Annotated in this window: 53 protein-coding genes, 1 other RNA gene and 1 riboswitch (1 of these 55 cut by a window edge); of the genes, 25 read left to right on the top strand and 29 right to left on the bottom strand. The window is 58.6% G+C overall.

Annotated elements, in window-relative coordinates; translation table 11 throughout:
* Window positions 1-44: 44 nt before the first annotated feature.
* From ccoS to ccoN, 8 genes are all read right to left on the bottom strand, one after another.
* Complete coding sequence (gene ccoS, locus ACR0I7_RS10360; protein ID WP_480510663.1) at window positions 45-203, bottom strand: cbb3-type cytochrome oxidase assembly protein CcoS; 159 nt, start codon at window positions 201-203, stop codon at window positions 45-47.
* Between the two features lie 5 nt (window positions 204-208).
* On the bottom strand, window positions 209-2,386 hold the full coding sequence (locus ACR0I7_RS10355) for a heavy metal translocating P-type ATPase (RefSeq protein WP_480510661.1): 2,178 nt from the start codon (window positions 2,384-2,386) through the stop codon (window positions 209-211).
* A 3-nt stretch (window positions 2,387-2,389) separates the two neighbouring features.
* Entirely contained in the window at window positions 2,390-2,848 is a 459-nt protein-coding gene (locus ACR0I7_RS10350) for a FixH family protein (protein WP_480510659.1), read from the bottom strand.
* 1 nt (window position 2,849) lies between these two features.
* Window positions 2,850-4,277, bottom strand: coding sequence for a cytochrome c oxidase accessory protein CcoG (gene ccoG / locus ACR0I7_RS10345; protein WP_480510657.1), 1,428 nt, complete (start codon window positions 4,275-4,277; stop codon window positions 2,850-2,852).
* Window positions 4,278-4,534: 257 nt separating this feature from the next.
* Window positions 4,535-5,398, bottom strand: coding sequence for a cytochrome-c oxidase, cbb3-type subunit III (ccoP, locus tag ACR0I7_RS10340; protein WP_480510656.1), 864 nt, complete (start codon window positions 5,396-5,398; stop codon window positions 4,535-4,537).
* Entirely contained in the window at window positions 5,395-5,580 is a 186-nt protein-coding gene (locus tag ACR0I7_RS10335; RefSeq protein ID WP_480510654.1) for a cbb3-type cytochrome c oxidase subunit 3, read from the bottom strand. Before ACR0I7_RS10335 ends, ccoP begins: the two co-directional genes overlap by 4 nt.
* 11 nt (window positions 5,581-5,591) lie before the next feature.
* Window positions 5,592-6,320, bottom strand: coding sequence for a cytochrome-c oxidase, cbb3-type subunit II (ccoO, locus tag ACR0I7_RS10330; RefSeq protein WP_480510652.1), 729 nt, complete (start codon window positions 6,318-6,320; stop codon window positions 5,592-5,594).
* Between the two features lie 14 nt (window positions 6,321-6,334).
* Entirely contained in the window at window positions 6,335-7,942 is a 1,608-nt protein-coding gene (gene ccoN / locus ACR0I7_RS10325) for a cytochrome-c oxidase, cbb3-type subunit I (RefSeq protein ID WP_480510650.1), read from the bottom strand.
* Window positions 7,943-8,137: 195 nt separating this feature from the next.
* Between ccoN and ACR0I7_RS10320 the strand changes: the two genes are divergently transcribed.
* Window positions 8,138-8,977, top strand: coding sequence for a universal stress protein (locus ACR0I7_RS10320; protein ID WP_480510715.1), 840 nt, complete (start codon window positions 8,138-8,140; stop codon window positions 8,975-8,977).
* Window positions 8,978-9,026: 49 nt separating this feature from the next.
* Here the strand turns inward: ACR0I7_RS10320 and ACR0I7_RS10315 are convergent, their stop codons facing one another.
* Entirely contained in the window at window positions 9,027-10,349 is a 1,323-nt protein-coding gene (locus ACR0I7_RS10315) for an aminotransferase class I/II-fold pyridoxal phosphate-dependent enzyme (protein WP_480510649.1), read from the bottom strand.
* 117 nt (window positions 10,350-10,466) lie between these two features.
* Window positions 10,467-11,210: a transcriptional regulator FnrL gene (gene fnrL / locus ACR0I7_RS10310; protein ID WP_480510647.1), complete on the bottom strand. Its 744-nt coding sequence runs from the start codon at window positions 11,208-11,210 to the stop codon at window positions 10,467-10,469.
* 61 nt (window positions 11,211-11,271) lie between these two features.
* Here fnrL and hemN point away from each other — a divergent pair, with 61 nt between their 5' ends.
* A complete protein-coding gene (gene hemN / locus ACR0I7_RS10305) occupies window positions 11,272-12,627 on the top strand; it encodes an oxygen-independent coproporphyrinogen III oxidase (RefSeq protein ID WP_480510645.1) in 1,356 nt (451 codons plus the stop codon).
* A gap of 200 nt (window positions 12,628-12,827) precedes the next feature.
* Complete coding sequence (locus ACR0I7_RS10300) at window positions 12,828-14,759, top strand: elongation factor G (protein WP_480510643.1); 1,932 nt, start codon at window positions 12,828-12,830, stop codon at window positions 14,757-14,759.
* Between the two features lie 61 nt (window positions 14,760-14,820).
* On the opposite strand, the gene ACR0I7_RS10295 is transcribed toward ACR0I7_RS10300, so the two are convergent.
* From ACR0I7_RS10295 to ACR0I7_RS10275, 5 genes are all read right to left on the bottom strand, one after another.
* The gene (locus ACR0I7_RS10295) at window positions 14,821-16,401 is read right to left on the bottom strand and encodes an ABC transporter ATP-binding protein (RefSeq protein WP_480510641.1); all 1,581 of its coding nucleotides are present in this window, start codon (window positions 16,399-16,401) and stop codon (window positions 14,821-14,823) included.
* Window positions 16,398-17,504 (bottom strand): ABC transporter permease, encoded by a 1,107-nt coding sequence (locus tag ACR0I7_RS10290; protein ID WP_480510639.1) that lies wholly within the window; start codon window positions 17,502-17,504, stop codon window positions 16,398-16,400. The genes ACR0I7_RS10295 and ACR0I7_RS10290 overlap by 4 nt, the downstream gene beginning before the upstream one ends.
* Window positions 17,505-18,593 carry a microcin C ABC transporter permease YejB gene (locus ACR0I7_RS10285; RefSeq protein ID WP_480510637.1) on the bottom strand — a complete coding sequence of 363 codons (1,089 nt, stop codon included), beginning with the start codon at window positions 18,591-18,593 and terminating at the stop codon, window positions 17,505-17,507.
* 7 nt (window positions 18,594-18,600) lie between these two features.
* A complete protein-coding gene (locus tag ACR0I7_RS10280; protein WP_480510635.1) occupies window positions 18,601-20,541 on the bottom strand; it encodes an extracellular solute-binding protein in 1,941 nt (646 codons plus the stop codon).
* 174 nt (window positions 20,542-20,715) lie between these two features.
* Complete coding sequence (locus ACR0I7_RS10275; protein WP_480510633.1) at window positions 20,716-21,225, bottom strand: c-type cytochrome; 510 nt, start codon at window positions 21,223-21,225, stop codon at window positions 20,716-20,718.
* A 120-nt stretch (window positions 21,226-21,345) separates the two neighbouring features.
* Between ACR0I7_RS10275 and ACR0I7_RS10270 the strand changes: the two genes are divergently transcribed.
* The gene (locus tag ACR0I7_RS10270; RefSeq protein ID WP_480510631.1) at window positions 21,346-22,179 is read left to right on the top strand and encodes a prephenate dehydratase; all 834 of its coding nucleotides are present in this window, start codon (window positions 21,346-21,348) and stop codon (window positions 22,177-22,179) included.
* 5 nt (window positions 22,180-22,184) lie between these two features.
* On the opposite strand, the gene ACR0I7_RS10265 is transcribed toward ACR0I7_RS10270, so the two are convergent.
* From ACR0I7_RS10265 to nudC, 4 genes are read right to left on the bottom strand one after another with little or no spacing between them, the layout of a single operon-like run.
* Window positions 22,185-22,724, bottom strand: a complete 540-nt coding sequence (locus ACR0I7_RS10265; RefSeq protein WP_480510629.1) for a chloramphenicol phosphotransferase CPT family protein — start codon at window positions 22,722-22,724, stop codon at window positions 22,185-22,187.
* Between the two features lie 37 nt (window positions 22,725-22,761).
* A complete protein-coding gene (locus ACR0I7_RS10260; protein WP_480510627.1) occupies window positions 22,762-23,244 on the bottom strand; it encodes an N-acetyltransferase family protein in 483 nt (160 codons plus the stop codon).
* Window positions 23,245-23,251: 7 nt separating this feature from the next.
* On the bottom strand, window positions 23,252-23,719 hold the full coding sequence (locus ACR0I7_RS10255) for an SRPBCC family protein (protein WP_480510625.1): 468 nt from the start codon (window positions 23,717-23,719) through the stop codon (window positions 23,252-23,254).
* A 39-nt stretch (window positions 23,720-23,758) separates the two neighbouring features.
* Window positions 23,759-24,742: an NAD(+) diphosphatase gene (nudC, locus tag ACR0I7_RS10250; RefSeq protein ID WP_480510623.1), complete on the bottom strand. Its 984-nt coding sequence runs from the start codon at window positions 24,740-24,742 to the stop codon at window positions 23,759-23,761.
* Between the two features lie 197 nt (window positions 24,743-24,939).
* Here nudC and ACR0I7_RS10245 point away from each other — a divergent pair, with 197 nt between their 5' ends.
* The 3 genes from ACR0I7_RS10245 (at window position 24,940) to rsgA (ending at window position 28,149) form a co-directional block, all read left to right on the top strand.
* The gene (locus tag ACR0I7_RS10245; RefSeq protein ID WP_480510621.1) at window positions 24,940-26,808 is read left to right on the top strand and encodes a bifunctional 2',3'-cyclic-nucleotide 2'-phosphodiesterase/3'-nucleotidase; all 1,869 of its coding nucleotides are present in this window, start codon (window positions 24,940-24,942) and stop codon (window positions 26,806-26,808) included.
* Window positions 26,809-26,847: 39 nt separating this feature from the next.
* An RNA gene (ffs, locus tag ACR0I7_RS10240) (signal recognition particle sRNA small type) lies at window positions 26,848-26,946 on the top strand.
* Between the two features lie 174 nt (window positions 26,947-27,120).
* Window positions 27,121-28,149: a ribosome small subunit-dependent GTPase A gene (rsgA, locus tag ACR0I7_RS10235; protein WP_480510619.1), complete on the top strand. Its 1,029-nt coding sequence runs from the start codon at window positions 27,121-27,123 to the stop codon at window positions 28,147-28,149.
* 12 nt (window positions 28,150-28,161) lie between these two features.
* Here rsgA and ACR0I7_RS10230 read toward each other — a convergent pair whose 3' ends face one another.
* Window positions 28,162-29,022, bottom strand: a complete 861-nt coding sequence (locus tag ACR0I7_RS10230) for an alpha/beta hydrolase family protein (protein WP_480510617.1) — start codon at window positions 29,020-29,022, stop codon at window positions 28,162-28,164.
* A 185-nt stretch (window positions 29,023-29,207) separates the two neighbouring features.
* Window positions 29,208-29,424, top strand: a riboswitch (cobalamin riboswitch).
* Window positions 29,425-29,920: 496 nt separating this feature from the next.
* On the bottom strand, window positions 29,921-30,424 hold the full coding sequence (locus ACR0I7_RS10225) for a protein-tyrosine phosphatase family protein (RefSeq protein WP_480510616.1): 504 nt from the start codon (window positions 30,422-30,424) through the stop codon (window positions 29,921-29,923).
* Window positions 30,425-30,594: 170 nt separating this feature from the next.
* Between ACR0I7_RS10225 and ACR0I7_RS10220 the strand changes: the two genes are divergently transcribed.
* From ACR0I7_RS10220 to ACR0I7_RS10200, 5 genes are all read left to right on the top strand, one after another.
* Window positions 30,595-32,352: a DNA polymerase III subunit gamma/tau gene (locus ACR0I7_RS10220; protein ID WP_480510614.1), complete on the top strand. Its 1,758-nt coding sequence runs from the start codon at window positions 30,595-30,597 to the stop codon at window positions 32,350-32,352.
* 147 nt (window positions 32,353-32,499) lie between these two features.
* On the top strand, window positions 32,500-32,853 hold the full coding sequence (locus ACR0I7_RS10215) for a YbaB/EbfC family nucleoid-associated protein (RefSeq protein ID WP_480510612.1): 354 nt from the start codon (window positions 32,500-32,502) through the stop codon (window positions 32,851-32,853).
* Window positions 32,854-32,917: 64 nt separating this feature from the next.
* On the top strand, window positions 32,918-33,511 hold the full coding sequence (gene recR / locus ACR0I7_RS10210) for a recombination mediator RecR (protein ID WP_480510610.1): 594 nt from the start codon (window positions 32,918-32,920) through the stop codon (window positions 33,509-33,511).
* Window positions 33,512-33,723: 212 nt separating this feature from the next.
* Window positions 33,724-34,395: a hypothetical protein gene (locus tag ACR0I7_RS10205; protein ID WP_480510609.1), complete on the top strand. Its 672-nt coding sequence runs from the start codon at window positions 33,724-33,726 to the stop codon at window positions 34,393-34,395.
* Complete coding sequence (locus tag ACR0I7_RS10200) at window positions 34,392-34,883, top strand: hypothetical protein (protein WP_480510607.1); 492 nt, start codon at window positions 34,392-34,394, stop codon at window positions 34,881-34,883. Before ACR0I7_RS10205 ends, ACR0I7_RS10200 begins: the two co-directional genes overlap by 4 nt.
* Here ACR0I7_RS10200 and ACR0I7_RS10195 read toward each other — a convergent pair.
* Window positions 34,880-35,509 carry a ribonuclease T2 family protein gene (locus ACR0I7_RS10195; RefSeq protein ID WP_480510606.1) on the bottom strand — a complete coding sequence of 210 codons (630 nt, stop codon included), beginning with the start codon at window positions 35,507-35,509 and terminating at the stop codon, window positions 34,880-34,882. The two genes, ACR0I7_RS10200 and ACR0I7_RS10195, sit on opposite strands and share 4 nt — an antisense overlap.
* Before the next feature lie 130 nt (window positions 35,510-35,639).
* Here ACR0I7_RS10195 and ACR0I7_RS10190 point away from each other — a divergent pair, with 130 nt between their 5' ends.
* Complete coding sequence (locus tag ACR0I7_RS10190; RefSeq protein ID WP_480510604.1) at window positions 35,640-36,401, top strand: DUF1013 domain-containing protein; 762 nt, start codon at window positions 35,640-35,642, stop codon at window positions 36,399-36,401.
* A 57-nt stretch (window positions 36,402-36,458) separates the two neighbouring features.
* Complete coding sequence (locus ACR0I7_RS10185) at window positions 36,459-36,848, top strand: hypothetical protein (RefSeq protein ID WP_480510602.1); 390 nt, start codon at window positions 36,459-36,461, stop codon at window positions 36,846-36,848.
* A 57-nt stretch (window positions 36,849-36,905) separates the two neighbouring features.
* Here ACR0I7_RS10185 and ACR0I7_RS10180 read toward each other — a convergent pair whose 3' ends face one another.
* Together ACR0I7_RS10180 and ACR0I7_RS10175 are read right to left on the bottom strand one after the other, a co-directional pair.
* On the bottom strand, window positions 36,906-37,937 hold the full coding sequence (locus tag ACR0I7_RS10180) for a permease (RefSeq protein WP_480510600.1): 1,032 nt from the start codon (window positions 37,935-37,937) through the stop codon (window positions 36,906-36,908).
* Entirely contained in the window at window positions 37,930-38,238 is a 309-nt protein-coding gene (locus ACR0I7_RS10175) for an ArsR/SmtB family transcription factor (RefSeq protein WP_480510598.1), read from the bottom strand. The genes ACR0I7_RS10180 and ACR0I7_RS10175 overlap by 8 nt, the downstream gene beginning before the upstream one ends.
* Before the next feature lie 129 nt (window positions 38,239-38,367).
* Between ACR0I7_RS10175 and pdxR the strand changes: the two genes are divergently transcribed.
* The 9 genes from pdxR to ACR0I7_RS10130 all read left to right on the top strand — a co-directional run bounded on the left by pdxR (window position 38,368) and on the right by ACR0I7_RS10130 (window position 49,778).
* Complete coding sequence (pdxR, locus tag ACR0I7_RS10170) at window positions 38,368-39,828, top strand: MocR-like pyridoxine biosynthesis transcription factor PdxR (RefSeq protein WP_480510596.1); 1,461 nt, start codon at window positions 38,368-38,370, stop codon at window positions 39,826-39,828.
* A gap of 125 nt (window positions 39,829-39,953) precedes the next feature.
* On the top strand, window positions 39,954-41,732 hold the full coding sequence (gene xsc / locus ACR0I7_RS10165) for a sulfoacetaldehyde acetyltransferase (protein ID WP_480510594.1): 1,779 nt from the start codon (window positions 39,954-39,956) through the stop codon (window positions 41,730-41,732).
* Window positions 41,733-41,736: 4 nt separating this feature from the next.
* Window positions 41,737-42,759 carry a phosphate acetyltransferase gene (gene pta, locus ACR0I7_RS10160; RefSeq protein WP_480510592.1) on the top strand — a complete coding sequence of 341 codons (1,023 nt, stop codon included), beginning with the start codon at window positions 41,737-41,739 and terminating at the stop codon, window positions 42,757-42,759.
* 106 nt (window positions 42,760-42,865) lie between these two features.
* On the top strand, window positions 42,866-43,876 hold the full coding sequence (locus ACR0I7_RS10155; RefSeq protein ID WP_480510591.1) for a YeiH family protein: 1,011 nt from the start codon (window positions 42,866-42,868) through the stop codon (window positions 43,874-43,876).
* 22 nt (window positions 43,877-43,898) lie between these two features.
* Entirely contained in the window at window positions 43,899-46,718 is a 2,820-nt protein-coding gene (locus ACR0I7_RS10150; protein ID WP_480510589.1) for a molybdopterin oxidoreductase family protein, read from the top strand.
* A complete protein-coding gene (locus ACR0I7_RS10145) occupies window positions 46,715-47,464 on the top strand; it encodes a 4Fe-4S dicluster domain-containing protein (RefSeq protein ID WP_480510587.1) in 750 nt (249 codons plus the stop codon). The genes ACR0I7_RS10150 and ACR0I7_RS10145 overlap by 4 nt, the downstream gene beginning before the upstream one ends.
* Window positions 47,464-48,336 (top strand): dimethyl sulfoxide reductase anchor subunit family protein, encoded by an 873-nt coding sequence (locus ACR0I7_RS10140; RefSeq protein WP_480510585.1) that lies wholly within the window; start codon window positions 47,464-47,466, stop codon window positions 48,334-48,336. Before ACR0I7_RS10145 ends, ACR0I7_RS10140 begins: the two co-directional genes overlap by 1 nt.
* Window positions 48,337-48,438: 102 nt before the next feature.
* Window positions 48,439-48,900, top strand: a complete 462-nt coding sequence (locus ACR0I7_RS10135; RefSeq protein WP_480510583.1) for a carboxymuconolactone decarboxylase family protein — start codon at window positions 48,439-48,441, stop codon at window positions 48,898-48,900.
* On the top strand, window positions 48,897-49,778 hold the full coding sequence (locus ACR0I7_RS10130; protein ID WP_480510581.1) for a sigma-70 family RNA polymerase sigma factor: 882 nt from the start codon (window positions 48,897-48,899) through the stop codon (window positions 49,776-49,778). The genes ACR0I7_RS10135 and ACR0I7_RS10130 overlap by 4 nt, the downstream gene beginning before the upstream one ends.
* A gap of 39 nt (window positions 49,779-49,817) precedes the next feature.
* On the opposite strand, the gene dapA is transcribed toward ACR0I7_RS10130, so the two are convergent.
* Window positions 49,818-50,690: a 4-hydroxy-tetrahydrodipicolinate synthase gene (gene dapA, locus ACR0I7_RS10125; protein ID WP_480510579.1), complete on the bottom strand. Its 873-nt coding sequence runs from the start codon at window positions 50,688-50,690 to the stop codon at window positions 49,818-49,820.
* Window positions 50,691-50,823: 133 nt separating this feature from the next.
* Between dapA and ACR0I7_RS10120 the strand changes: the two genes are divergently transcribed.
* Window positions 50,824-52,797: a lytic transglycosylase domain-containing protein gene (locus ACR0I7_RS10120; protein ID WP_480510577.1), complete on the top strand. Its 1,974-nt coding sequence runs from the start codon at window positions 50,824-50,826 to the stop codon at window positions 52,795-52,797.
* Here the strand turns inward: ACR0I7_RS10120 and ACR0I7_RS10115 are convergent.
* Together ACR0I7_RS10115 and mnmC2 are read right to left on the bottom strand one after the other, a co-directional pair.
* Window positions 52,771-53,640, bottom strand: coding sequence for a DMT family transporter (locus tag ACR0I7_RS10115; protein WP_480510575.1), 870 nt, complete (start codon window positions 53,638-53,640; stop codon window positions 52,771-52,773). The genes ACR0I7_RS10120 and ACR0I7_RS10115 overlap by 27 nt on opposite strands.
* Complete coding sequence (gene mnmC2 / locus ACR0I7_RS10110) at window positions 53,637-54,302, bottom strand: tRNA (5-methylaminomethyl-2-thiouridine)(34)-methyltransferase MnmC2 (RefSeq protein WP_480510573.1); 666 nt, start codon at window positions 54,300-54,302, stop codon at window positions 53,637-53,639. Before mnmC2 ends, ACR0I7_RS10115 begins: the two co-directional genes overlap by 4 nt.
* Window positions 54,303-54,357: 55 nt before the next feature.
* Between mnmC2 and ACR0I7_RS10105 the strand changes: the two genes are divergently transcribed.
* The gene (locus ACR0I7_RS10105; RefSeq protein ID WP_480510571.1) at window positions 54,358-55,392 is read left to right on the top strand and encodes an NAD(P)/FAD-dependent oxidoreductase; all 1,035 of its coding nucleotides are present in this window, start codon (window positions 54,358-54,360) and stop codon (window positions 55,390-55,392) included.
* Here the strand turns inward: ACR0I7_RS10105 and ACR0I7_RS10100 are convergent.
* Together ACR0I7_RS10100 and ACR0I7_RS10095 are read right to left on the bottom strand one after the other, a co-directional pair.
* Window positions 55,384-56,196, bottom strand: coding sequence for an HTD2 family dehydratase (locus ACR0I7_RS10100; RefSeq protein ID WP_480510569.1), 813 nt, complete (start codon window positions 56,194-56,196; stop codon window positions 55,384-55,386). The genes ACR0I7_RS10105 and ACR0I7_RS10100 overlap by 9 nt on opposite strands.
* Before the next feature lie 49 nt (window positions 56,197-56,245).
* Window positions 56,246-56,483, bottom strand: the 3' end of a protein-coding gene (locus ACR0I7_RS10095) for an NADPH-dependent FMN reductase (protein WP_480510567.1). 305 nt of this gene lie beyond the right edge of the window; the window shows 238 of its 543 coding nt (coding positions 306-543); the start codon falls outside the window, past its right edge — the gene reads right to left on this strand; the stop codon is at window positions 56,246-56,248.

Here is a 56,483-nt window from a genome sequence, read left to right as displayed (position 1 = left end):
ATAACCGGGCATTGCGGCAATTTCAAGGGCCGTTGACATCTCTGTCAGGGCTTGGGGCGGTCGTCCCACTCGTCGCTGAGGATGCGGCGTGAGTCACCTTCGGGGTCGTCATACTGATTGGAGCGGACGGTGTAGATGAACGCAACCAGACCAACTCCGCCCAAAAGCAGGGAAATCGGGATCAGATAGGCAAGCACTTCCATTCAGGTTACCTCAAGCGCAGCGCATTCAGAGAGACGGTAATCGATGAGGTCGACATCGCCAATGCGGCGATCAGCGGTGTCGCCAGACCGGCCACCGCAAGCGGAACGGCAATCACGTTATAGACCGTCGCAATCTGGAAGTTTTCCCGAATCCGCTTGGTTGCCTTCGTCGCCGTGTCGCAGGCGTCAGCTATCGGCGACAGATCGTTGCCCAACAACACGATGTCCGAGGCCACCCGCGCCGCATCCAGCGCCGACGCCGGAGAGATTGAGGCATGCGCTGACGCCAGCGCGGCAGTATCATTCAAACCGTCGCCGACCATCAGAACGCGACTTCCCTGCTCGCTGAGGTCCTGAATGCGTGCAGCTTTGTCCTGAGGCAGCGCCTCGGCGATCCACTCTTCGATCCCCAACCGTTCGGCCAATGCCCGCACGGCACCCTGCGTGTCCCCCGACATCAGGATGACCCGTTTGCCTGCGCGTTTGAACGCCTGAACGGCCTCAACGGCACCGGACCGCAAGCTGTCCGCAAACCGGAATTCCACCGGAGCTTGCTCACCCACTGACAGCCACGCGGATGTCTGCGCACCCGGCTCTGCCCCGACCCATTGTGCGCGGCCCAGCCGGACGCGTTGCCCACGATACGCGCCTTCGGTTCCGTAGCCGGGTATCTCGGCAATGTTATCCACCTTAGCTGGCACGATCCCGGCGGCACGTGCCGCTTTGGCCAGCGCAACAGACAGCGGATGCGCGGACGCCTCGGCCAACGCCAGAGCAATCTCAAGTCCCGCGCGCCGATGATTCGCAAGATTGATCAGTTCCGGCGCGCCCGAAGTGAGTGTTCCGGTCTTGTCAAAGACCACCGTGTCCACCTCGGCTAGCCGCTCAAGCGCGGTAGCGTGTTTGATCAGCATGCCCTTGCGGAACAACCGACCTGACGCAGCCGTCGTGACCGCCGGAACGGCAAGGCCCAGGGCGCAAGGGCACGTGATGATCAGAACGGCGGCAGCGATATTCAGTGCCGTGCGAATGTCACCTGAATAAATATACCAGCCCAGAAAACTGAGCGCTGACAGGATATGCACGCCGGGTGCATAGAGCTTGGCCGCCTTGTCCGTCAGCGAAGTATAGCGAGACCGTCCCGACTCGGCGATTGCCACCAGATCCGCCATGCGGTGCAGCGATGTATCTTCCCCCACGGCTGTCGCACGGATCGTGAGCGGCCCGGTCAGGTTGACCTCACCCGCGCTGACGACAAGGCCCTCGCTGGCGAATACGGGCAACGTCTCACCTGTCAGAAGGGACCGATCCAGCTCGGACTGGCCCGAAACGATTTCACCATCCACGGGCATCCGCCCACCGGGGCGCACAAGGATCAGGTCTCCAACTACAAGGGCCGATACGGCAACTTCTTCTTCGACATCCCCAACCAACCGAATGGCGCGGGGTACCTCAAGCGCGGTCAGCTCTTCGGCGGCGGACCGTGCGGCCGCACGCGTGCGATAGTCCAGATAGCGCCCCGCCAGCAGGAAAAACGTCAGGGTCAGCGCGGCATCGAAATAAGCATGTTTCCCGCTCAGCGCCGTTTCCCAAAGCGAGGTCACAAGCGCCAGCAGGATCGCCAGCACAATCGGCACATCCATATTCAGACGCCGAACGCGCAGCGCGCTCCAGGCATTGGCAAAAAACGGTTGCGCAGAAAATGCGATGGCCGGCAGGGCAATCGCTGCCGAAATCCAATGGAACATGTCCCGCGTCGCGTCGGTAGCACCTGACCAGACCGATACCGACAGCAGCATCACGTTCATCGAAGCAAAGCCCGCCACGGCCAGACGCATCAGCAAATCCCGGCCCGCTTTGTCGGCTTGTGTGGCAGACAGGGCTTCCGGGTCTAGCTCATGCGCCTCAAACCCGACCCGCTCCAGAACGGATATCAGGTCAGCGGCGCGAACGTGCGGCGCGGCTTTGATCATCGCGCGCTTCAAAGTCAGATTGACGCGCGCATCCTCAATGCCCGGAACTTGGTTCAGCTCACGCTCGACAGTGGCAATGCAGGCAGAACAGTGTATGCCCGGCAAAGACAGTGCGATCTGCACATCTTCGGGCACCGGACGCGCAGGCTCAGCCGGGGATGCGATGCATCCCGGACAGGCTGCGGTTCCGGGGGAAAGATGCGCCGTCATACCCTATCCTTTGATATAGAGCGGCACGCGCTGTGAAAACTCGGACCCGTCGCGATCTTTTGCAACCAGCCGAATGTTCCAATTGCCTGCACTCAGCGCAGCAGGCGCCGCATATGCCGCGCCGTCAAACGTGAAGTCCGGCGCAAAATCATCTCGGACATGCGTGGCGCGCCCGACAACTGCCTGCAGCTCGGCAACCTCTACCGGTGTGCCTTGCGCGTCCGTGATGTAGAGGACCAGAAGCCCCCCCGTGACCTCGGCTTTCACATCCCAGCCCAGCGCTTGCTGCTCCAGCAGCCGCTCGTTGAATTCCTGACTGGCAACGTAAGAGTTCTTAACCTCAAGCCCGGGAAAGGTCTTGACCGCGCTATAGGCCAGAATGAGATTGACCGTGATGATCACGCCGAAAGCTGCAACAAAAACGGCCAGAGCGTGTTTTCCAGTAAACTTACGTTCTGCCATATTACTCTCCTCGCCCGTTGAATGTGGTGTCTTTTGAGGCGCGTTCACCATTGCTCAGGTCCTCAACCCAGATGCGGACCGGCGTCGTATCTGCCGCCGCTGGACCGGTCTCTTTCGCGGCCGTGATGTAGACACGGGTCAACTGCGCGGTATCCGCAGTAACATTGACGGTATCGAGGTCCACGCCCTCAATCTCGATCTGCAGCGCTGGATCACCGCTGAGCGAAAGCTTGAACATGCGATCATCGCCATGCTTGTTCCGCAGACGTACATCATACGTATTGCGGATCGTGCCATCCGACATTGTCACAAATGTCGGGTTCCGCACGGGGGCAACCGTCAGGTCGATATCCGAGCGGATAAACAGCGCGAACAGCAACGCAATGCCCACCAGCGACCAGAGAGCGGTATACATAATCGTGCGCGCCCTGAAGATGTGCTTCCACACACTCTTGGGTGCTTGCCCGGCGCGCTCGTGTGTCTCATCACTCAGAGCCATATAATCGATCAACCCGCGCGGCTTGCCGATCTTTTCCATCATGTCGTCGCATGCATCGATGCACAAAGCACAGGTGATGCATTCCAGTTGCTGGCCATCCCGAATGTCGATGCCAACGGGACAGACATTGACGCAGGCCATACAGTCGATGCAGTCCCCAAGCTCTGAATCTGCAGTTCGCTTGCCCTTACCGCGCGGCTCTCCGCGCCACTCGCGGTAGCCAACAACCAGGGTATCCTCGTCCATCATGGCTGCCTGAATCCTGGGCCATGGGCAGGCATAGATACAAATCTGCTCGCGTGCGAAACCGCCAAACAGGAAGGTCGTCCCGGTCAGAATCAGAACAGTTGTGTAGGCAACCGGATGGGCATTTCCAGTGACCAGATCACGCAGCAGTGTCGGCGCGTCCGCGAAATAAAAGACCCATGCCCCGCCGGTCGCGAGACCAATCAGCACCCACGCGACCCACTTTGTGACGCGCAACCGGGCCTTGCGAAAATCCAGTTTCTTCTGGCGGTGCAAACGCAGGCGGGCATTTCTGTCGCCCTCAATCCAGCGTTCGACCAGAATGAACAGGTCGGTCCAGACCGTTTGCGGGCACGCATAGCCACACCAGACCCGTCCCAGCGCCGAGGTGAACAGAAACAGTCCGAGGCCCGCCATGATCAGCAAGCCCGCCACAAAATAGAACTCGTGCGGCCAAATCTCGATCCAGAAGAAGTAAAAGCGCCGGTTGGCCAGATCCAGCAGAACCGCCTGATCCGGTAAACTGGGACCCCGATCCCATCTGATCCATGGCGTCAGGTAGTAGATACCCAGCGTGACCACCAGAATGATCCATTTGAGGTTACGGAATGGCCCGGACACACGTCTGGGAAATATCGGCTCCCTGGCAGCATAGAGGCTGGGGGCGGGGTTGGAATCGCTCACGGGCTGGCTCCACCAAGTACGGCGCTAATGTTGTGGCTTGTCCCAGATCATACAGGCGGCAACTTTGATATGTGTCAAAAGCGCATCGCGAAGACACCTTTTGTCACACCCAACAGCCTATCACGAATCTGGACCGCCATGGACCTTGTTTTTATTGTGTTAGAAGGGCACCGGCTGTTCAGGAAACGCGCGAACAGATGGAACAGCCGGCACCCAAGCCTTCGGGCGGCAAGCCGCCCGAAGGTATCTCATTACACTTACTGACCGCCACCCAACTGGTGGACATAGGCCGAAACCGCACGGATTTGCGCCTCGGTTAGGCGGGTATCCCACGGCGGCATGACGCCAAACCGACTGTTGGTTACGGTTTCGGTCAGAGCTTCTTCGCTGCCCCCATAAAGCCAGATGGCGTCGGTCAGATTCGGAGCGCCTTGGAAGACGTCGCCTTTGCCGTCTTCGCCATGACAAGCCGCGCAGTTGTCTTCGAAGACAACCTTGCCGGCTTGCGCAGCAGCATCATCAGTCTGGGCATTGGTCAGCGACATCACATACTGAACCACTTGCGTGATCTCGTCATGTTCGAGGATTTCGCCAAAAGCCGGCATTTCGGAGTAGCGTGTATCATCGCTTTCCTCGCTGCGGATACCATAGCTGACGGTGGTGACGATGTCATCCAATGTCCCACCCCAAAGCCATGCATCATCCAGCAGGTTCGGGAAACCGGGCGCACCCTGCGCACCAGAACCATGACACTGGGCGCACCATGTCCGGAAAACCGCGCCACCGGCGTTAACAGCATATTGCTGCAACTCGGGATCCTTGGATATATCGTCCAGCGGAGTTTCGACAAGCTTGGCGTTCCACGGGGCGTTTGCTTCCTCGAACGCAACCATTTCCTCTTGCACCAGCGCGCGTGAGGACCAGCCCATAACGCCCGCAGTCGCCGATTGGACCAGAGGCCACGCCGGGTACATGATCGTATAGATCACAGCCCAAATGATCGTGACGTAGAAGGTCCACAGCCACCACCGCGGCATCGGATTGTCGAACTCTTCGATACCGTCCCAGCTGTGACCCGTTGTGTTCGGATCACCCGGCTGTTTTTCAGGTGTCTTGCTCATTTACTCGCCTCCTCGGATTCGGCGGGTTTGTCTTGATGCCGGAAGGGGATGTTAGCGGTGTCCTTATATTCCTTGCTGGCACCGGGGCGGAAAACCCAGACTACGATGCCAATGAAGAACAGGAACAACAGCAACAGCATCCAACTGTCCGCGAACTGTCTCAGGAGTGTGTATTCTTCCATCACATCCTCCTTTAACGGCTTGCGTCCGGGGTGAAGGTCGAGAAGTCGACCAGCGTGCCCAGCATCTGCAGGTAGGCGATCAGCGCATCGGCCTCGGTCAGTTCGGGCTGACCATCAAAGTTCCGTACGTTGACCTTTTCGCCATAGCGTTCCAGCAGACCATCAAAATCGCTGTCCGGATCGGCCTGCGCGCGGAAATCAGCCACAGCGTTTTCCAGCATCTCGTCGGTATAAGGCGTCCCGACCAGCGCGTTTGCCGCCATGATGTCACCGATATACTTGCCGTCGATCTTGCGATTTTCGAGGAAGCCATATTTCGGCATCACCGATTCCGGCACAACCGACTGCGGATCGCGCATGTGATCCACGTGCCACTGGTCCGAATAGCGGCCACCGACGCGCGCCAGATCAGGCCCCGTGCGTTTCGATCCCCACTGGAACGGGTGGTCATACATCGACTCGGCCGCCAGCGAGTAGTGGCCATAGCGTTCGACCTCATCCCGCATCGGGCGGATCATCTGGCTGTGGCAGACATAGCAGCCTTCGCGGATGTAGATTTCGCGCCCCGCCATTTCGAGAGGGGTGTAGGGCCTCATGCCCTCCACCTTCTCGATTGTGTTCTCAAGATAGAACAGCGGGGTGATCTGAACGATGCCACCGATGGTCACGACCAGAAAGCTGAAGATCAGCAGGAGGGTCGCGTTGGTCTCGAGGATCTTATGTTTGTCGAGAATTGCCATTGCTCCGGCCCTCCTTATTCAGCCGGGACTGCAACGGTCAGGCTGGCTTCTTTGGCCGGCGCTTTCCGTACAGTCATCCACAGGTTGTAGCACATGATCACCGAGCCAGCGAGGAACAGGACCCCACCTAGACCACGCACCACGTACATCGGGAACTTGGCAGCCACAGTGTCGGCGAACGAGTTCACCAGGAAGCCGTTGGCATCCACCTCGCGCCACATCAGGCCTTCCATGATACCGGTGACCCACATCGACGCGGCGTAAAGCACGATGCCGATGGTAGCGAGCCAGAAGTGCCAGCTGACCATCTGCAGCGAGTACAGACGCTCACGCTTCCACAGGACGGGCACCAGGAAGTACAGCGCACCAAAGGTGATCATGCCGTTCCAACCCAACGCGCCCGAGTGCACGTGGCCAATGGTCCAGTCGGTGTAGTGGCTAAGCGAGTTCACAGCGCGGATCGACATCATCGGACCCTCGAAAGTAGACATACCATAGAAGCCGACCGAGATGACCATCATACGGATGATCGGGTCAGTGCGCAGCTTGTCCCAAGCGCCCGACAGGGTCATCAGACCGTTGATCATACCACCCCAGGACGGCATCCACAGCACGACAGAGAACACCATACCCAGCGTCGAAGCCCAGTCAGGCAGCGCGGTATAGTGCAGGTGGTGCGGACCGGCCCAGATATACAGGAAGATCAGAGCCCAGAAGTGGATGATCGACAGCTTGTAGCTAAACACCGGACGCTCGGCCTGTTTCGGGATGAAGTAGTACATCATGCCCAGGAAGCCCGCAGTCAGGAAGAAGCCGACAGCATTGTGGCCGTACCACCACTGGATCATCGCATCCTGAACACCCGACCAGACGATCACCGATTTCGAGCCCCAGATGCTGACTGGAATAGTCATGTTGTTGACCAAGTGCAGCATGGCAACGGTGACGATGAAGGCCAGATAGAACCAGTTGGCCACATAGATGTGAGGTTCTTTCCGCTTGATGATCGTACCGAGGTACACGGCCAGATAGGCCACCCAGACGATGGTCAGCCACAGGTCGACATACCACTCAGGCTCGGCATATTCCTTGGACTGCGTGCCACCCAGGACATAGCCGGTCGCGGCCAGCACGATGAATAGCTGATACCCCCAGAACACGAACCAAGCCAGATTTCCGCCCCACAGGCGCGCGGCGCTTGTCCGCTGGACCACATAGAACGAGGTTGCGATCAACGCGTTACCCCCAAAGGCAAAAATCACCGCTGATGTATGCAGCGGACGCAAACGGCCAAAGTTCAGATAGCCCTGCGCCCATTCAAAGTTGAGACCCGGAAAGGCCAGCTGGAACGCAATGAAGGTCCCTGCGAGGAACCCGACTACGCCCCAGAATGCGGTCGCGATCACGCCATAGCGGATCACGTCATCCATGTACTCTCCGGAGCGATCGACAAGAATATCTGGCTCATCGGTGTTTCTAAGCGTCCAGATGAACAAGCCGCCGGCGATCAACATCACCAGAATTGCATGTACCTGATACGCCAAATCGCGTGCATAGTTGGACCCTATCGCAGCAAACACCACGACGAGACCAAGCACGATCAGCTTGATGTAATTTGACATATTGCGTCCCTTTGCCATGCCCCGCGCTGTTTCGTGCCGCACGGAACCTATTTGACTGGCTGCTGTATCGTCCAACAGCGGCGATTTCTGCTTTGATCTGCATCAAGACAATAGCGCGTTTTCTGTGACACGCATAAACGAATGAATATGTTTGCGGGTCTTCTCAGGCTGACCGCTTCGAAAAACGAGGTCGAAATGGCGTATAAATCTCTTCTCACGATCATGACCGAAACCCGCTTTGCGAAACCTGCGTTGGCCCAGATGGCGGCGCTGGCCGAGGCGCAGGATGCGCATGCTGAGACACTGTGCCTTGGCGTGGATCGCAGTCAGACCGGGTATTACTATGCCGGCGCCAACGCCCTGATTCTGCAGGAAACGCTGAGCCGAGCGAATGCGGAAGCCGAAGAGATCCTCACCTTCGCCCAGGATTTCATGGGAAAGACCGGAGTGCGCTGGTCTGCCGAAAACGGTGTAGCGCAGATTTCGGATCTGAGTCGTCATGTCGCCCACCGGGCGCGCTTTTCCGATCTTGTGTTGCTGCCCAAACCTTATGGCAAGGATCGCAAGACCGAGGCAGAAGCCATCGTCGAAGCCGCGATGTTTGAAGGCCATGCGCCGGTTCTGGTGGTTCCCGACGAAGCGCAGCCTTTCTCTCATCCGCGCAACGTGATGATCGGATGGAATGAAAGCATTGAGGCGATGAACGCAATTCGCCGGGCCCTGCCCTTTCTGAAACAAGCAGAGTTGGTGCGAATCGTTGTGATCGACCCGCCGAGCCACGGGCCCGACCGTTCCGACCCCGGTGGTATGCTGTCTCAGATGCTGGCCAGACACGGCGTGAAATGCGAGATCGACGTCCTGAGCAAAACCATGACGCGCGTATCCGACATTCTGAATCGCCATGCGATCGACACCGAAACCGATATGATTGTTATGGGAGCCTATGGTCATTCCCGCTTCCGTGAGGCCATTCTGGGCGGTGCCACCCGTAACATGCTGGAACGCTCGTCCGTACCCGTCTTTCTGACGCACTGAGGGGACTCATCGCCGCAGGTGCTCTCGGCCGCCGGACCACCCGGTTCGTCTAGGCGCGCATGTAGTGCATTCCCTGAAACCCCGCGCGCAAGTCACGCACGCGCGGCGCCAATCTGCGGGGATCATCAGACCTGAACGCCTCAGCAATCAGGGCTGCGAGCTCAGCAGCATCAGAGGGCGCAACGCCGCGCCGGACCAGTTCGGGCGTACCGATGCGCAACCCGTTCATATCACCGGGAACCGGCGCAATCGGCAGGCCGATCCCGCACGCGAGAAACCCGGCCTGCCGCAATGTTTTCGAGGCCGTCTGACCACCTCCGAAAGGTGCTGCCTCAAGCGCGAATTGATGCGACATGGTGGCACCGCCGCGCCCGGTGAACACGGGCAGGCCGGCCATTTCCATCTCGTCAGCCAGTGCCTGCGCAAGATCGACCATGGCCTGCGAATAGGCCGGGCCAAACTCGATCCAATCCAACAGGGATATCGCCAGAGATGCTGATTTAGCCGCATCAAAATTCGCCGTGAGACCGGGAAAGGCAATCGCGTCCAGCCGCTGCGCGATCTCAGCATCGTTGGTGACGATAAGACCACCCGCCGGACCACCAAGGCTTTTGTAAGTGCTCATCGTCATCAGATGCGCGCCTTCGTTCAGCGGATTGCGCCAGACGCCACCCGCGATAATTCCGCATTGATGCGCCGCATCGAACAACACATGCGCCCCGACCTCATCCGCGATCTCACGCACCGCGGAAACGGGATGCGGGAACAGGTTCAGCGACCCGCCAACCGTGATAAGCTTGGGCCTGTGCGTCCTGACCACGTGGCGTAGTTCGGACAGGTCAAGGCTATAGCCATCCGAATCAACGGGTGCATGTAGGGTGTGCAATCCATAAAGGCCCGCGCAGCCATCCTTATGATGGGTCACATGACCCCCAATATCAGCGGGCGGCGCAATGATAGTATCGCCTGGGCTGGTCAGGGCCATAAAGCCATAGAGATTGGCCAGCGCGCCAGACCCTACTCTAATCTCAGCATATCGCGCCTGAAACACACGGGCGGCTAACTCGGCCGCGATCACCTCGATTTCCTCGATTGCCTCAAGGCCCATCTCGTATTTGTCGCCGGGATAGCCAAGCGACGGTCTGCTGCCCAAGCCTGCTGACAAAGCGGCTTCGGCGCGGGGGTTCAACACGTTGGTCGCTGGGTTCAGATTGAAGCATTCGGTATCGTGGATTTCCAGGTTGCGGGCGATCAGCTCAGAAACGCGGCCATCGATCACAGAAGGCTCTTGCAAAGCAACATCACGGGCGATGTTCTGAACATAATCCTCAGATTGGGCTGGGACCCATGGGCGATGAGCAAGCTGTGGCATCTGATCCTCCGGTTGTCGGATACAGAGTGCCGCCATCCCGCCTTTCGGGCAAATCCTATTGCAAAATCCGCATTAGATAGCCTGCAGCCATAGAAAAGGCCGGCCGCATATTGTCATCTATACCGGGAAGCCGCCGTCTGTATCATCACCCGCTTCTTCCATCAGGCGCCCCATGTCGGGGATTGTGACACGACGCTTGCCTTCAAGCAGGATCACTTCGTCTTTCTTGAGCGCGGAAATCTGGCGACTCACCGTTTCCAGAGTCAGCCCAAGATAGTCCGCCATTGCTTCTCGGGTCAGGGGCAGATCGAATACGATTGATCCCGACAAACCTTTCTGGGTGACCGATGCATCCCGGCGCGCAATAATTGACAGAAGGCTGGCGATTTTTTCCCGTGCCGTTTTTCGGCCCAGCACCAACATCCATTCACGCGCCGCATCCAGTTCGTCCAACGTCATCTGCAGCAGGCGATGCGCGATATGGGGGGTTTCGTTCATCATGCTTTCGAACGGCTTTTTGCGAAAGCAGCACATAACGACATCCGTTGTCGCGACCACGTCATATGGCGCGGTATCACGTCCCGGCCGTCCCACAAAATCGCTAGGTAGCAACAGACCGACCATCTGAGTCCGACCATCTTCCATCGTCTGCGTCAGCGAGGCGATGCCCGAGACGACAGAGCCGACAAAGTTCATCTGGTCGCCGGACCAGATAATGGTCTGCCCGGCTTCAAAACTGCGATAGTATTTGATGCCTTCCAGTTCGTCGATCTCGTCCGCATCACAATGCGCGCAAACCGCCCTGTGGCGGATCGGGCAGCCTTCGCAGTTGGAATGGTCAAATTGTACAGTCAGTGTCATTCGCGTGTCCACTTGATCTCGGTCAAGGTTCCAGAGCCGGTCATCTCATAACGGTACCTATATGTTAGTGAAACCACAATTGGCAAAGCTCGGACTTTTTGACGCGAAAGTGCCGCGCTACACAAGCTATCCCACCGCACCCCACTTCAACAATGATGTGGGGCCTGATCGTTTTGGCGACTGGATTTCGGGGCTCGCGCTCGGCAGCCAGATCTCTTTGTATGTCCATGTCCCGTTCTGCCGCAGATTGTGCTGGTTCTGCGCCTGCCGGACGCAGGGCACACAAACCGACAATCCGGTTGTGGCCTATGTGGATGTTCTGAAGGCCGAACTGGACCTATTGGCCCAGCGCCTGCCCGCCGGTATCACCCTGTCACGGCTGCATTGGGGAGGTGGTACACCGACACTGTTGAACCCGGACCTGATGCGGGATTTGGCTGGCCATATTCTGGACATCGTCCCGATGGGGCCAAATGCCGAGTTTTCGGTGGAAATCGATCCCAATGAGATCGACGAGGCGCGGCTGGATGCGCTGGCTGACTCCGGCATGAACCGTGCCTCAATCGGTGTGCAGGATTTCGATGACGAAATTCAGAAAACCATTGGCCGTATCCAAAGCTATGACACCACGCGCAACGCAATCGACATGATCCGGGCGCGCGGCATCTCAAGCCTGAATGCGGATATTCTGTACGGCCTGCCGCATCAGACGAAAACGCGAATGACCGAGAGTGTTCAAAAGCTTCTGTCACTGAATCCGGATCGGGTTGCTCTTTACGGGTATGCGCATGTGCCATGGATGGCCAAACGTCAGCAACTGATCCCATCAGATGCACTGCCGACACCGGAACAGCGGCTCGAATTATTCGATACGGCGCGCCGCCTGTTCATGTGGGACAACTATGCCGAAATCGGCATCGATCACTTTGCCACACAGGACGACGGGCTGACCCACGCGTTGAAAGCCGGCCGGCTGAAACGGAACTTTCAGGGCTATACCGATGATCAGGCCGACGTGCTGATCGGTGTTGGTGCCAGCTCGATTTCCCGATTCCCGCAAGGCTATGCCCAGAATGCCCCAGCCACATCGGCGCATACCAAAGCCATTCGCGCGGGCCGCTTCTCGACCTCACGCGGGCACCTCTTTAAAGGAGAGGACATTCTGCGCGCCCGGCTGATTGAGGCGATCATGTGCGATTTCCGGATCGACACGGCTGAGATTCTGCGTGACCACGACATCTCGGCATCGCAGTTGCAGCAGATGTACAAAACAGCAAACGCGGCATTTGACGGGCTTCTGAAGATCACGAATGAGGGGCTTTACATCCCACCCGACGCAAGGCCGCTGACCAGAATGATCGCACGCAGCTTTGACGCCTATGATCTGAATGAGGCCGGTCACAGCTCGGCAATCTGACGCTGAGCTTACGGGCTGCAACGCGGGCAATAAACGACGGGGCTTGACGCGTGCCTTGAGTTTTTTCCACACTCAGGGCGCGGGGAAACGTCCCCGCAACCTGAGGCAGGCCAAGACACAGCCAGTTACATGCCGACGCAAACGCGTTCGACAACCCCTTTCGCGCAGCCGTTCTGCAACCTGAAAGAGGGACAGCATTCATGCGCGTTTTCACCGTCCTCGGCCCCAGCCAATCGGGCAAATCAACCCTGGTCGAGGCCATCAGCCGCCTCGACGGGCGGCCCACAACATTCGATATTTCCGGAACCGTGCATCTGCACGGTTTTTCTTACCTGAACGAACCCTGGTGTGCGATCGATGTGGATGGCGGCGGGGATGCGCTGGCCTATGTGGGTCCCGCCATGGCGATCTCGGACGCCGCGGTTGTGGTTGTGCCACCCGACCCGGACGCCGCCGTTCTGTGCGCGCCCTATCTCAGGCTGGTCGAAGAGGCGGGCATCCCCTGTTTTCTGTTCATCAACCGGATGGACAATCCAAATGGCCGGATTCGCGACATCATCGCGTCGCTGCAAACCTTCTGTACCCACCATATCACTCTGCGGCAGGTTCCGATCCGCGAGGGGGACACGATCATCGGCGCGGTTGATCTGATCTCGGAACGAGCGTGGAAGTATCAGGAAGGCCAACCCTCGGCCCTGATTGAGCTGCCGCAATCGGTGGAGGATCGCGAACAGGAGGCGCGCGCAGAACTGCTGGAAACCCTGTCGGATTTTGATGACCACCTGCTGGAGCAACTGATCGAGGACAAACAGCCGCCCAGTGATGAAATCTATGGCCTGGCGGCGCAGGTGCTGCAAAACCATCAGCTGATCCCGGCCTGTCTTGGCGCGGCAAGCCATGGCAACGGGCTGACCCGCCTGATGAAAGCCCTACGCCACGAAGCCCCTGAATTCGACATCGCAGCAGGACGGGATGAGGCGGCTGAAAACGCCCGCGCCATTGCCGGTTTTGCCGATGTAAAGAAGCATATTGGCAAGATCATCGTCCTGCGGGGATTGGGCGAAGGGATCAAAGCACACGAGGCACTGGGGGGCGAAACCGTTGGGAACCTCACATCGCTGGATGCCAGAACCCAGATCAGCCAGCTTGAGGCCGGACAGATCGGACTGGCCGTGAAGTCCGATCACCTCAATCCGGGCTTTCTGTATGACAGCCGCAGTGCATCGCCTTTGCCCGAATGGGCCGCGTCGCATCCGATGGCCCATCGGCAGATTGTTTCACCCGCGCATGAACGCGACGATGTGCGCCTGTCCAATGCCCTTGGGCGGCTGGTCGAGATCGATCCAGGGCTGCATCTGGAGCAGGATGAGCTTAGCGGCCATGCGATCCTGGGCTCTCAGGGACCGCAACATATGCGACGGGTCACCGCCAAGCTGGCCGAAGACTTTGGCGTCGAAATCGAGGCCGCGCCGGTCGAGACCGCTTATCGCGAGACGATCCGCTCGGCCATCGAACACCGCCACCGTCACCGCAAGCAATCCGGAGGGGCCGGGCAGTTCGCCGATGTGGTCATCTCGGTCGCGCCCACACCGCGCGGATCGGGGTTTCAGTTCGAAGAGATCGTCAAAGGGGGAGCAGTGCCCAAGAACTATATCCCATCGGTCGAACATGGAGCCAAAGACGCGCTTGAACAGGGGCCCGAAGGGTTCCCCGTTGTCGACGTTAAAGTCACGTTGAGCGATGGCAAGCACCATAATGTCGACAGCTCGGACTACGCGTTCCGGACCGCCGGAAAAAACGCGGTGCGCGAGGCCCTGCCACAGGCCAAACCGGTGGTCTTGCAGCCGATCCTGAGCGCCGAAATTCACCTGCCGTCAGAATTTGTCGGTGATCTTGTTCCAACGATCAGTTCGCTGCAGGGGCAGGTTCTGGGCTTTGAGGGCAACCCGAACGCATCAGGTTGGGAAATCTTCAATGCGCAATTGCCGGCGGTGGCTCAGGATGAATTGCACCGCACCCTTGCCAGCGCGACGCGCGGAACCGGGTGGGTCAGATTGCAATTCGATCACTATGAGGAGTTGCGAGGCCCCGTTCCAAAACCCGCAGACCGGGAAAAGATGGCCAGCGCATAGCAGCGCGTGTTGCGGCACCCGGCGATATTTACGGGTGCCGATGCGCTTAAGACGCAGATCGCTACATTCGCGCGGCCGCAATAAGCTCGCGGGTGTAGTCGGTTTGCGCGTTCTCAAACAGCGCCTCGGCCGACCCCATTTCGACCACATCACCGTTTCGCATGACGATCACACTATGAGACATCGCCCGCACAACCTTGAGGTCATGGCTGATGAACAGATAAGCAAGCCCGTATTTACGTTGCAGGTCCCTGAGAAGATCGACGATCTGCACCTGAACGGTCATGTCCAGGGCGCTGGTCGGCTCATCCAGAACCAACAGCTTGGGCCGCAAGACCATCGCACGAGCGATGGCAATGCGCTGCCGCTGGCCGCCTGAGAATTCATGCGGATAGCGGTCCATTACTGCGGGATCGAGCCCAACCTCGGTCATCACTTCGGCCACCAGATCGCGCGGCGCACGATGCGGGTCGACTTTGTGTATCGCCAGCCCTTCGGCAATGATCTGTTGGCAGGTCATACGCGGGCTGAGGCTGCCAAACGGGTCTTGGAACACGATCTGCATATCTTTGCGCAGCCGACGCAATTCGCGCGTAGACCAGCGCCGGACATCTTCATCCCGAAAGGTAATGCCCCCTTCGGACGCAATCAGCCGCATGATGGCCAATGCCAGCGTCGTCTTGCCCGAGCCACTTTCGCCCACGATGCCAATAGTCTCACCTGCGCGGACGCTGAGTGTTGCGTCGTTCACCGCCTTCACATAGCCGACCGTTCGCTTCATGAAACCGCGTTGGATAGGAAACCAGACCTTTAGGTGATCCGTTCGCGCAACCTCTTCCGCGCCATGGGCGACAGGATCGGGTCGCCCGGACGGTTCGGCCGCCAGCAGTTTTTGGGTATAGGGATGCTGCGGGTTGTCAAAGATGTCGGCGGTGGCGCCGGTCTCAACAATCTCGCCATCTTTCATAACGCAGACACGGTCCGCAATCCGCCGCACAATGCCCAGATCATGGGTGATGAACAGCATCCCCATATTCTCGGACTTCTGCAACTCCGCCAACAGTTCGAGGATCTGCGCCTGAATGGTCACATCCAGCGCCGTTGTGGGTTCATCCGCAATCAGAATGTCCGGCTTGTTCGCCAGCGCCATGGCAATCATCACCCGCTGGCGCTGCCCACCGGACAATTGGTGCGGATAGCTGTCCAGACGTTCTTCGGGATCGCGGATACCAACCTTGTCCAACAGCTCAATAATCCGATCCCGCGCCGCATCGCCCGTGACCCCCTGATGCAGGGCCAGAGATTCAGCCATCTGTTTCTGGATCGTGTGCAGCGGGTTGAGCGAGGTCATCGGCTCCTGAAAGATAAAGCTGATGTCATTGCCCCGAACATCCATCAGATGCTTTTCAGACGCGCCGATCATCTCTTGCCCGTCATACGTGACAGCCCCTTCGACAATCGCACTGTCGCCCAGCAAAGACACGGTGCTGAGCGCAGTCACGGATTTGCCCGAACCGGATTCGCCCACCAGCGCAACCGTCTCACCCCGGTCGACGGTGAAAGACACCCCCTTGACCGCCGCGCTCAGCTGCCCGTCCTGCCGGAACGAGACCTTGAGGTTGTTCACATCCAGCAGGCTCATGAGAAGGTCTTTCTGGGATCAAACGCATCGCGGACGCCTTCAAAGATGAAAACCAGCAGCGACAGCATGATTGCAAAGGTGAAAAACGCTGTGAAGGCCAACCATGGGGCCTGCAGGTTCTGCTTGGCCTGCAACGTCATCTCACCCAGAGACGGGGCTGACGAGGGCAAGCCAAAGCCAAGAAAATCGAGGCTGGCCAAACCGCCAATGGTTCCGGTCACGATGAACGGCATGAATGTCAGCGTCGCCACCATGGCATTGGGCAGCATGTGGCGGAACATGATCGTCATATTGCCCACGCCCAGCGCCTTGGCTGCGCGCACGTATTCAAGGTTCCGCGCGCGCAGGAATTCGGCGCGCACAACACCAACAAGGCCGGTCCATCCGAACAGGATCATCAGAAACACCAGCAGCCAGAAACTTCGTCCCAAGATCGCAAACATGATGATGATCACATATAGCGACGGCGTCGCCGACCAGATTTCAATGATGCGCTGGAAGATCAAATCCAGCCAACCGCCAAAATATCCCTGGATCGCGCCCGCAAAAATCCCGATCAGGCTGGCCGCCCCTGTCACGAACAATGTGAACAGGATCGAGAGCCGGAAACCGTATATGACTCGCGCCAGCACATCGCGCTTGGTGTCGTCGGTACCTAGCAAATTCTGACCGTTGGGCGGAAGCGGGGCAGCGCCCGGGCGATCCACACTGGTGTTGAACGAATAGGGAATGAGAGGCCAAACCGCCCATCCGCGTTCAAACCCATCCGCCTGAAAGGTGCCTGCATCAATCTGTTCGATGATCCCTTCCGGGTCGTCAAAACACTGATCCAAACCACCACTGTCGATCAGGCACATGACCTCTGGGTCGCGATAGATCGCCTCGGTCTGAAAATCCCCGCCAAACCTTGTTTCCGGATAGAAGTTGAAGATCGGAGTGAAGAACTCCCCCCGATATTTCACAAGGATAGGTTTGTCATTGGCGATGAATTCGGCAAACAGCGACAAGCCAAACAGAACCGAAAAAATGATCAGCGACCAGAAAGCCCGGCTGTTACGGCGAAAATTGCGCCATCGGCGCTGATTAAGCGGGGAGAGTGCCATTTACCCCTCCCGCTTTTCGAAATCGATACGGGGGTCGACAAGGACGTACATCAGATCACTGATGATACCTACGACAAGGCTCATCAAGCCAAAGATGAAAAGCGTGCCGAAGATAACAGGATAGTCGCGCGCCACCGCAGCCTCGAACCCAAGCCGACCCAGACCATCCAGCGAGAAAATCGTCTCAATGATGATCGAACCGCTGAAGAACACACCGATGAAAACAGCCGGGAACCCCGCAATCACGATCAACATCGCGTTGCGGAACACATGGCCATACAGCACCCTGCGCTCGCTCACGCCTTTGGCACGAGCGGTCATGACATACTGCTTCTTGATCTCATCCAAAAACGAGTTCTTCGTCAAAAGGGTCAGCGTCGCAAAGGCAGAGATCGTCAGGGCAATGACCGGCAATGTGATGTGCCAGAAATAGTCTGCGATCTTACCAAGCAGGCTCAGGTTGTCCCAGTTATCCGAGGTCAGGCCCCGCAGCGGGAAAATCTGCCAGTATGAACCACCCGCAAACAGCACCAGCAACAGAATGGCAAAAAGGAAGCCCGGAATGGCATAGGCAACAATGATCGCGCCACTTGTCCATGTGTCAAAGGGCGACCCATCCTTGACCGCCTTGCGGATGCCCATTGGAATGGACACCATATAGGCAATCAGCGTCGACCACAGACCCAGCGAAATTGAGACCGGCATTTTCTCAAGCACCAGATCGATCACGCTGATAGAGCGAAAGTAGCTCTGACCAAAGTCCAGCGTCAGATAGTTTCCCATCATTGTGAGAAAACGCTCAACCGGTGGTTTGTCGAAACCGAACTCTTTCTCGAGTTCCTCGATGAATTCTTTCGGCAGCCCGCGCGCACCGACATATTCGCTGTCCGAGCCAAAGGTTTCTTCAACCTGTCCGCCGCCATCTCCTCCGGCAAACCCGGCAAAGACGTCACCCTCGCCCTGCATTTGAGCCAGGATTTGCTCGATCGGGCCACCGGGCACGAACTGAACCAGTGTGAAGTTGACGATCATGATCCCAATCAGCGTTGGGATTACCAGCAATAATCGTCTTAGAATATATGCTCCCACGCGTGTGCTACCTCAATGCGCCGGCGGCCTTAAGCGCCTTATATTTTTCTTCGTTAAACCACCAGAAATCGAGATAGCCAAGCCCTCGTGGCGGCAACTCTTCGGGGTGTTCAAAGATGTCGTAGTAGGCAACCCAGTACTCGGCCACGTATCCTGCGGGAATCTGAATACGGAGGAAGCGCAGCGCGCGGTCCAGTGCCTGCAGCGCTGCGATCTCTTCTTCACGCGACTTGGTAAGCAGCGACTCTTCGATGATAGCGTCGATCAGCGGATCCTGCAGCGACTGCGGGTTGTACGACGAAACGACGGCGGTTTCCGAGCCATAGGCCTGCTTCAATGCAGTACTGGCCGTTTCAAACGGTTGATTGCGGAAATACATCATGTCCCAGTCTTTGTCATAATACCGCTGGGCATATTGTGCACTGTCGACCTTTTCAGCCTCGACCGTTACGCCGAAATTTTTGAGCGTTTCGATGAAGGTCGTGATGATGGCTTCAACCGTGTCAGAAGACGAAGCCGACAACATGATTTTGAACTGCATGAGTTCACCATCAGCGTCGCGGAGCCTACCATTGCTATCGATGGTCCAACCCGCCTCTTCCAGCAGCTTCAGCGCTTTGCGCTTGTTCCTACGATCAACAGTACGCGCAGGACTGGAGCTGTGTGCGGTAACCGCCTCTGCTGTAAACATCTCTGCCGGGACAACATCGCCGAGGCTTTCCAAAAAGGCTTTCTCGGCCCCTTCGGGCACTCCATTGGCCTGAACTTCAGAGTTTTCCGAGAACGAGTGACGCTGACTCGTCAGGCCATATTGCAGCGAATCTGAGGTCCACTCAAAGTTAAAAGCCAGGCCCAGCGCCTCGCGTACTTTGATGTCCGTAAAGGGTTCGCGCAGCAGGTTGAAGACAAACCCGGACGGCGTCGGCGGCCTCATGTCGGGCAGCGTCTCAAGCTTGACATATCCTTCCCTTACGGCTGGGAAGTCATAGCCCGTAGCCCATTTCTTAGTGCTGCCTTCCGCCCGGAATGTATAAAGTCCGGCCTTGAACGCCTCGAACTCGGCCGCGTCATCTGCAAAGTATTCAACCCTGACGCGCTCGAAATTGTGGCGTCCCTTGTTGATTGGTAGATGCCAGCCCCAGTAATCCGGGTTGCGTTTATAGACGATGAACCGATTGGCCTCATAGCTGTCGACGACATACGGCCCACTGCCCATCGGAGTGTTCCAGCTTTGCTTGTCGAGCCGCTCACCTGTGCGCTCATACCAGTCTTTCGAAAACACCGGCGTGTTTCCCACCTGCGAAATCAAAGACCGGCGCGAGATGTCATCGACAAAATTATACTTAATCGTATGGTCATCGATGATTTCATAGCCTTCGATCCGCTGCTTTACCGCGCGCGCATAGCTGCGGATTGCCTGCTCCAGAAACAGATCATGTGTGAACGCGGCATCATGCGCAGTCAGCGGCGTTCCGTCCGAAAACCGTGCCTCTGGGCGCATGTGGAACACGCACCACTCTTTGCTGACAGGGTATTCGACAGCTTCCGCGATCAGGCAATACTGTTCTGTGATCGAATCCGCCGGCGTTTCGGTTCCGAAAGGTCCACTGCCGAACATGCCCTCAGCTATCAACCCGGAATAGAGGCCTGCCCGCCCCTGCCAGTTGAAGCGGTTCATGCCATCGAATGTCCCACGGGTGCTAACCGAAATCTCACCCCCGACCGGAGCGTTCGGATTGACATAGTCAAAATGCGTGTAATCCGCCGGGTACTTTAAATCTCCGAAGAATGAGTAGCCATGAGACAGGATGATTTCCTCTTCGTCCACGCCCGCAGCATAGCTTGCAACTGGGGTAATGGCTGACGTCAGCGCGCTGGCACCCAGCAGCTTCAACGTCGATCTGCGGTTAAAACCAAACTGGGCGTCCCGGAAATCTCGTCTTGCCATGCCAGCCTCTCCTGCGGTTTGTTACAGTTTTTAACTTTGTTCTAGCTAGCTAAAAGACCAGCACTCTCAGTTGCAAGTTTAGAATGCGTGATCGCTTTGTGAAGTTTTTCTTAGACAAAAAATAAAGCCGCTGCATGGGGCAGCGGCTTTGGAATTCGTCCGGGCTACTGAAGATCAGTTGCCGATTGTCTGCAGATACGCGATCAGATCGGCGCGCTCTTGCGGTTTTTTCAGGCCCGCAAAGCTCATCGAAGTGCCCTGAATGTAACCGCTGGGGCGCGTCAGGAAAGCATCCAGCGCTTCAGGGGTCCAGTTGCCACCATGCGCTTGCATGGCTGCCGAGTAACCGGTGAAGCCTTTAGCCGAGGCAACCGGGCGATCTACAATCGCGTACAGATACGGGCCAGTGCCATTGGCGCCATCTTCCAGCTTGTGGCAAGCGGTACACTTGCGGAACACGCGGGCACCCTTTTCAGGATCGGCGGCGGCCAGCATATCTTCGAACACAACCTCTTCGCCGTCAGCGCTTTCGCCGGCGCTGTCAGTTTCGATGATATAGGCTGCTTCGGCGTTGTGCCCGCCTACATGATAGAGAACATCCGCCCCCCACTTGGCGAGAAGAAGCACCAGAAAGGTTCCAAACAGGCCAGCAGCGGCCTTGGTAACTGTCATCGTGTCGAACATTGATCGCGAGTCCATTTCAGCTGTCTGCGGGGTGTCTAAGGCTTCCCCTTGCAAGAGGCAAGGTATAGACACCGCGACTAAACGCCCAATTCAAGAAACTTGTTGCACGGAAACGACCAAATGACCAAACGCATCGCATTTCAGGGTGAACCCGGCGCCTATAGTCACGAGGCCTGCCGCAACGCGCGGCCCGATATGGAGGCGTTGCCCTGCCGTACATTTGAAGATGTGATCGAATCAGTGCGCGCAGGCGATGCGGATCTGGCGATGCTGCCGGTGGAAAACACCACCTATGGCCGCGTCGCGGATATTCATCGGTTGTTGCCGCATAGCGGGCTGCACATCATTGACGAAGCATTTGTGCGTGTACACATCAACTTGCTGGGCGTTCCGGGGGCAGCGCTTGATGACATCACCGAAGCCCATTCGCATCTGGTGTTGTTGCCGCAATGTGCGGGTTTTCTGAAACAGCACGACATTCGTGGACGTGTCAGCCCAGACAATGCACGCGCGGCCCGCGAAGTCTCCGAAGCGGGCGAGATCCACTCTGCCGCGCTGGCCAGTGAACTGGCGGGCGAAATTTATGGTCTGAATGTGCTGGCGCGGCACATCGAAGATCACGGCGACAACACAACCCGATTTCTTGTCATGTCGCGCGAGGCCGACGAATCGCGCCGCGGTGCGCATGGAATGATCACCAGTTTTGTATTTCAAGTCCGCAACATCCCTGCCGCGCTGTACAAAGCGATGGGCGGGTTTGCGACCAACGGGATCAACATGACCAAGCTGGAAAGCTATATGGTCGATGGGTCATTCACCGCAACGCAGTTCTACGCGGATATCGTCGGACATCCCGATGACCGCAATGTACAGCTTGCATTGGACGAGTTGGCGCATTTCACAACCAACGTGGAAATTCTGGGCGTCTACCCAGCCGCAGCGCCGCGCGGCTAGCCTTTTCAAAGCCCTGCAGAGAACTCCGAACGGCGCTCTGTACTGCGCCATGCCCGCAGTATTCTTTTTACATTCGCCGCGACCCCGTCAGGCGAGTTGACTTCAAGGTCATAAACCCGACCCTGATGTATTGTCTTTTGATCCTGTTCGGCGCTGCCCCGCGGGCGATCACCACGCGCCTTTTCCCGTATGACAAGCTCGGCAATCGGGCAGTGTACGGCGACAAACAGTACATCATGCGGCTTAAATAGGGTCCGCAGCGTGTCGGCCCAGCCCGGCGTGTCCAGAATGTGCTCGACGATGAGATTATTTCCCGCATTCGCATAGGCCGCGAGCGCGTTGTGAAAACCCTCAAAAAAAGCCGCTCTTGCGTCCTGCCAACTAAATTCACCGGACCTAAAACGCTCGGATGGCAACATCCCTGAATCCCGCAGGTGATCAATCGAGATATGCCAGAATGGCAGCTCGATCTGGCTTTGCAGGGCGCGGGCGATCGTTGATTTTCCGCTGCTGGACGCGCCATGCAGAAAAATGATCTGCGACAAAATCCATCTCCATCTCAATCAGTTCAGGCACTGCAACCTATCCCAGCCGAAATACCTTCGAAATCGCGCCATCGTTGGACCGGTAGGCGCGAAAGCCCATCGCCTTGTAGTAACCCAACCCTTCGGCGTTGGTTGCACCGATTGTGGCATCGATCGCTGGCAAGCTTTGGGATTTGGCGGCTTTAAGCGTCTCTTGGAAAAGCGCGCGTCCAATACCCTTGCGGGCGGCAGATGGCCTGATATGCGTTCCGATTACGCCCCAGCCCACCGGCGCGCCATAAGGGTTATCTTCGACAGCGCGCTTGAGGGATTGAAAGCCCAGAACCTTGTTCTGCTGGTCCAAAGCAAGGGTACACACGATCTGATCAGGATGCGCCAGATAGTGAGACAACGCAAACGCGGCATCGCCAGGTTTGCTGCGTTTTCCGGCAGCGATGAGCGCATGCAGAACTGACGCCAAATCCTCTGCATCATCCTTGTCAGCCTTACGGAGAACCGGAGGAGACTTCGAGGGGTTCATCATCGCATTATGCTCCGTGCAGATGACGCTCTTCAAGTTCGCGGGCAAACTCGCTGAGCCTCAGCTGGAACTGACGGCGAAAGCGTGCCTTGCCCAGCTTGAGAGACTGCAGCAACAGCCGCGCCGGCAAGGATTTGGCAGAGAGCGATATGTCCATACTCAGCCGTGTTCTGCGCTGGGACAGTGCCAGGAGCTCGATTGTTGTGAGCCCCATAAGGCCCTTGCTGGTGGTCTCAAACCGCATCAGATCGGGCCGCTCGTAACTGCTCATCATCACCGAAACCTGCCGGGGTTTTCCACGTACCTTGATTTCGGTTTCCCAAATCGTCCCCACAGAGACAGCGGCATCATCGTTGACGCGGCGCACGTCGATACCTCGGCGCATGGCCATACGTTCAAACCGCTCGAAATCGGCCACCATGCCGAATACCGCTTCGATCGGTGCCTCAATATCCTCGCGCGCTGAAAACTGCATGTTTGTCTTTGCTTCTCTTGCCTATGCCTCAGTGTTTCGTCAGTCCAGCGTATCTGCAAGCCAGTTCTGCAACAAAAAATGCGCGATCGCGCCTTTTCGGGCGGGCAGAAGCTTGGGATGCTCACCCGCGAAGGCCTGCATCATTTCGGACTTGCTGACCCAGAGCGCATCTTCGATCTCGACCGGATCGATCCGGATCTCGCGTGACAGCGCCATACCCGCACAACCGAACATCAGGGATGCGGGAAATGGCCAGGGCTGGCTGGCGAGGTACTGAACCGCCCCAACCGAGACTCCGGCCTCTTCTATCACTTCCCGCCGCACGGCGGCCTCAAGCGTTTCACCCGGTTCGACAAAGCCGGCGAGCAGCGAATACATCCCCTCGGGCCACCCCGGTGACCGTCCCATCAGGACACTGTCGCCATGGGTGATCAACATGATGACCACAGGGTCGGTGCGCGGGAAATGCTGCGCGCCACAGGTTGGGCAGCTCCGCTGCCAACCGGCTTGCGCCACGTCACTGGGCGCGCCGCAACATGCGCAGAACCGGTGTGTTTCATGCCAGCCAATCACCGCTTTGGCGGTCGCAGCCAGTTCGGCATCGCGCGGCGAAAGTCGCGTCATAATGCGGCGCAGCTCGGCAAAGACATGATCCTCGGGTAATTGCGGATGCCGCTGTTCAGTCTGGTCAACAAACCCACCCATGCCCGAGAGGTCCTGCCCGTCCGCAGCCCAGGTTGAGATATCCAGTGCGAACAGAGGGGCCTGCGCCTCGGTCAGACCCAGAAACACCGGGGCCTCAACCCGACCACCGGGGCCGTTTTGCACCAAATCATGCGACATCGGGATCAGGGCCAGCTGATCCAGTGCGTCCCCGACGACCAAAAGCTTGCCGCGCCACAGCACAAGGCAACGTGCGGCAGGATCATCCTGTGTCATCGTCAGCTTTTTCGGGTCGGTTCGAATATCGGCCGCGCGGTTCAGACCCGAACCGCCAAATGTCACCTGTTCCGCACGTTTCATTACTGTCCCTCTGGTTTCCGCCAAGGGCTGCCACGGCTTGTTGGGCAGCGCAATCTGTTTGTGCGTCAAAAACACCGCATGAGCGAATGACCCATGGATGTTCAGAAGTTTATATGTATTCTACTTCTAAGAGAAATTACCTTCTCGCATACCGCCAAAAGAAGAACGATTTGAATAAGAACGACCCGTTTTGTCAGATGCAGAATCGCGACACGCAGGCGCGCATTCAGATACTCGCCACTACTGACCTGCACATGCATCTGACCAGCTACGACTATTATGCAGACTGTCCGGATCCGACGGTCGGTTTCGCGCGCACTGCAACGCTGATCAACGCGGCGCAACAGCAGGCGATAGACGACGGCGTATTGTCACTGCTGTTCGACAACGGAGATGCCTTTCAGGGCACGCCATTTGGTGAATGGGCCGTTGATCAGAAAGAGGCCGTACATCCCCTGATAAACGCCTTCAACGCGTTGAAGTATGATGCCATCGGGCTGGGCAATCACGATTTCAGCTTTGGCCTGCCCACGCTGGATCACATCTTGGCCGACGCATCCTGCCCGGTGATTTGCACCAACATGCAAAGCCTGCAGGCCGATCATGGCTGGCAGACTTACGCCATTCTGTCGCGCTCGGTGGCGCTGGATGGGCGGGAATGGCCGATCCGGATCGGCGTCATATCACTGCTGCCACCGCAAACACTTCAATGGGAGGCGCATCTGCTGGCAGGTCAGGTTACAGTTTCGGACATTCTGACAACCGCACGCGAGACCGTCACCCTGTTGCGCCAGAAGGGGTGTGATCTGGTGATCGCACTTGCGCATTCTGGTCTGGGGCAAGCCGAAGCGGTGCCCAATCTGGAAAATGCGGTTGTCCCACTGGCCGAGATTGAGGGGCTTGACGTTATCGTCGCCGGGCACTCGCATCTGACGTTTCCCGGAAAATCGCATGACAGTCTGCCGCAGGTCGACAACGGTACCGGCCATATTCATGGCAAACCAGTTGTGATGGCCGGGTCGACCGGGTCGCATCTGGGTGTCATTCAGTTGTCAATCAAACCTGCTGGATCGGGAGGTTGGCACATCACCAACAGCGCCGCTGAACTGCGTCCGATTCATATCTCGTCCGATTCAACCTCTACCTCGTCGGTCCCCGAGCACCCTGATACGAAACAGCTTTTCGCTGAGGGCCACAGAGCAACACGCGCGCGCGCCAAAGTGCCGGTTGGCCACGTGCCACATGTTCTGCACAGCTATTTCAGCTATTGCGTTCCTGATCGGGGGCTGACTCTGGTTGCCGCAGCCCAGGCCGCCGCGCTGCGCAGCATCCTGCAAGGCAAGCTGCCGGCCTCAGTGCCGATCTTGTCAGCCACGGCCCCCTGCAAATTTGGCGGACGCGCAGGGCCGCGTTATTATACGCATGTCCCTGCCGGCGACATATCGATGCGCAATGTCATCGATCTGCATGTCTTCCCGAACGAGCTGCGCGCGATCCGGGTGAAGGGCGATCAGATACGCGATTGGCTGGAAATGTCAGCAGGGCTGTTCAACGTGCTGGATCGGCACAATGACGCTGAGTTGGTTGATGCCAGACGCGCCGGACATAACTTTGATGTTCTGTATGGCGTGACCTACAGAATCGACCTGACGCAGCCTGCGCGTTTCGATGATCGGGGACGCCAGACCGACCCCTCGCATTCCAGAATTCGGGATCTGAGATATGATGGCAAGCCGGTCGGGCACGATCAGGAATTCATTGTGGCGCTCAACAACTACCGCGCCAATGGCGGCGGATACTTCCCGATCGCACTGCCTGCAAAGGCGATCGATCTGCCGCCGTTGCGCATTCAGGACATCCTGCGCGGCTATCTGTCCGGGAAACTTCCCAAAGACCGTCTGGAAAGCGCGCCACACCCGTTTTCCTTTGTACCGCTGCCCGGAACTGGGGCGATTTTGAAAACCAGCCCCCATGCCGAACAGTTTCTTGACGAGCTTGCCCCCTTCAGGCCGCAGCTTCTGGGGCAGGACGGCGATGGTTTCCTGCGGATTCGGCTTCAGTTCTGACGGGTTGCCAAGTCATGGCCGACCCCCTATATCACTCGGTGAGAGGTTGGCGCGGGCGAGCGCCTCGCCAACCTGGTCAGGTCCGGAAGGAAGCAGCCACAACGAGTCCCGCTTGGGTCGATGTCCAGCCTCTCACTCTATGCCGTTTCGGCGATCACACTGCAGCCACAGGAGGGCTTTCATGATTGTATCAAACACCCTTCGGGCAGCACGGTTCTGATCCGCAGGATTTTCCTGACTGCCTGAACACATCTCGCATGGATGCGCGCCCGCCATCCGTGCGTCTGATTGTTTTCGAATACAGGCAGACCCATGTCTCTTACACTTAAGGACCTCGGATGGTCCTCACACTTTGCCGCGCAACACGCGGCCAATCTGTCCCTTGTCCCCTATCGCGTGACCGCTGTTCACCGCGACCGGCTGGCTGGCACAAACGCCAGCGGCGACGCAACTCTGATCAGCAATGCCCATCCAACCGGCGCTTTTACGGTTGGCGACTGGGTTCTGGTCGACGATCAAATGCGCATCCAGCATCTGTTGGAACGTCGCAGCCTGCTGAAGCGTCGCGCGGCAGGAACGGGCGCGCAAGAACAGCTGATCGCAGCCAATGTCGATGTGTTGTTCATCGTCAGTTCGTGCAACGCAGATTTCAATCTGCCAAGGCTCGAACGCTATCTGGCGCTGGCGCATCAGGCCGGATGTTATCCAGTGATCGTGCTGACCAAACAGGACATGAGCGACAACGCGGCTGACTATGTTTCGCAAGCCGCGCAACTGGCCCCCTTCCTGACCGTGATCGCAGTGAATGCCCTTGATGCCGCCGATGTCCAAAAGGTACTCGACTGGTGTCCGGGCGGACAAACGGCGGCCCTGATCGGCTCGTCCGGGGTGGGCAAAACGACTCTAACAAACGCCATGACCGGCGCTCAGGAAGCAACCGCCGACATTCGCGAGGACGACGCGCGCGGACGTCATACCACCACGTCGCGTGAGTTGCACCTGATGCGAAATGGGGGTTGGCTGATCGACACGCCGGGCATGCGTGCTCTGCGTCTGTTGGATGCGCAGAACGGCGTTGACGAGGTATTTTCGGATATCGTCGATCTGGCCGCGACTTGCCGTTTCTCTGATTGCAGTCACGGGGCAGAACCCGGCTGCGCGGTGCAAAAAGCGATTGAAGACAATGTGTTGGACCCAAAGCGGTTGCAACGCTGGCTCAAATTGCGCCGCGAGGATCTGCGCAATTCGGAAACCGTTGCTCAATCACGCGCCCGCGACAAGGCGTTCGGCAAAATGGTCCGCTCCGTAATGAAAGATAAAAAGTCACGCGAGCGATTCTAGGGTCAGGACCCCTTATTCAGCGATCAATCGGGGCCAGATGGCTGCGCTGCGGCGGGCAAAGGCCCCGATATGACCAACCCCGGAGAGGCCAAAGTCACCGGGGCTCAACAGGTGCCTGCGCGCCTGCGCCCCATAGGCATCCGCAAGCCTCCACACTGCAACTGGCGGGACCATCTCATCGTCTTCGAATGCAATCAAATCCACGGGCGCTTCTGATCGCGACCAATCAGCGACCGGCAAGATGTCACCCGTCTCGGGCAGGTAACTCTGCGGCGAGGTGCACCACCTGCGCCACTGCCAGTACACGTTTGGTGGCAGATCGGCCCCGAACCCCACCCATTTGCCCGGTAGAAACCCTTTCAACCGCACAATCACGGGCGCATGGCCATACCAGAACAATGTCGCCAGCGCGCGGTAGGGCCAGGGGTGATCTGCCAACGTTACCAATCCGGCACTAACACAAATCATCCGGTCAATCTGATCAATATCCGGCTGCACGGGGCCCAGCATTCCGCCAACCGAGTGACCGATGACCCAAAGCTTTGCCGCCGGAAAGCGCCGCCGCATTTCCTGACGCGCGGCGGGCATATCGATCAAAGCCCAATCTGCCATGGTCACAGTACTTTCCCGCAGCGGCCCGGAAAGAGAGTGCCCAAAATCGCTGTAGTCATAGGTCAGACAGGCAATGCCCTGCTCGGAGGCCAGCCATCGCGCAAAATGCTGATAATAGTCGCGCGGCACCCCGGTTGCGCTGTTCAGCACGGCGACAATCTCTGGATCACCCGGCGGCAGGAACAGGCGCGCCGACAACATCGACGAACCGGAAGGGAACTTGATGTCCTCAACAACAGCGTTTTGCTGGTTGTCCAACATAGCATGCTCCGCAAATTCTGAAACAATCAGCCGTGTCAAATGACTGACCCAGCTGTGGCGAAGCTGTCAACAAAATGGAAAGATGACCTTGCGTCTGCTTCGAGATCACACCAGCCCGACTGGGCCTCGCGCTGGGGCTGCTGCCATCGCCAGCGAATGCCGCTTGACTCGGGCCGATTCCAAAGACTAGCGATAGGAAGATGGTTCCCGTGCCACACAGGTTCGGGATGAAAAGGGAACACGGTGCGGCCCTGACCGGAATACCGGAATGGACCAATGCCGAGACTGCCCCCGCAACTGTAGGCGGAGAGCAATGCCGGAATACCACTGGCCGCAAGGCTGGGAAGGTTGGCAACGCAACGACCCGCAAGTCAGGAGACCTGCCATCAGAACTGAAACCAAAACTCGGGCGGGGTGTCCGGGCAGGGCCTGATGACACTCTGATGTCTAGCCTGATCTACATCCCCGCCTAAGCGCGGAGGGCGCATTATGATCTGGCAGACCGACACTCACGTCTTTACGGCAACCATATGTCAGCGGACCGGCAAGACCTGTCCCGCGCTGGCACGAATGGCACGCACAATGGCGCAAGCCATGTCACAGGCGGGCCCGGTGACCCACAGCAACTTCGAAATGGAAGGAAGCCTTGAACTGAACCATTGCCACGCTGGGTGCACCGCCCGATTTCGTGCCCGCATAGACCACATTCGAATCTATTGCGGCGTATCTTCGGGCACACCCTCTGAGCAGCTTGATGCATACACCGATATGATGTTCGGCAGCGCATGCAGATCGCTCCCCTCAGGCACGATTTCCGAACCGCCTTGCGCATTGCTTGAAGCGAACGCCACACCACCGCAACGCGCGCCCGCTTCCGTGTCACACGCGGCGCGCTGACTTATTGCTCCAGCAGGTGCTGCACGGTCTCGGTTGCCCAGTCCAACTGCGCATCGGTCTCAACTGCGCAGGGGCGTATGTTGCGCAAACGCTCCAGCGCCGGGCCGGGGGCCTCGCCACATTCGACCATCAGCCGCAATGCCACCATCCCCGAACGGCCGCACCCGCCGCGACAATGAACCAGAACGCGGCCTCCGCCCGACAGCGCATGCCGGACAGCGGTGCTAACCTCGGGCCATCGCTCAACAACATCAGCGGAAGGTCTTCCAAAATCGTCCACGGGCAGGTGGACCCAGCGGCAAGCCCGTCCCTGAATATCACTGCCAAAGCTGCTGGCCCCGTCCTGCAGCATCTCAACCTCGGTCGTCATCGAGAGCGCAAGGCCAGGCTTCCAGTCCGCGATCAGGTCCAGGTCTGCAGCATAGTTTCCGCCACGACCCGGCATCGAGGTCAGCGCAAGCGTTCCGTTGCCGACCTGCAGCGCATAGATCACCAGCTGAGACACACAACTCCCCCCAAAAGAATCAACACCATGAAATACCGGTTCTTATAAATGGTCCCGACAGCCTATGCGCATCACCACGCGACCCAAAGAAAATTCGTACACGCCCGCGGTGGACGTAGAGGATCGGGGCCTCTAGGCTGCAGCACCAACACGAATCCGACAGAGCAGACATGACCGATACTCCGAGCCCAGCCTATCAGGTTCTTGCCCGAAAATACCGCCCGGAAACCTTTGCTGATCTTGTCGGTCAGGATGCCATGGTCCGGACGCTGAAAAACGCGTTCGAGGCGGACCGCATCGCGCAAGCCTTCGTCATGACGGGGATTCGCGGGACGGGCAAAACCACGACGGCACGGATCATTGCCAAGGGCATGAACTGCATCGGCCCTGACGGCAATGGGGGTCCGACGACCGAGCCGTGCGGGCAGTGTGAGCATTGCACTGCCATCATCGAGGGCCGCCATGTCGACGTGCTGGAAATGGATGCCGCCAGCCGTACGGGCGTGAACGATATCCGCGAGATCATCGACAGCGTCCGGTATCGCGCAGCTTCCGCTCGCTATAAGATCTACATCATCGACGAAGTTCACATGCTCTCGACCAGCGCTTTCAACGCGCTGCTCAAGACGCTTGAAGAGCCGCCCGAGCATGTGAAGTTCATCTTTGCCACCACTGAAATTCGCAAGGTGCCGGTCACGGTTCTGTCGCGGTGCCAACGTTTCGATCTCAGGCGTATCGAACCAGAAGACATGACGGGGCTGCTGTGCAAGATCGCGAATGCGGAAAACGCACAGATCGCCGACGACGCACTGGCATTGATTACGCGCGCTGCTGAGGGCTCGGCAAGAGACGCGACCTCACTGCTGGATCAGGCCATCTCGCACGGTGCGGGCGAAACCAGCGCCGATCAGGTGCGCGCCATGCTGGGGCTGGCGGATCGCGGTCGCGTTCTGGACCTGATGGACATGATCCTGCGCGGCGACGCGGCACAGGCGCTCAATGAACTGAGCGCGCAATACGCCGAAGGCGCCGATCCGTTGGCTGTGCTGAAAGACCTTGCGGAAATCACCCACTGGGTCTCGGTGGTCAAGATCACGCCGGATGCCGCCGAAGATCCAACCGTCTCGCCAGACGAACGCGCCCGCGGCCAGCAAATGGCCGAGGCCCTGCCCATGCGGGTACTGACGCGGATGTGGCAAATGCTGCTCAAAGCGCTTGACGAGGTGGCCAGCGCACCCAATTCCATGATGGCCGCCGAGATGGCCGTTATTCGACTGACACATGTCGCTGATCTGCCAAGCCCGGAAGAGCTGATCAAACGGCTGCAGACTACGCCACCTCCACCACCGGGCGAGCCGGGCGGCGGCGTCTCGATCCCCGATAGCGGTGTGTCACCGGTTCAGCCCACCAGCGCAGCCGTGATCAGCCCGGCACCGCGCGCCGGCGGGCATGCGCCCACTGCCGCGCTTGCGCAGGACGTTCAGACAGCGCTCGCGCGATACCCCACATTCGAACACGTCGTTGAGCTGATCCGCAGCAATCGCGATGTCAAATTGCTGGTCGAAGTGGAAAACGGCGTCCGGCTTGTTTCCTATCAACCCGGACGGATCGAATTCACGCCCGCAGAACAGGCTCCTACGGATCTTGCTGCCCGGTTAGGCTCGTCCCTGCAACGGTGGACCGGAAACCGCTGGGCGGTATCGATTGTCTCAGACGGCCAGGCTCCCACGATCGGCGAAACCCGCGACGCGGCAGAGCTTGCCCTGAAAGCAGAGGCCGAGGCGCACCCATTGGTGCAAGCGGTTCTTGCAGAGTTTCCCAAGGCGCGGATTACCCGGATCGAAACCCCCGAAGAACGCGCCGCCAAAATCGAGACCGAAGCGCTGCCCGAGGTCGATGATGAGTGGGATCCTTTCGAAGAAGAGTAGTCTGGCTGTCTCGCAGAACTCCTGCCGGGCCCAAAGGGAGGCAAGGTCTTGCAAAAGACCTTAACGACGGGCGGGAGCCCCTCGCCCCTTGTGTCGCGCAGTTGCCCCCCGTATCTAGTCTTGAAACTGATTTACAGGAGAATTCCGATGCTCAAAGGACTAGGTGGTCTTGGCGGTCTGGGCGACATGGCCAAAATGATGAAATCCGCCCAGGATCTGCAGACAAAGATGGCGGAGATGCAGGAAGAGTTGAACAACCTGACGGTTGTGGGCGAATCCGGTGCCGGCCTGGTCAAAGCCACCGCAACGGCAAAGGGCGAGTTGAAAGGGCTGGACATTGATCCCTCGATCTTCAACGGCGATGACAAGGAAGTGGTCGAAGACCTGATCCTGGCGGCCATCAAGGACGCGCAGACCAAAGCAGCCGAACGCTCGCAGGCTGAAATGGCCAAGCTGACCGAAAGCATGGGCCTGCCCGCAGACATAAAGCTGCCGTTCTGATACTGCCGCCTGACGGATCATAGGTCGGGCAGCACCGCCCGGCCCGTTTGCAGGAACCCGCCCCTTGAGTTCGAACAGCGATATCGACAATCTGATTGATCTGATGGCCAAGCTACCCGGCCTCGGCCCCCGCTCGGCACGCCGCGCAGTACTGCACCTGATCCGCAAGCGGGCCCTGCTGTTGACGCCCCTGTCCGACGCAATGCAACAGGTCGCCGCGACCGCCCGCGAATGCCTCAACTGCGGCAATGTCGGCACCACCGACATCTGCGACATCTGTGACAGCGACGCCCGTGCCACCGGAGAGCTCTGCGTGGTCGAAGATGTGGCTGACCTCTGGGCAATGGAACGCGCGGGGGTTTTCAAGGGCCGCTATCACGTGCTGGGTGGAACGCTCTCGGCGCTGGATGGGGTCGGCCCGGACGAACTGCGCATCCCCCGCCTTCGGGATAGGGTGATGGCCGAGGACATCACCGAAGTCATTCTGGCCCTGAACGCCACCGTAGATGGCCAGACCACTGCCCACTACATCGCGGACCAGCTAGAGGGGCAGGTGCGCCTGACTTCATTGGCGCAGGGTGTGCCGATTGGGGGCGAGTTGGACTATCTGGATGATGGGACGATTACGGCGGCGTTGAGGGCGCGGAAGGAATTGTAGGTATTTCCTTTGAACGAATTGGTTCGCGCTCTGATCTGCCTCAAGTCTGAAGGGAGCAAGTAGTCTGTTGCCTTTGAAACTTGAGGCACTGGAAACGCCCAGAGTTCCACCCTAACCTACCATAGAGCAACATTCTTTCGAGGCATATTTTGCTGATACCGTTATCTGATTCAATTTGGTCTCGACTTTATGGGCCATATGGCGTTCAAGATGTGGCCGGGCTTCTTGCCGTACTTGAAAAATCTTGGGACGATGAGATCGCCAAGGATTTGTTTTGGGAAAAGCTGCACCATCAGGAAGACTTATATCCTGTTACTTTCGCAGCATTTCCTTGGCTTTGGAAATTCTCAGAGCGTTTGGCGCACCAAAATACTGACATTTTGGACTTCTTCTCATTCACGATGAAATGCGCGAGGGCTTCACTTGAGCGCACCGGAGCGACAGAAACCAACGCAAAGTTCAAGGGCCTTTCCCTAAGGCTGAACGACCATCAACACAGCTGGATACCCGAGTCTTCTCGATTGACCAGCTTGGACATGGCGACACTGATTACATTAGAAAATTGGTACTCTGCCAATTGCAATTGTATTGCCGACACATGCGTGAACGCAGTTAAGGGAGACGACGACTATCTTGATGCAATTCTCTCGGTAGGGTTCGCCAGCCTCTACGGTAGCGACGACGCCGCGGAATTGATCATCGGCTGGGCCGACAAACGCGAACCTGAGGAAATACAAACGTATTTTCCATTGCAATCATGGGATGTTTCATCGCTTTCCACACTTTCTGATCTACTAAAGTCAAAAAATTCCAAACTAGCAGGCTTTCTGGAAGAAATTGTTGGCCCGCATCTGCCTTGTGAAAAAACAGAGAGTTTTTTATGAAAAACCGCCTACTCGCACTGACCCTCGCCGCTTTCACTGCCTCCGCCGCCCTTGCTCAAGACCTCATCGACAAAGGCTTCGTCGAAGGCTGGAACATCATGATGGACCCTGCGCTGGGAAACGGATGTTTGATCCAGACGGTGTATCAGGACCTATCAGTCGTGCGGCTAGGATACGACGCGCTGGACAATCGCGGGTATTTCGCCGTCTACAACAAGGCCTGGGGCAATATCGAACAGGGCAAAAGCTATGCCATCCGTTTCGAACTGGATGGCAAAAGCTTTGATGCCATGGCCATCGGCTTCAACGAACGGGATGTGCCCGGCGCGACGGTGTTTTTCACCGATCGGAACTTTGTTCAGGCCATCGCGCAGAACAAAACAATGACCGTCTACAATCCGGCAGGTGAGGTGGTGATGGCCATCGACCTGACAGGCACTGCAAAGGCGCTGGATTACGCGCGTGAGTGTCAGAAGCGCGAGCTTTAACGAATCGGATCGAACACCGCGTCTTTCGCGCGGCAATCCCGGATCACGTCCCGACCGCAGGGGACCGGGGCAAGATCACGCGAAAGGCACAGGCGCGCCTCTTCGATATAGCCCTGCTTGCAGGTAATGGTGATCATATCCGGCTCGAGCGCGGGATTGGCTTTCAGGAAGGCCTCTTCAACCACTGAAGCAGGCAGTTTGACCGAAGCATCAAGCTTGCGAAACACCAATGGGCGCACGACCGTGTCATAGGCCTGTCGGGACAACGCAAAGTAATCGGCTGCGCTGAGGCCGGAACAGGTTCCGTGTTTCTTCCACTGATGCCAGGCGAGGCCAGAACTGCCCTGAATGTCCTCCATTTCCCGGGTCATGTTGCGGGATGGAGGTGCCTCGGGCGTACGACAATAGGCTGGCCAGCCCTGATGGTATTGCGGCCAGAGTCCATGCAGAATCCACCCATGGTCATGCCGGGCGTCGCATTGGTCGGACTCGCGCGCATCGCCTTCGCGGGCACACCAGTTCGGCGACCAGCTCAGTGACAGAACGTAATAGTCGAACTCTCCCGCCTGTTCGCCATCGGCCAGCGCAGCCATCGCGCTAAATACCCACAGAATGACCCAACGCATTCGCCTCTTCCCTTCTCAGCCTGACGCGACTATATACGGGCCAAGTTCCCCGACAACGGAAACCTGCCCCAAGATCACGGGGCCGCCGAATTCCGGCGACGGGACAAATGTATGTATAGGAGACGGGCTGATGGCAAAACCGCTTATGGCCAAGGCAACAGCCGTATGGCTGGTGGATAACACCACGATCAGCTTCAAGCAGATCGCGGATTTCGTAGGGATGCACGAGCTTGAAGTGCAGGGTATTGCCGATGGCGATGTGGCGGCAGGCGTCAAAGGATTTGACCCGATTGCCAACAACCAGCTGACCCAGGACGAGATCGACGCAGCACAAAACAACCCGCTGCATAAGCTGAAGCTCAAGTTCAACCCGTCTGCCGCAGGTGAAGAAAAACGCCGCGGCCCGCGGTATACCCCTCTGTCAAAACGTCAGGATCGCCCCAACTCGATCCTGTGGCTGGTCAAATTCCACCCGGAACTCAGCGATGGTCAGATCGCCAAGCTGGTTGGCACCACCAAGCCGACCATCCAGTCGATCCGTGAGCGGACGCATTGGAACATCGCCAACATGCAACCCATCGATCCGGTTGCACTGGGGTTGTGTAAACAGTCGGAACTGGACGCCGTCGTCCAGAAGGCTGCTGCGAAGAAAGCAGCCGAAGGCGGCGTGATGAGCGATGATGAGCGCCGCAAGCTGGTTTCGACCGAACAGTCTCTGGAAATGGACGCAGCACCCAAGATACCAACCGCCATCGAAGGTCTCGAGACCTTCTCGCTGTCGGATGACGAAGAGCCAGAGAAAGAGGACGAACCGCTCATCGATGCGGACAGTTTCTTCAATCTGCCCAAGGGCGGCGGGGACGAAGACGAGGACGACGATCTTCGTCCGTAACACCTACTTCGGTCCGGGCGGTTTTGCGCGCGGGCCGTATTCCGCAGCGGGTTTGTCATGCTGAACGTTCTGTCCTCGATCTTTGGGCCGCATCGCGCGGTCTCTATCTATGCCTTTCTGAGAACCAAAGGTCTGGCCATCGCTGGTGGTCTGGGCGTGATCGTTATGGCCATCGGCCTGCTGGTGCTGAACGATAGCGGAGAACATGAGCACGAAGCCTTCATGACCGTTGCCGTCCTTTCGGCGACGCCCATCAACGGCGACCTCAGGAACGGCGTGATCGCATCGGTACGGCTGCCCGACGGATCGGCGACCTCGATCACTTCGACCGAAGCCCCCATCGCGCAAACCGTTGGCACCAGCGCATGCATCGAAAAGCGTGTCTATGTCGAAAACGGAGAGCCGCGATACCGGTTCAAGCTGCCGCGATACTGCAAAACCGGCTGAACCGACCTGAGATCAGGATAAGAAACGCCCGTCAGATTGTCGGGCGTTTCTTGCATTTCAGATCATCTGAAAAAGAATCCCGGCGACAATTGCCCCGGAAATGCCCAGCCCCAGATAGGTGGCAAAGACACGCGGCTTGACCAGCGACCAGACCGCCGCCATCGCGGGAATCGAACTGACCGCGCCCGCCACCATGAACGACATCGCGGCGCCCGCGCTCATGCCCTGCTCCATCAGGCCTGCCAGCAAAGGCGGCGCCACGTAAGAGTTCAAATAAGCGGGCATGCCGACAAGAGCCGCGACGATGATGGGGGCAACGCCTTCGCCGCCGACGACGCGGGCGATCAGGTCCGCCGGGACATAGCTGACCAGCAGGGCCTCAAGAACATAGGCCAGCGCCAGCCATTTGAGCAGAAATACACCGTTCTGGACAAACTCCGCCCGAAATCGCGCCCGGCGGTCCGGCGCCTGCCAGAATTTCCAATGCGGTTTGTCATCCATTTTGGGGCCGCATCCGCAGCACCCCGCGGGTTTGTATTCCCGCAATGGGTGCGAAAACGCGCCCTGCCGCATGAGGAAACGCACAGCAAACCCGCCGAACAATCCCAGTGCGACGGCGGCGACGGCCTTACCAATAGCAAAAGGCCAACCCAAGGCGCTTGCTGTGATCAGCAATGTTGGCGGGTCAATTAGTGGTGAGCTGAGCCAGAAGGCCATCACCGCAGATAGAGGCGCGCCCAGCGCGAGCAAACCCGCGATAAAGGGGATCACCTCACAGGAACAAAACGGTGCCAGCCCGCCAAACAGGGCTGCAAGAAAGATCATCCGGGTCTCGCGCCCTTCAAAGGCGCGTGCAACCATGACCTCTGCGCCGGTGGCTTTCAGATAGGCCAGCAGCAGGACTGCAAAGAGGATGTATTGACTGGTATGGGCCAGCGCCTTTCCGGCAAATGTAATCACCTTGATCCAATTGCCCGGATCAAAGGCGGCCACCGCGATCAGGATTACCGCAATCAGCGCCCAGGGAGTCCTGATCCATTCGGCAACGCTCTTTGCCGATACTCTTGGGTTTTGGGTCAGTTCAGCCATCATTCGCAGCCTTTCCCACTTCGTCAGCGCAGCACTCGCTGAGAATGAACCGGGCCAGGTTTTCAAGCTCGGCAAAACACGCGCGGTTGATCGTGCTGCGCCCGACCTTTTCCTGTTCGACCACGCCGCCAGCCGCCAGAAAACGCAGATGATGGGCCAGGGTCGAAGGCGGCATGCCGGTTCTGCTCTGGATCTCTCCTACTGTCAGCCCACCCTCGCCCGCGCGCACAAGTGTCTTAAGCACCTGTAACCGAGCCTCAGACCCCATCGCGGAAAATCCCGCAGCTGCTGTTTCCCACATCTCAGCCTCCATTAAACTATATTTCTAGTTTTTTAGTTTATTTAAGGCGCCGCGTCAACCGCGTGGAAAAAAGAGGGTCAAGTGGTAAGTCCAGATTGCCCTCTCAATAAGTCCACCCTATAACGGGGCATGGGGATTTCCGTCGATACATTCTTTCTTAAACCCGATGGCCAGGGCACGCTGCAGGCGCAGATTCAGCAGATGATTGCCGAGGGCATTCTGTCGGGCCGGTTCCATGTGGGCGAAAAACTGCCCTCGTCCCGCAAACTGGCCACGCATCTGGGCGTCAGCCGCATCACGGTGACGCTGGCCTATACCGAACTGCTGGCGAACGACTATCTGACCGCAAAGGGGCGGTCGGGCTATTATGTCTCGCAGAACGCACCGGTCCCGCCCAAATACTCGCCCATGGAGCGCGGCGAAGAGAATGTGGACTGGACGAAAACGCTGGCCCGTAAGTTTTCAGACGGAGATGTCCTGCCCAAGCCCAGCGATTGGCGCGACTACAGCTACCCTTTTATCTACGGGCAGGCCGACCGCAATCTGTTCGATCACGCCAATTGGCGCCTCTGCGCGGTGCGCGCGCTGGGGCACAAGGATTTCGATTCGCTGACCTCGGATTATGTAGATCAGGACGATCCGTTGCTGATCGAGTTCATTGCGCGACATACACTGCCGCGCCGGGGAATCGCTGCCCGGCCCGAAGAGATTCTGATTACCATGGGCGCGCAGAACGCCCTCTGGCTGGCGTCGCGCATCCTGCTGACGCATAATCGCACCGCTGTGATCGAGGACCCCTGTTACTATGCCCTGCGGAGCCTTCTAAACCATTGGGATTGCAACGTGACCTCGCTTGGCGTGGATCGCAAAGGGTTGCCCCCGGATGCGCTGCCTGACGATACCGACGTGATCTTCACCACACCCAGCCACCAGAGTCCGACGACGGCCACGATGCCCGTGAATCGCCGCCATAAGCTCTTGGAACGCGCCCGCGAGCTGGATGCAATGGTGGTCGAAGATGACTATGAATTCGAAATGGCGTTTTTAGGGGCGCCTTCACCAGCCCTTAAATCCATGGATCGCGACGGGCGCGTCGTGTATATCGGCAGCTTCTCAAAGTCGCTGTTTCCCGGGCTTCGACTTGGCTACATGGTCGGGTCCGAACCCTTCATTCGCGAAGCGCGGGCGCTGCGCTCATTGGTGCTGCGGCACCCACCAGGTCATATTCAGCGTACGGCCGCTTATTTCTTGTCACTGGGTCACTACGATGCGCAAATCAGGCGCATGTCCAAGGCCTTGGCCGAGCGGCGCGAGGCCCTTGATTCCGCCATTGAACAGAACGGGTTAACCGTCGCTGGACGCGGGATTATGGGCGGGTCCTCACTGTGGATGTCTGCCCCCGAACATGTCGACACGGCCCGCCTTGCGCAGACCCTGCAGAGTCAGAGCGTTCATATCGAACCCGGCGCGCCCTTCTTTTCCGGGCCTGAGCAGCCCCAGCATTTCTATCGCCTGGGATATTCCTCGATCAAAGCCAACCAAATCCCCACCGGTATAAAGCTGATCGCCGACGCTATTCGCAGCGTCTAGACAAGCTCTGGACCTAATCCGCGGGATGTTCTGGACCTAACGCCGCTCTGCCCCAAAGTACTAAACCCTATGCAACGACGGGCGACCCTGCCCGGCTATTCCAACCATGCGCGGAGATCATGCAAATGAAAATGACCACGGAAGAGGCCTTTGTTAAGGTTCTGCAGAAGCACGGGATTGAACATGCGTTCGGGATCATCGGCTCGGCAATGATGCCGATCTCGGATCTGTTCCCACAAGCGGGCGTCATGTTCTGGGACTGCGCCCACGAAGGCAGCGCCGGCATGATGGCCGACGGCTACACCCGCGCCACCGGCAAAATGTCGATGATGATCGCGCAGAACGGCCCCGGCATCACCAACTTTGTGACTGCTGTTAAGACCGCTTACTGGAACCACACCCCGCTGCTGCTGGTCACCCCGCAGGCCGCGAACAAGACCATCGGTCAGGGTGGCTTCCAGGAAGTTGAGCAGATGAAACTGTTCGAAGACATGGTTGCCTATCAGGAAGAAGTTCGCGACCCCAGCCGTGTTGCCGAAGTTCTGACCCGCGTGATCAGCCAGGCCAAGCGTCTGTCGGGCCCGGCACAGCTGAACATCCCGCGCGACTTCTGGACTCAGGTCGTTGACATCGAAATCCCCGAGCCGATCGAATTCGAACGCAGCCCGGGTGGTGAGAACTCGGTTGCCAAAGCGGCTGAGATTCTGTCGAACGCCAAGAACCCTGTCATCCTGAACGGTGCCGGCGTTGTTCTGTCCGAAGGCGGCATCGACGCGTCAATGGCGCTGGCCGAACGTCTGGACGCACCGGTTTGTGTTGGCTACCAGCACAACGACGCCTTCCCCGGCAACCACCCGCTGTTTGCTGGTCCGCTGGGCTATAACGGCTCGAAAGCCGGTATGGAACTGATCAAAGAAGCAGACGTTGTTCTTGCTCTGGGCACCCGTCTGAACCCGTTCTCGACCCTGCCCGGCTATGGCATGAACTATTGGCCCGAGAACGCCACCATCATTCAGGTGGACATCAACCCTGACCGCATCGGCCTGACCAAGAAGGTTACCGTTGGTATCGTTGGTGACGCGGCCAAAGTGGCAAACGGTATCCTGCGCCAGCTGTCTGACGACGCAGGCAACGCAGGCCGCGACGAGCGTAAATCCAACATCGCGCAGAAGAAATCAGCCTGGGCGCAGGAACTGACCTCGCTGACCCACGAGCAGGACGATCCGGGCACCACCTGGAACGAGCGCGCCCGTGCCGCAAAACCCGACTGGATGAGCCCCCGCATGGCGTGGCGCGCAATCCAGCAGGCCCTGCCGCGCGAAGCGATCATCTCGTCCGACATCGGCAATAACTGCGCGATCGGGAACGCCTATCCGGACTTCGACGAAGGTCGTAAGTACCTGGCCCCCGGCCTGTTCGGCCCCTGTGGGTACGGCCTGCCTGCTATCGTTGGCGCGAAAATCGGTCAGCCGGACGTTCCGGTTGTTGGTTTCGCCGGTGACGGTGCGTTTGGTATTGCCGTGAACGAACTGACCGCGATTGGTCGTTCGGAATGGCCTGCTGTTACGCAGATCGTTTTCCGTAACTACCAGTGGGGCGCTGAAAAGCGTAACTCGACTCTGTGGTTCAACGACAACTTCGTCGGCACCGAGCTGGACACTCAGGTTTCCTATGCCGGTATCGCGCAGGCTTGTGGCCTGAAAGGTGTTGTTGCCCGCACTCAGGACGAGCTGACCGCAGCCCTGAACCAGGCAATCGAGGATCAGAAGAACGGCATCACCACCCTGATCGAAGCCATGATCAACCAGGAACTGGGTGAGCCCTTCCGTCGTGACGCGATGAAGAAACCTGTTGCTGTTGCCGGTATCGCAGCAGACGACATGACCCCGCAGGCAGAGGCATAACTGCGTGAAACCTCTGCGCACAATACTCGGAGCTGCCACCAGCTCCGATCTGGTCATCGCCCTCGCTGAGGGCGATGATCCGCGAGTCGTTGAAGGCGCGCTGAAGGCCCGGGCCGAAGGTGTTGCCCGGATCATCCTTGTGGGTGATCAGGCCAGTGTTGCCGCCGCTTTGGCGGATCAGAACGGCTCGGACGTGGATGGCATTGAAATCCACGATCCCAACAATTCCCCCCATGCTGCCGCGTTTGCATCCGAGCTTGTCGAGCTGCGCAAACATAAGGGGATGACGCCCGAACAGGCGGCTCAGGACATCACGAAACGCCTGAACTATGCCGCGATGCTGGTGCATATGGGGCTGGCAGACGGCACCGTGGGCGGTGCGGTAGAAACCACTTCGGATACGGTTCGTGCAGCGTTGCAGATCATCGGCAAAGCACCCGACGCCCCGATGGTGTCCAGCTTCTTCATGATGCTCTACTGCCGCGACCACCATTCGGTCAGGGGCGCCCATATCTTTTCCGATTGCGGGCTTGTCGTTGATCCCAACGCCGAGGAACTTGCCGCAATTGCGCGCGCATCAGCCGCGTCCTACCATGCGCTGACAGGTGAAACAGCTCGTGTCGCCATGCTGTCCTTCTCGACAAGCGGCAGCGCTCGGCACCCGAACGTGTCGAAAGTTGTCGAAGCGACCGAGATCGCAAAAGCTGCTGATCCGGATTTGCTTATTGATGGCGAATTGCAATTTGACGCCGCCTTCGTTCCCGAAGTGGCTGCCAAAAAAGCCTCGGACTCGCCCCTGAAAGGCGAAGCCAACGTTTTTGTTTTCCCAAATCTCGATGCAGGTAATCTGGGATATAAAATAGCCCAGCGTATCGGTGGAGCCGAAGCGATTGGTCCCGTGCTGCAGGGCTTGGCGAAACCCGCCAATGATCTGTCGCGCGGGTGCTCTGCTGAAGATGTACTGCACATGATCGCCGTCACGGCAGTTCAGGCGCAACATCGCGAAACCGCCCAACAACAGAACTAATCCATCAAAAGCCGGGTTGCCGTACAGCCCACGCCAAGCACACGCAATGACTTAGTCCTGCACCGTTAGAAAGTTATCCTCAGTAATGCTGGCAAAGCTGAACATAATGTATCCCTTCAGCGCTGAGGCGAGGACACTGCTCCGCGATCTTTTTCCGGGCATTGCGGTTTCGGTTATCGTGGCGATGACCGCGCAGTTTCTGGCCGAGCACTATGCCACGCCCGCGATGTTGCTTGCGTTGCTGCTGGGCATTGCAGTTGGTTTTCTGGGTGATGAAGGCCGCGCCGTGAAGGGTATCGCGTTTTCGGCCAGAACCCTGCTGCGATTGGGCGTTGCCCTGCTGGGGGTTAGGGTGTCGATGGGTCTTATGCTTGGCCTTGGCGCGGATTTGATCGCACTGGTTATCGGCGGACTGATTGCAACCATCCTCTTTGGCTTTGTGGTGGCCCCACTCTTTGGGCACAAATGGCGGTTTGCCTTTTTGACCGCTGGGTCGGTTGCCATCTGCGGCGCATCCGCTGCGATGGCGATCAGCGCCATCCTGCCACGCGATGAAAGATCCGAAGAGCGTCTGATCTTTACGGTTCTGGGCGTCACCGTCTTGTCGACCATCGCGATGGTGGCGTATCCGATCATTGTCAGCACGATGGACCTGAACGCAACCCAGGCCGGTGTGTTCCTGGGCGGAACGATCCACGACGTCGCGCAGGTTGTCGGCGCAGGGTTCTCGATCTCGGACGAAACCGGGGAAACCGCCACGCTGGTCAAGCTGATGCGCGTCGCGATGCTGGCACCGGTTGTTCTGGTCGGCTCGATCCTGATCCGCACCTATGCCGAGCTGCCCTCAGACGGAAAGCGCCCGCCCATTTTGCCCGGATTTGTCATTGCATTCCTTTTCTTTGCCGGGCTGAATTCATTTGCGCTGATCCCTGAGGCAGTAAGCGATTTCCTTGCACAGTTGTCGCGCTGGCTGCTGCTGACTGCGATCGCTGCGGTTGGCATGAAAACCAAACTTAAGCAGGTGCTGTCAGTTGGCCGCGCGGCCATTGCCCTGCTTGTAGTCGAAACACTTTTTATCGCAGGTCTTATCCTGGGAGGGATAGAACTGCTGAACTGATACAAAGCTTAAGGGAGGCCAGATGACATTCCAGCAACCCCGCGTTGATACCTCGCCCAAGGTATCCGATGAGGTACGGCGCACGACATGCTATATGTGCGCCTGCCGTTGCGGCATCAACGTTCACATGAAGGACGGCAAAGTTGCCTATATCGAAGGCAACCGCGACCATCCGGTGAACAAAGGTGTCCTGTGCGCCAAAGGCAGTGCCGGCATCATGCAGGTCAACGCGCCGTCCCGTCTGCGCGCGCCCTTGAAACGCGTAGGCCCTCGCGGTTCCGGCGAATTCGAAGAGATCAGCTGGGACGAGGCGCTGGAGATTGCCGTCAGCTGGCTGAAACCCATCCGCGAAGACAACCCCGAAAAGCTGGCCTTTTTCACCGGCCGCGACCAGAGCCAGAGCTTCACCAGCTTCTGGGCCCAGAACTTCGGCACCTGCAACTACGCTGCGCATGGTGGCTTCTGCTCGGTCAACATGGCGGCGGGCGGCATCTATACGATGGGCGGCGCGTTCTGGGAATTCGGTCAACCCGACTGGGATCACACCAAACTGTTCATGCTGTTTGGCGTGGCCGAGGATCACGACTCGAACCCCATCAAGATGGGTATCGGCAAAATCAAGGCCCGCGGTGCCCGCGTGATCGGCGTTAACCCGATCCGTTCCGGCTATAACGCGGTGGCCGATGACTGGGTTGGAATCACACCCGGCACTGACGGTCTGTTCATCATGTCGCTGATCCATGTGCTGATGAAAGCGGGTAAGATTGATCTGGACTATCTCAGCCGCTACACAAACGCGCCGGTTCTGGTCAACGCCTCAGAAGGCCCCGAGAACGGCCTGTTCCTGAAGGATGCCGATGGCAAGCCGCTGGTGATCGACCGCAACACGGGCGAACTGACCGCCTTTGACAAGCCGGGCGTCCGCCCCGACCTGTCTGCGACTTATGAAAAGGATGGCGTCACGCATCGCCCCGTCTTCCACATGATGGCCGAGCGCTATCTGGCCGACGAATACGCGCCCGAAGCCATTGCTGAGAAATGCAGCGTGCCAGCCAAGCGCATCCGCGCGATTGCAGGCGAACTGGCCCGCGTTGCCTTTGACGAAGCGTTCGAGCTGGACCATGAATGGACCGACTTCCGCGGTGAAAAGCACAGCAAGATGATCGGCCGCCCGGTCGCCATGCACTCGATGCGCGGTGTGTCGGCTCATGCCAACGGGTTCCAGACCTGCCGCGCCTTGCATGTGTTGCAGATCATCCTGGGCACTGTTGAGGTCCCTGGTGGCTTCCGCTTCAAACCGCCCTATCCCAAACCGGTCGAGGCGCATCCGACTCCGCATTGCAAAGTCACGCCGAATACACCTCTGGACGGCCCGCATCTGGGCTTTGTCCGCGGCCCCGAGCATCTGGCGCTGAAGGAAGACGGCAGCCCGGCGCGGATCGACAAAGCGTTCACATGGGAAAACCCGATGTCCAGCCACGGGCTGATGCATATGGTGATCTCAAACGCCCATGCCGGTGATCCCTACAAGATCGACACGCTGTTCATGTACATGGCGAATATGTCGTGGAACTCGACCATGAACACCAAGGGTGTCATGGAAATGCTGACGGACAAGGATGAGAACGGCGACTATGTGATCCCGCATATCATCTATTCTGATGCCTATTCGTCGGAAATGGTCGCCTATTCCGACCTGATCCTGCCCGACACCACCTATCTGGAGCGACACGATTGTATCTCACTGCTTGACCGTCCGATCTGCGAGGCTGAAGCGGCTGCAGACGCCATCCGCTGGCCGGTGATTGAGCCTGACCGTGACGTGCGCGGGTTCCAATCGGCTCTGATCGATCTGGCCAACCGCATGGGCCTGCCCGGCTTCACCAACGAAGACGGCAGCGCCAAGTGGAAAGACTACGCCGACTACATCGTCAACCACGAACGCAAGCCGGGCATCGGCCCGCTGGCGGGTTTCCGTGGTGAGAATGGCGACAAGGAAGGTCGCGGTGAGGTCAATCCAGAGCAGCTGGACCGCTATATCGAAAACGGCGGCTTCTATGTTGCGCACATACCCGAAGGTGCAGACTACTATAAGCCGTGGAACACCGCCTATCAGGACTGGGCCGTCAATCTGGGCCTCTATGACAGCCCGCAACCTTATCTGTTCCAGCTCTATTCTGAGCCAATGCGCAAGTTCCAGCTGGCCGCTGAAGGCCATGGCGAGCGTCAACCGCCCGACCACCTGCGTCAGCAGATCAAGGATAAGATGGACCCGCTGCCGATCTGGTACGAAACCGATCAGACCGGGAATGAGGGATTCACCGTCAATGCTCTGACCCAACGCCCAATGGCTATGTATCACAGCTGGGGCACGCAAAACGCGTGGTTACGGCAGTTACATGGGCGCAACCCGCTGTATGTGCCGACCAAACTGATGCGTGAACACGGACTGCAGGATGGCGATTGGGCAAGGGTCAGTTCCCCACATGGTGAGATTACGGTGCCGGTCATGGAAATGGCGGCACTGAACGACAACACCGTCTGGACATGGAACGCCATCGGCAAACGCAAGGGCGCCTGGGCTCTGGAGGAAGACGCCCCCGAAGCCACCAAAGGCTTCCTGCTCAACCACTTGATCCACGAGCTGCTACCCCCCAAAGGCGACGGGCTGCGCTGGGCAAATTCTGATCCCATTACCGGACAGGCCGCCTGGTTCGACCTGAAGGTCAAAATCGAAAAAGCCGCGGCGCCAAGCGATGCCGAAAGCCAGCCGGAGTTTGCTCCGCTCAAGTCACCGGTTGGAACCGGTCCCAAGAATCTGGCGTGGAAGGTAGGCAAATGACCCAACTCCCCCAATCAACCGAACGCAAACTGGGTCTGGTCATCGACTTGGACACCTGCGTGGGCTGCCATGCCTGCGTGATCTCGTGCAAGGGCTGGAACACCGAAAACTATGGTGCGCCGCTGTCGGATCAGAATGCCTATGGGGCCAACCCCTCGGGCACGTTCCTGAACCGGGTGCATTCCTATGAAGTGCAGCCGGAACAGGGCCATGCGCAACTGATCCATTTCCCCAAATCCTGCCTGCATTGCGAAGACGCGCCCTGCGTCACGGTCTGCCCGACCGGTGCCAGCTATAAACGCGTCGAGGACGGCATCGTTCTGGTGAACGAAAGTGACTGTATCGGCTGTGGCCTCTGTGCATGGTCCTGCCCTTACGGCGCGCGCGAACTGGATCAGGCCGAGGGTGTGATGAAGAAATGCACCCTGTGCGTTGACCGGATCTATAATGAGAACCTGCCCGAAGAGGACCAGATCCCGTCCTGCGTGCGGACCTGTCCGGCCGGTGCACGGCATTTTGGCGATCTGGGTGATGCCAACAGCGATGTCAGCAAACTGGTTGCCGAACGGGGCGGCATGGATCTGATGCCCGAGATGGGCACCAAGCCGGTCAACAAATATCTGCCCCCGCGCCCCAAGGACAAGATCGAAGACCAGATCGACATTCTGGCCCCCTTGCTGGCCCCGGTCGCCAAAGAACCCAAAGGGTTCCTTGGCTGGCTCGACAAGACATTGGAGAAGCTCTGATGCATCCTGCACCCTCCGTTATCATCTTTACCACATTGTCCGGTCTGGGCTTTGGGCTGCTTTTCTTCTTGGGGCTGGGTATGCCTGACGTCTCGGGCTGGGTGGCTTTCGCCTTCTTTGCGATTGCCTATGCGCTAACCGTTGGCGGCCTGATGGCATCGACCTTCCACCTGGGCCACCCCGAGCGGGCCCTGAAGGCCTTCACCCAATGGAAAACCAGCTGGCTCAGCCGTGAGGGCTGGTGCGCTGTCATCGCGCTGCTCATCATGGGGCTCTATGCGATTGGCCTGATCTTTTTGGGTCAACGCTGGAGCATTCTGGGAACGATCGGCGCGCTGATGTCCCTGGCCACAGTGTTCACAACCTCGATGATCTACGCGCAGCTCAAATCCATCCCGCGCTGGAACATGGCGCTGACACCGGCCATGTTCGTCAGCTTTAGCCTTGCAGGCGGCGCGATGATGGCTGACGAACCCGCCGCGGCGTTGCTGTTGCTGGTGATCGCCGCCCTGGTTCAGATCCTCTATTGGGTGAGGGGCGACAAGGCGCTGGAGAGATCCGGCACCAACATGGGCTCTGCAACAGGTCTGGGCAATCGCGGCATCGTCCGCGCCTTTGAACCGCCCCACACCGGCACCAACTATCTGCTGCGAGAATTCGTCCATGTCGTTGGCCGCAAACACGCGGAGAAGCTGCGCACAATCTCATTTGTGCTGGCCTTTTTCCTGCCGGTGATCTTGCTGCTGCTGCCGTTCAGCCACTTTTTTGTGTTGCTGGCGGTTCTGTCTCATATCGCCGGGGTTGCCACGTCGCGCTGGCTGTTCTTTGCGCAAGCGGAACATGTGGTCGGCCTCTACTACGGCAAACGCTAAGCAAAAAAAGCCCCGGGACCCGGGGCTTTTTTTCGATCCCGTGTCACAAACCTGCCGGTTCATCCGTCCTGATGTTGTTCAAACCACACGCAGGAGGACGGAATGTCATCACGGATCAACCACTTTGCGGTAGCCCCTGAATTGCTGCAACCCATGCTCGACCTTGAGGAGCGTTTACGCGGATCGGGTCTGGAACACAGCCTGATCGAACTTGTGAAACTGCGGGTCTCTCAGATCAACGGCTGCGCCTTTTGCATTCACATGCATACCCACGACGCCCGAAACAACGGTGAAACCGAAGACCGCCTGCATCTGCTTGCAGCGTGGCATGAATCCACCCTCTATTCTGAGCGGGAACGCGCAGCGCTGGACTGGGCTGAGAACCTGACACGCATCGAAACCTGCCGGGCGCCCGACGCCAGCTATCAGCCAATGGCGGCGCAGTTTTCCGAACAGGAACAGGTGGCGCTGACATTGGTTATCACTACAATCAATGCCTGGAACCGGATTGCCGTAGGGTTTGCCATGCAACATCCCATCTCTGATATAGCCTCTGCCGCATGACACGCCCCGGATCAGAGGGCAGCGACCTACGCTTTCTTGAGTTGCAACCGCGCCTGTTCGCGGTTGCATACCGGATGCTCAGTTCGGTCAGCGATGCCGAAGATATCGTGCAGGATGCCTATCTCCGCTGGCGCCGCGTGGATCCCGCCGAAATACGCGATACAACCGGATACCTGATCCGCATTGTCACGCGGCTGTGTCTGGATCATCTGCGCGCTGCGCGCGCCTTGCGCGCATCCTATCCCGGAGAATGGCTGCCCGAGCCTCTGATCACCCGGGACACAACCGAGCGGTTGGACCGCGACGTTTCAGTGGCTCTGCTGCTTGCACTTGAAAGACTGTCGCCATTGGAACGCGCGGCCTTCATCCTTCACGATGTGTTCGAGCATTCCTATGTCGAACTTGCCGAAACACTGAACCGCAACCAGACGACCTGTCGGCAACTGGTCAGCCGCGCCCGCAAACATATCGAACACGCCAACCCGCGCAGCAAGGTCGAAGACCGGCACGGGCAGCAACTGGCCACAGCTTTCTTCAAGGCCGCCAAAAGCGGGGATACCGACCGCCTCAAAGAGCTGCTGGCCGAAGACGTTCGCCTGCACTCTGATGGCGGTGGCAAGGTTATCGCGACGCTGAACCCGATTCTGGGCCGAGACAAGGTTGTCCGCTTCTTTGCCGGGCTGGCGCGTAAACCGTCGGCCACGACCGGACCATTATGGGCAATTTGCAGGCTGAACGGGCAGCCTGCGATCATCAATCGGGAAGCTGACGGGCTGTTACAGGCAACGTCACTGAAGATCGAAGAGGGCCAGGTGACGGGCATCTATATCGTGCGAAATCCCGACAAGACCCAACACCTTCAGCAGTTGCTGGATTAGGTCGGACCCGCGGTATCGCGCAGGCCCGATCAGCCTTGGTCAGACCAGCCCGGCATGCGCCATGGCGGCGTCGATGGCAGACTTCGTACTGTCCTCCAGCGGCGTCAATGGCGAGCGAACCTCTTCCGAGCAGCGGTTCAGCTTGCTCAGCGCGTATTTCGCGCCAACCAGTCCCGGCTCCATAAAGATCGCCTCGTGCAGCGGCATCAGGCGATCCTGATATCCCAGCGCCTTGGCATAGTCGCCCTGCAACGTCGCCTGCTGGAACTCGGCGCAAAGCTTGGGCGCAACGTTTGCCGTCACCGAGATACAGCCAACGCCGCCATGGGCATTAAAGCCCAGTGCGGTCGCATCCTCGCCCGACAGCTGGCAGAAATCGGCGCCGCAGCTGGCCCGCTGTTGACTGACGCGCGCCAGATCACCGGTGGCATCCTTGACGCCGACAATGCGCGGCAGCTTGGCCAGTTCACCCATCGTGGCGGGCGTCATGTCGATGATCGAGCGGCCCGGGATATTGTAGATGATGATCGGAATATCCGCGCAATCATGCAGCGCCTGAAAATGCGCCAGCAGGCCGCGCTGTGTCGGCTTGTTGTAATACGGCGTCACCACCAACGCGGCACTGGCACCGACTTTCTCGGCAAACTGCACGAATCGGATCGCCTCGACGGTGTTGTTCGACCCGGCCCCGGCAATCACCGGCACGCGCCCTGCCGCCGCCTTCACAACCTCGGCAACAACCGTTTCATGTTCCTCATGGCTCAGCGTCGGGCTTTCGCCGGTGGTCCCCACGGGAACCAAACCGGTCGAGCCTTCCTGAATCTGCCATTCCACCAAGTGTTTGAGCGTATCCAGGTCCAACGCGCCGTTGCTGAACGGGGTGACCAGGGCTGGCATCGAGCCTTTAAACATGGAACGCTCCTTAGGGTGCAGTCTACTTTGATCACGCCCCGGATCATCACGATATTCAGTTTGTGAGTTGATCCCGGTGACGCAAGGTTTATCCTGCATGGCTGTATCCTTGGTTGGTTAGGAAATGCAAGGTATGACACGCATTCTGTCGCTTACGATGGCCGTGATTCTGGCTTTGGTGGTGCAACACCATCCAGCCCGCGCTGATGCCGCCGCTGATCTGCGATCTGCGCTTTATGAAATGCGCAAGGGCGACTGGAACGCGGCGCTGCGTGTGGCCGGCGAACGCGGTTCGGTCTCGCGCGATATCATCGTCTGGCACTGGCTGCGCGAGGGGTTCGGCAGCTCGGGTGATGTGCTGGTCTTTCTCGATCGACGCCCGGACTGGCCCGGACTGGCCTGGCTGCGCCGCAAAAGCGAACCCTCCTTTACCAACGCAGATGCTGATCGGGTGCTCAAATTCTATACGTCCATGTCACCGCAATCGGCCGAAGGTGCGCTGAACTATGCCGTCGCGCTGATGGCCAAGGGGCGCGAGGGGGATGCCGAGGCGGATCTGGTGACCGCGTGGCGTACCATGCCAATGGGGTCGGGCTTACAGGGCGATTACCTCGAAAACTTCGACAAGCTGCTGAAGCCCCACCACATGGCACGTCTGGACCGACTGTTGTGGGACGGCCATCTTGTCAGCGCCAAACGGATGCTGCCGTTGGTTAGCGCCGATCAGCGCAAGCTGGCCGAGGCGCGGATCGCCTTGCAGGAACGCGCGCCGGGTGTTGACGGAAAGATATCCGCTATTCCCGAAGCCCTTGCATCATCCCCCGGGCTGGCCTTTGACCGCTTTGTCTGGCGCGACCGCAAAGAGTTGGACGACAGCGCGATCGACCTGATGCTTGAACGCTCAAGCAGTCCGACGACATTGGGCGAGCCGGATAAATGGGCCGAAGGTCGGCGCAGGCTGGCCCGCCTGGAAATGCGCAATGGGCGCACAAGCCGGGCCTATGACATTGCCGCGAACCACCATATGACGCCCGAAATGGGCTATGGCTATGCTGATCTGGAATGGCTTGCCGGCTTTCTGGCGCTGCGCAAGCTGGACGATCCGAGCACCGCCGTGCGGCATTTCCAGAACTTCACAGATGCCGTGCAATCGCCAATTTCGAAAGGGCGCGGCGGATACTGGCTGGGGCGGGCTTATGCCGCGCAGGGGGATGCCGAAAAGGCCTATGCCGCGTATTCTAATGGCGCGGATTATCAGACATCCTTTTACGGATTGCTTGCCGCCGAACAGATCGGGCGGCCCTTTGACAGCGACCTTGCAAATCCTCGCCGCGCGCCGCACTGGAAACGGGCGGGCTTTGCCGACTCCAGCGTTCTGGAGGCCGGATTGCTGCTGCTGCGCGCCGGAGAAGATAATCTTGCCGAGCGGTTTCTGACACATCTGGTGGAAGAGCTTGATCCGGTTCAGGCGGGCCAACTGGGCGATCTGGCACTAGAGCTGAAGGAGCCGCATCTGGCCGTCATGATCGCAAAACGGGCCGCCCAAACCGGCGTGGTCCTGCCAGCGGCCTACTATCCGGTTCACCCAGTTGCCGATATGGGGCTGCCGATGGCCAAGGAAATGACACTGGCAATCGCACGACGCGAGAGCGAATTTGACCCCGTGGTGATCAGCGGCGCAGGTGCGCGTGGCCTGATGCAGGTCATGCCTGCAACCGCGAAACTGGTGGCCAAAGACCTTGGCATCCTCAGCGGGCACCAGACTGGGAGGCTGACCTCGGACTGGCAATACAACGCCAAGCTGGGCGCTAACTATCTGGCTACGCTAGCCGAGGATTTTAACGGCAACATCATCATGATGGCGGCAGGCTACAACGCCGGGCCGCGGCGCCCGATCTCATGGATGGAGCGTTTCGGTGATCCGCGCAGCGGTGATATCGACGTGATCGACTGGATCGAGATGATCCCCTTTAGCGAGACCCGCAACTATGTCATGCGTGTCGCTGAAAGCCTGCCTGTCTATCGCGCGCGGCTGGGCCAGCCAGCCCTGCCTTTGCCATTCTCGCAAGAGCTGACCGGTTCAACCCTGTCGTCTTTCGCGCCATAGGGTGAACAGCCCTGCCGCAACCACCAATGCGGCACCAATCACCACGGCGGGCCGCAGCGTCTCACCAAAGATAGAAATGCCCAGAATTGCGCTCCAGACCAGATGGAAATATGCAAAGGGCTGTACGGCGCTGGCCTCGGCCATTTCGTAGCATTTGATCAGCAACCAATGCCCGGTGACACCACTGACGCATAGCAGGGCCATCCAGAACCAGTCGGTGCGGGCCATTGGCTCCCAATACCACATCCCGAACAGCGTCATCGCAACTGCCCCGGCAACGCCAGTCCAAAAGAAACTGGTGCTCGAGTTGTCGCCACGCGCAGCATACCGGGTCAGCAACCCATAGAGTGCGAACATCAAGGCCGAGATCAGCGGCACAATTGCCCAAGGGTCAAAGACCCCGACACCCGGTTCAAGAATGATCAGCACCCCGATGCACCCCACACCAATCGCACCCCATCGCCGCCAGCCCACCCTTTCGCCCAGCACCGGACCGCTCAGCGCGGCAACCAGCAGCGGATAACAAATAAAGACCGCCATACTGTTGATCAGGCCCAGTATGGTAAAGCTGAAGACCGCAACACAGATTTCCGCTGCCAGCAGCACGCCGCGAAAAATCTGCAACCCCAGCTGGTTGGTATGAGCCACCACCTTTAGCCCACCCGGCGCGCGCGCCGCCAGTGCGACAACAAAGGCGGCAAAGAACCAATAGCGGATCATCACCACCATATAGGTGTTGTAAGTTCCCGCCAGATGCCGCGAGATCCCGTCCTGCAAGGCAAAGACGATGGTTGCCCCGATCATCAGCGCGATGCCGGCGCGGCTGTTGTTCTGCTGCGTCATGCCAAAACGGCCCGCGTCATGTGGCGTTTGCGGGCATAACCGGCGCTGCGGGAAACGGAAAATCCGGCCTCCGCAAGCCCACGCCTGACGAACCCTGCCGCTGTATAAGTCGCTGCGGTACCACCCGATGCGGTATGATCGGCCACCTGCTGCATCAGGCCCGCCTCCCACAGCTCGGGGTTTTTTGCGGGCGAAAAGCCATCAAGGAACCATGCATCGGCTGCATCCGTCCAGTCCGGCAGCGTCTGACGCGCATCCCCTTTGAGAACCTCAAGGTGCAGCGTGCCCAGATCACAGCGCGCGCCTGTCCAGGCAGCCAGAAATCTATCGCGCCAGGGTGCAAGTTCGGGAAACGCCTGCAAAGCGCGCGCCATGTCGTCGGCCTGCATCGGAAACGCTTCGAAACTGGTGAACCGCAGCGGCGTTTTCTGGCCCGACCTCTCCCATTCCGACCAGGCTGTCAGCATGTTCAACCCGGTGCCAAAGCCAAGTTCCGCAATGTGAAACCCCGGCCTGAACCGCGCGGGCAGATCATTGCCCGCCAGAAACACGTGCCGCGTCTCCTCTAACCCGTTCTGCAACGAGTAATAGGGATCGTCAAAGCGATCCGACACCGGGACCTGATCGTCCCTCCATGTCAATTTGGCACGTTGGTCTGCCATCGGATAGTCCTGTAGCTAGGCGGCGCGACACTGAACAAGGAAAAGGGGATTGGCAATGGTCGATGTGACGGTTCGCGGCGCAGGTATTTTTGGCCTGTCCATCGCCTGGGCCTGCGTTCGGCGCGGCGCAAAGGTGCAGATAGTTGACCCTTTTGGTGCCGGTTCAGGATCGAGCGGTGGTCTGGTTGGCGCTTTGGCACCCCACGTCCCTGAGAATTGGAATAACAAAAAGGCATTCCAATTCGACAGCCTGATTATGGCCGAACCGTTCTGGAAACAGATCGAGGCTACCGGCGGTGTCTCTGCCGGTTATGCGCGTCTGGGGCGCATTCAACCCATTCCCGATCAGCGCAGCCTTGCACTGGCGCACCAACGCCACCAGACCGCGCAAGAGCTGTGGCAGGGTCGCGCCGAATGGCGCGTGGTCAGCGCAGCGGACGAAGGTGCCTGGTGCCCGCCCAGCGCGACCGGCTTTGTCATCCACGACACGCTGAGCGCCCGGATGCATCCGCGCCGTGCCTGTGCGGCGCTGGTGGCTGCGCTTGCCGTCAGCGGCGTCGAGGTTGCAAGCGATGCGCCCGACAACGGGCAGGTCATCCACGCAACCGGTGTCGCGGGTTTGCAGGAACTCAGCCAGGCCCTTGGCAAGACGGTTGGAAATGGGGTTAAAGGTCAGGCCGCCCTGTTGCGGTTTGATGCAGGTGAGGTGCCGCAGCTGTTTGCCGACGCACTCCATATCATTCCACATGCTGATGGCACGCTGGCCATCGGATCAACATCAGAACGCGACTATGACGATCCCAACAGCACCGATAATGCGCTGGAGGATGTGATAGAACGTGCGATGCGCGCCGTGCCTGTGCTGCACGGGGCCGAGGTGATCGACCGCTGGGCCGGTGTCCGCCCGCGCAGCAAAAGTCGCGCGCCGATGCTGGGCGCACATCCTTTGCACAAGGGGCAGTTCATCGCCAATGGCGGGTTCAAGATTGGCTTTGGAATGGCCCCCAAAGTGGCCGAGGTCATGGCCGATCTGGTTCTCGAGAACATCGACACTGTACCAGATGATTTCCGGCCCGAGGCGTCACTCTGACTGCGGTATCGCGGTGGCTCGCATGCACTGACGACCGTCTGGTCCGCGGACCCATAAATCCTGCCCCCGGCGGCAGAACGCGCCTGTTTCGAAATGCATGAGCGGTGCGGACGCCCGGAAAGAAAATCCGGCCAGCGGCCCCAACACCTCGGTTGCGAAAAGCATTAGATACTGCGCCAACAGGGGACCGTGTACCACAAGCCCTGCATAGCCTTCGACATCGCGGGCATAATCCAGATCATAGTGAATGCGATGTCCGTTAAAGGTCAGCGCGGAATAACGAAACAGCAACGTGGTATCAAAGCCGATATCGCGCCGGTCTGCCTCGTCCGTTCGGGCCGGCAGCGGATTTGGCTGAGGGGCATCGGCAACCGGGTCTTCGCGATAGACAAGGTCTTGCCACTCGGTCAGGCACAGCGCGCCGTCTTGCCAAATCTCATGACGCAGCGTGACGAAACCCAGCGGTCCGGTGCGGCCCGTTTTTGATGTGGCGCTTTCCAGCACCGATCGCCGCTCAGCCTTGGCACCGGCAAGCAGAGGCGACCGAAACTGCAACCGCCCTCCAGCCCACATCCGGCGCGGTAGGCCCATATCCGGGATCAGAGACTCCCCGACTTTGGGATGTCCATCGCGCCCAAGCGCCGACGGCGGATGCGGCGACCAGAAATAAAGCTGATGAAAGAAGGGCGGCAGAGGTGACCCATCCACTATCGACCCCGGCTGGCCTAAGGCGATCTGAAAGGCCGCCGCACGTGCGGGATCCAGCACATCGGTCAAAATCGTAGGTTGCGTGTCGTCTACCATGCCACGAACCTAAGTCGCCCGGCAGTTTGTAACAAGCAATTGCATAAGGTCAGAAACCCGCCTCTGATCGAAGCTTTTGCATAAGACTGTGCAGTGATTTTTCGTACCGCTCGTTGGTCAGCTTGCCATCGGCGTCGAACTCATTCGAACTGTCGGCCAGATGGATTTCGGGGCCCTGCAGGATACGCGTCTGGAATGGAACCATAAAGGCGCGCAAGATCATCTGTGCTCGCTCGCCGCCCGCACGACCGGCAGCCGCCGACATCACCGCGACCGGTTTACCCGCC

The sequence above is a fragment of the Ruegeria sp. AM1 genome (assembly GCF_056540745.1).
The sequence above is the reverse complement of the archived record's forward strand: the minus strand, read 5'-3'. Positions and strand labels throughout refer to the sequence as shown.

What these genes read in the sequence shown, in the direction of transcription:
- ccoS (WP_480510663.1), bottom strand. Translation starts at nt 203, where the DNA reads ATGGAAGTGCTTGCCTATCTGATCCCGATTTCCCTGCTTTTGGGCGGA.
- ACR0I7_RS10355 (WP_480510661.1), bottom strand. Translation starts at nt 2,386, where the DNA reads ATGACGGCGCATCTTTCCCCCGGAACCGCAGCCTGTCCGGGATGCATC.
- ACR0I7_RS10350 (WP_480510659.1), bottom strand. Translation starts at nt 2,848, where the DNA reads ATGGCAGAACGTAAGTTTACTGGAAAACACGCTCTGGCCGTTTTTGTT.
- ccoP (WP_480510656.1), bottom strand. Translation starts at nt 5,398, where the DNA reads ATGAGCAAGACACCTGAAAAACAGCCGGGTGATCCGAACACAACGGGT.
- ACR0I7_RS10335 (WP_480510654.1), bottom strand. Translation starts at nt 5,580, where the DNA reads ATGGAAGAATACACACTCCTGAGACAGTTCGCGGACAGTTGGATGCTG.
- ccoO (WP_480510652.1), bottom strand. Translation starts at nt 6,320, where the DNA reads ATGGCAATTCTCGACAAACATAAGATCCTCGAGACCAACGCGACCCTC.
- ccoN (WP_480510650.1), bottom strand. Translation starts at nt 7,942, where the DNA reads ATGTCAAATTACATCAAGCTGATCGTGCTTGGTCTCGTCGTGGTGTTT.
- ACR0I7_RS10320 (WP_480510715.1), top strand. Translation starts at nt 8,138, where the DNA reads ATGGCGTATAAATCTCTTCTCACGATCATGACCGAAACCCGCTTTGCG.
- ACR0I7_RS10315 (WP_480510649.1), bottom strand. Translation starts at nt 10,349, where the DNA reads ATGCCACAGCTTGCTCATCGCCCATGGGTCCCAGCCCAATCTGAGGAT.
- fnrL (WP_480510647.1), bottom strand. Translation starts at nt 11,210, where the DNA reads ATGACACTGACTGTACAATTTGACCATTCCAACTGCGAAGGCTGCCCG.
- hemN (WP_480510645.1), top strand. Translation starts at nt 11,272, where the DNA reads ATGTTAGTGAAACCACAATTGGCAAAGCTCGGACTTTTTGACGCGAAA.
- ACR0I7_RS10300 (WP_480510643.1), top strand. Translation starts at nt 12,828, where the DNA reads ATGCGCGTTTTCACCGTCCTCGGCCCCAGCCAATCGGGCAAATCAACC.
- ACR0I7_RS10295 (WP_480510641.1), bottom strand. Translation starts at nt 16,401, where the DNA reads ATGAGCCTGCTGGATGTGAACAACCTCAAGGTCTCGTTCCGGCAGGAC.
- ACR0I7_RS10290 (WP_480510639.1), bottom strand. Translation starts at nt 17,504, where the DNA reads ATGGCACTCTCCCCGCTTAATCAGCGCCGATGGCGCAATTTTCGCCGT.
- ACR0I7_RS10280 (WP_480510635.1), bottom strand. Translation starts at nt 20,541, where the DNA reads ATGGCAAGACGAGATTTCCGGGACGCCCAGTTTGGTTTTAACCGCAGA.
- ACR0I7_RS10275 (WP_480510633.1), bottom strand. Translation starts at nt 21,225, where the DNA reads ATGTTCGACACGATGACAGTTACCAAGGCCGCTGCTGGCCTGTTTGGA.
- ACR0I7_RS10270 (WP_480510631.1), top strand. Translation starts at nt 21,346, where the DNA reads ATGACCAAACGCATCGCATTTCAGGGTGAACCCGGCGCCTATAGTCAC.
- ACR0I7_RS10260 (WP_480510627.1), bottom strand. Translation starts at nt 23,244, where the DNA reads ATGAACCCCTCGAAGTCTCCTCCGGTTCTCCGTAAGGCTGACAAGGAT.
- ACR0I7_RS10255 (WP_480510625.1), bottom strand. Translation starts at nt 23,719, where the DNA reads ATGCAGTTTTCAGCGCGCGAGGATATTGAGGCACCGATCGAAGCGGTA.
- nudC (WP_480510623.1), bottom strand. Translation starts at nt 24,742, where the DNA reads ATGAAACGTGCGGAACAGGTGACATTTGGCGGTTCGGGTCTGAACCGC.
- ACR0I7_RS10245 (WP_480510621.1), top strand. Translation starts at nt 24,940, where the DNA reads ATGCAGAATCGCGACACGCAGGCGCGCATTCAGATACTCGCCACTACT.
- rsgA (WP_480510619.1), top strand. Translation starts at nt 27,121, where the DNA reads ATGTCTCTTACACTTAAGGACCTCGGATGGTCCTCACACTTTGCCGCG.
- ACR0I7_RS10230 (WP_480510617.1), bottom strand. Translation starts at nt 29,022, where the DNA reads ATGTTGGACAACCAGCAAAACGCTGTTGTTGAGGACATCAAGTTCCCT.
- ACR0I7_RS10220 (WP_480510614.1), top strand. Translation starts at nt 30,595, where the DNA reads ATGACCGATACTCCGAGCCCAGCCTATCAGGTTCTTGCCCGAAAATAC.
- ACR0I7_RS10215 (WP_480510612.1), top strand. Translation starts at nt 32,500, where the DNA reads ATGCTCAAAGGACTAGGTGGTCTTGGCGGTCTGGGCGACATGGCCAAA.
- ACR0I7_RS10200 (WP_480510607.1), top strand. Translation starts at nt 34,392, where the DNA reads ATGAAAAACCGCCTACTCGCACTGACCCTCGCCGCTTTCACTGCCTCC.
- ACR0I7_RS10195 (WP_480510606.1), bottom strand. Translation starts at nt 35,509, where the DNA reads ATGCGTTGGGTCATTCTGTGGGTATTTAGCGCGATGGCTGCGCTGGCC.
- ACR0I7_RS10190 (WP_480510604.1), top strand. Translation starts at nt 35,640, where the DNA reads ATGGCAAAACCGCTTATGGCCAAGGCAACAGCCGTATGGCTGGTGGAT.
- ACR0I7_RS10185 (WP_480510602.1), top strand. Translation starts at nt 36,459, where the DNA reads ATGCTGAACGTTCTGTCCTCGATCTTTGGGCCGCATCGCGCGGTCTCT.
- ACR0I7_RS10180 (WP_480510600.1), bottom strand. Translation starts at nt 37,937, where the DNA reads ATGGCTGAACTGACCCAAAACCCAAGAGTATCGGCAAAGAGCGTTGCC.
- ACR0I7_RS10175 (WP_480510598.1), bottom strand. Translation starts at nt 38,238, where the DNA reads ATGTGGGAAACAGCAGCTGCGGGATTTTCCGCGATGGGGTCTGAGGCT.
- pdxR (WP_480510596.1), top strand. Translation starts at nt 38,368, where the DNA reads ATGGGGATTTCCGTCGATACATTCTTTCTTAAACCCGATGGCCAGGGC.
- xsc (WP_480510594.1), top strand. Translation starts at nt 39,954, where the DNA reads ATGAAAATGACCACGGAAGAGGCCTTTGTTAAGGTTCTGCAGAAGCAC.
- ACR0I7_RS10155 (WP_480510591.1), top strand. Translation starts at nt 42,866, where the DNA reads ATGTATCCCTTCAGCGCTGAGGCGAGGACACTGCTCCGCGATCTTTTT.
- ACR0I7_RS10150 (WP_480510589.1), top strand. Translation starts at nt 43,899, where the DNA reads ATGACATTCCAGCAACCCCGCGTTGATACCTCGCCCAAGGTATCCGAT.
- ACR0I7_RS10145 (WP_480510587.1), top strand. Translation starts at nt 46,715, where the DNA reads ATGACCCAACTCCCCCAATCAACCGAACGCAAACTGGGTCTGGTCATC.
- ACR0I7_RS10140 (WP_480510585.1), top strand. Translation starts at nt 47,464, where the DNA reads ATGCATCCTGCACCCTCCGTTATCATCTTTACCACATTGTCCGGTCTG.
- ACR0I7_RS10135 (WP_480510583.1), top strand. Translation starts at nt 48,439, where the DNA reads ATGTCATCACGGATCAACCACTTTGCGGTAGCCCCTGAATTGCTGCAA.
- ACR0I7_RS10130 (WP_480510581.1), top strand. Translation starts at nt 48,897, where the DNA reads ATGACACGCCCCGGATCAGAGGGCAGCGACCTACGCTTTCTTGAGTTG.
- dapA (WP_480510579.1), bottom strand. Translation starts at nt 50,690, where the DNA reads ATGTTTAAAGGCTCGATGCCAGCCCTGGTCACCCCGTTCAGCAACGGC.
- ACR0I7_RS10120 (WP_480510577.1), top strand. Translation starts at nt 50,824, where the DNA reads ATGACACGCATTCTGTCGCTTACGATGGCCGTGATTCTGGCTTTGGTG.
- ACR0I7_RS10115 (WP_480510575.1), bottom strand. Translation starts at nt 53,640, where the DNA reads ATGACGCAGCAGAACAACAGCCGCGCCGGCATCGCGCTGATGATCGGG.
- mnmC2 (WP_480510573.1), bottom strand. Translation starts at nt 54,302, where the DNA reads ATGGCAGACCAACGTGCCAAATTGACATGGAGGGACGATCAGGTCCCG.
- ACR0I7_RS10105 (WP_480510571.1), top strand. Translation starts at nt 54,358, where the DNA reads ATGGTCGATGTGACGGTTCGCGGCGCAGGTATTTTTGGCCTGTCCATC.
- ACR0I7_RS10100 (WP_480510569.1), bottom strand. Translation starts at nt 56,196, where the DNA reads ATGGTAGACGACACGCAACCTACGATTTTGACCGATGTGCTGGATCCC.